The 57,671-nt window shown below is 37.2% G+C and carries 47 protein-coding genes (2 of these 47 only partly in view); 11 read left to right on the top strand and 36 right to left on the bottom strand.

All coding sequences use genetic code 11. The features are described 5' to 3' along the window. The 9 genes from MKX62_RS17995 to MKX62_RS17955 all read right to left on the bottom strand — a co-directional run. Nucleotides 1–949, bottom strand: the 5' portion of a protein-coding gene (locus tag MKX62_RS17995) for a Gfo/Idh/MocA family protein (protein ID WP_187047600.1). 26 nt of this gene lie to the left of the window's left edge; 949 of the gene's 975 nt are visible here — the first part of the coding sequence; its start codon is at nt 947–949; the stop codon falls past the left edge of the window. Next, nucleotides 946–1,668 carry a hypothetical protein gene (locus tag MKX62_RS17990; RefSeq protein WP_187047599.1) on the bottom strand — a complete coding sequence of 241 codons (723 nt, stop codon included), beginning with the start codon at nt 1,666–1,668 and terminating at the stop codon, nt 946–948. The genes MKX62_RS17995 and MKX62_RS17990 overlap by 4 nt, the downstream gene beginning before the upstream one ends. A gap of 35 nt (nt 1,669–1,703) precedes the next feature. After that, nucleotides 1,704–2,756: a Gfo/Idh/MocA family protein gene (locus MKX62_RS17985; protein WP_340742005.1), complete on the bottom strand. Its 1,053-nt coding sequence runs from the start codon at nt 2,754–2,756 to the stop codon at nt 1,704–1,706. Between the two features lie 191 nt (nt 2,757–2,947). Then, nucleotides 2,948–3,931: a Gfo/Idh/MocA family protein gene (locus MKX62_RS17980; protein WP_340742004.1), complete on the bottom strand. Its 984-nt coding sequence runs from the start codon at nt 3,929–3,931 to the stop codon at nt 2,948–2,950. Nucleotides 3,932–4,031: 100 nt separating this feature from the next. Continuing rightward, on the bottom strand, nt 4,032–5,114 hold the full coding sequence (locus MKX62_RS17975) for a Gfo/Idh/MocA family protein (protein WP_187047596.1): 1,083 nt from the start codon (nt 5,112–5,114) through the stop codon (nt 4,032–4,034). Nucleotides 5,115–5,403: 289 nt separating this feature from the next. Further along, nucleotides 5,404–7,011 (bottom strand): extracellular solute-binding protein, encoded by a 1,608-nt coding sequence (locus tag MKX62_RS17970; RefSeq protein WP_340742003.1) that lies wholly within the window; start codon nt 7,009–7,011, stop codon nt 5,404–5,406. A 102-nt stretch (nt 7,012–7,113) separates the two neighbouring features. Then, nucleotides 7,114–8,019, bottom strand: coding sequence for a carbohydrate ABC transporter permease (locus tag MKX62_RS17965; RefSeq protein ID WP_187047594.1), 906 nt, complete (start codon nt 8,017–8,019; stop codon nt 7,114–7,116). 12 nt (nt 8,020–8,031) lie between these two features. Next, nucleotides 8,032–8,976: an ABC transporter permease gene (locus MKX62_RS17960; RefSeq protein WP_255428686.1), complete on the bottom strand. Its 945-nt coding sequence runs from the start codon at nt 8,974–8,976 to the stop codon at nt 8,032–8,034. Nucleotides 8,977–9,297: 321 nt separating this feature from the next. Then, entirely contained in the window at nt 9,298–11,541 is a 2,244-nt protein-coding gene (locus MKX62_RS17955) for an AraC family transcriptional regulator (protein WP_340742002.1), read from the bottom strand. A gap of 314 nt (nt 11,542–11,855) precedes the next feature. On the opposite strand from MKX62_RS17955, the gene MKX62_RS17950 reads away from it, so the two are divergent. Continuing rightward, nucleotides 11,856–13,040: an IS256 family transposase gene (locus MKX62_RS17950; RefSeq protein WP_340741403.1), complete on the top strand. Its 1,185-nt coding sequence runs from the start codon at nt 11,856–11,858 to the stop codon at nt 13,038–13,040. 34 nt (nt 13,041–13,074) lie between these two features. Here MKX62_RS17950 and MKX62_RS17945 read toward each other — a convergent pair whose 3' ends face one another. Further along, nucleotides 13,075–13,560, bottom strand: coding sequence for a YesL family protein (locus MKX62_RS17945; protein WP_340742001.1), 486 nt, complete (start codon nt 13,558–13,560; stop codon nt 13,075–13,077). A 524-nt stretch (nt 13,561–14,084) separates the two neighbouring features. After that, nucleotides 14,085–14,288: a hypothetical protein gene (locus tag MKX62_RS17940; protein ID WP_187047590.1), complete on the bottom strand. Its 204-nt coding sequence runs from the start codon at nt 14,286–14,288 to the stop codon at nt 14,085–14,087. Nucleotides 14,289–15,358: 1,070 nt separating this feature from the next. Between MKX62_RS17940 and MKX62_RS17935 the strand changes: the two genes are divergently transcribed. The 5 genes from MKX62_RS17935 to MKX62_RS17915 all read left to right on the top strand — a co-directional run bounded on the left by MKX62_RS17935 (nt 15,359) and on the right by MKX62_RS17915 (nt 21,183). Then, nucleotides 15,359–16,540 (top strand): galactokinase, encoded by a 1,182-nt coding sequence (locus MKX62_RS17935; RefSeq protein WP_187047589.1) that lies wholly within the window; start codon nt 15,359–15,361, stop codon nt 16,538–16,540. After that, nucleotides 16,541–17,545 (top strand): UDP-glucose 4-epimerase GalE, encoded by a 1,005-nt coding sequence (gene galE / locus MKX62_RS17930; protein WP_187047588.1) that lies wholly within the window; start codon nt 16,541–16,543, stop codon nt 17,543–17,545. Continuing rightward, the gene (gene galT / locus MKX62_RS17925; RefSeq protein ID WP_187047587.1) at nt 17,542–19,020 is read left to right on the top strand and encodes a UDP-glucose--hexose-1-phosphate uridylyltransferase; all 1,479 of its coding nucleotides are present in this window, start codon (nt 17,542–17,544) and stop codon (nt 19,018–19,020) included. Before galE ends, galT begins: the two co-directional genes overlap by 4 nt. Nucleotides 19,021–19,032: 12 nt before the next feature. Next, nucleotides 19,033–20,070 carry an aldose epimerase family protein gene (locus tag MKX62_RS17920; protein WP_187047586.1) on the top strand — a complete coding sequence of 346 codons (1,038 nt, stop codon included), beginning with the start codon at nt 19,033–19,035 and terminating at the stop codon, nt 20,068–20,070. Nucleotides 20,071–20,241: 171 nt separating this feature from the next. Further along, nucleotides 20,242–21,183 (top strand): Gfo/Idh/MocA family protein, encoded by a 942-nt coding sequence (locus tag MKX62_RS17915; protein ID WP_340742000.1) that lies wholly within the window; start codon nt 20,242–20,244, stop codon nt 21,181–21,183. Nucleotides 21,184–21,258: 75 nt separating this feature from the next. Here the strand turns inward: MKX62_RS17915 and MKX62_RS17910 are convergent, their stop codons facing one another. The 14 genes from MKX62_RS17910 to MKX62_RS17845 form a co-directional block, all read right to left on the bottom strand. After that, a complete protein-coding gene (locus MKX62_RS17910) occupies nt 21,259–22,296 on the bottom strand; it encodes a Gfo/Idh/MocA family protein (RefSeq protein ID WP_340741999.1) in 1,038 nt (345 codons plus the stop codon). Nucleotides 22,297–22,535: 239 nt separating this feature from the next. Next, nucleotides 22,536–23,576 (bottom strand): Gfo/Idh/MocA family protein, encoded by a 1,041-nt coding sequence (locus tag MKX62_RS17905; RefSeq protein ID WP_187047583.1) that lies wholly within the window; start codon nt 23,574–23,576, stop codon nt 22,536–22,538. Between the two features lie 150 nt (nt 23,577–23,726). After that, entirely contained in the window at nt 23,727–24,695 is a 969-nt protein-coding gene (locus MKX62_RS17900) for a sugar phosphate isomerase/epimerase family protein (protein WP_067208664.1), read from the bottom strand. A gap of 22 nt (nt 24,696–24,717) precedes the next feature. Beyond that, a complete protein-coding gene (locus MKX62_RS17895) occupies nt 24,718–25,743 on the bottom strand; it encodes a Gfo/Idh/MocA family protein (RefSeq protein WP_340741998.1) in 1,026 nt (341 codons plus the stop codon). Nucleotides 25,744–25,919: 176 nt separating this feature from the next. Further along, on the bottom strand, nt 25,920–26,648 hold the full coding sequence (locus MKX62_RS17890) for a ThuA domain-containing protein (protein ID WP_187047581.1): 729 nt from the start codon (nt 26,646–26,648) through the stop codon (nt 25,920–25,922). An 83-nt stretch (nt 26,649–26,731) separates the two neighbouring features. Further along, nucleotides 26,732–27,751: a LacI family DNA-binding transcriptional regulator gene (locus MKX62_RS17885; protein ID WP_340741997.1), complete on the bottom strand. Its 1,020-nt coding sequence runs from the start codon at nt 27,749–27,751 to the stop codon at nt 26,732–26,734. Between the two features lie 20 nt (nt 27,752–27,771). After that, the gene (locus tag MKX62_RS17880) at nt 27,772–28,590 is read right to left on the bottom strand and encodes a carbohydrate ABC transporter permease (protein ID WP_067208654.1); all 819 of its coding nucleotides are present in this window, start codon (nt 28,588–28,590) and stop codon (nt 27,772–27,774) included. Continuing rightward, on the bottom strand, nt 28,590–29,450 hold the full coding sequence (locus tag MKX62_RS17875; RefSeq protein ID WP_067208651.1) for a carbohydrate ABC transporter permease: 861 nt from the start codon (nt 29,448–29,450) through the stop codon (nt 28,590–28,592). The genes MKX62_RS17880 and MKX62_RS17875 overlap by 1 nt, the downstream gene beginning before the upstream one ends. A gap of 79 nt (nt 29,451–29,529) precedes the next feature. After that, nucleotides 29,530–30,831, bottom strand: coding sequence for an ABC transporter substrate-binding protein (locus tag MKX62_RS17870; protein WP_187047579.1), 1,302 nt, complete (start codon nt 30,829–30,831; stop codon nt 29,530–29,532). Nucleotides 30,832–31,029: 198 nt separating this feature from the next. Next, nucleotides 31,030–31,725 (bottom strand): YesL family protein, encoded by a 696-nt coding sequence (locus MKX62_RS17865; protein ID WP_340741996.1) that lies wholly within the window; start codon nt 31,723–31,725, stop codon nt 31,030–31,032. Between the two features lie 162 nt (nt 31,726–31,887). Continuing rightward, nucleotides 31,888–32,778 (bottom strand): ROK family protein, encoded by an 891-nt coding sequence (locus MKX62_RS17860; protein WP_067208642.1) that lies wholly within the window; start codon nt 32,776–32,778, stop codon nt 31,888–31,890. A 252-nt stretch (nt 32,779–33,030) separates the two neighbouring features. Beyond that, a complete protein-coding gene (locus MKX62_RS17855; protein ID WP_187047578.1) occupies nt 33,031–33,783 on the bottom strand; it encodes a hypothetical protein in 753 nt (250 codons plus the stop codon). Nucleotides 33,784–33,804: 21 nt separating this feature from the next. Next, complete coding sequence (locus MKX62_RS17850; RefSeq protein ID WP_340741995.1) at nt 33,805–37,665, bottom strand: AAA domain-containing protein; 3,861 nt, start codon at nt 37,663–37,665, stop codon at nt 33,805–33,807. Between the two features lie 265 nt (nt 37,666–37,930). Next, nucleotides 37,931–38,332: a hypothetical protein gene (locus MKX62_RS17845; protein ID WP_340741994.1), complete on the bottom strand. Its 402-nt coding sequence runs from the start codon at nt 38,330–38,332 to the stop codon at nt 37,931–37,933. 187 nt (nt 38,333–38,519) lie between these two features. On the opposite strand from MKX62_RS17845, the gene MKX62_RS17840 reads away from it, so the two are divergent. The 3 genes from MKX62_RS17840 (at nt 38,520) to MKX62_RS17830 (ending at nt 42,033) form a co-directional block, all read left to right on the top strand. Beyond that, nucleotides 38,520–39,461 (top strand): urea transporter, encoded by a 942-nt coding sequence (locus tag MKX62_RS17840; protein ID WP_340741993.1) that lies wholly within the window; start codon nt 38,520–38,522, stop codon nt 39,459–39,461. Nucleotides 39,462–39,613: 152 nt separating this feature from the next. Next, nucleotides 39,614–40,306, top strand: coding sequence for a YjjG family noncanonical pyrimidine nucleotidase (locus tag MKX62_RS17835; protein WP_067208628.1), 693 nt, complete (start codon nt 39,614–39,616; stop codon nt 40,304–40,306). Between the two features lie 356 nt (nt 40,307–40,662). Continuing rightward, a complete protein-coding gene (locus MKX62_RS17830) occupies nt 40,663–42,033 on the top strand; it encodes an amino acid permease (RefSeq protein ID WP_067208625.1) in 1,371 nt (456 codons plus the stop codon). Nucleotides 42,034–42,135: 102 nt separating this feature from the next. Here MKX62_RS17830 and sspL read toward each other — a convergent pair whose 3' ends face one another. From sspL to MKX62_RS17805, 5 genes are all read right to left on the bottom strand, one after another. Then, the gene (gene sspL / locus MKX62_RS17825) at nt 42,136–42,288 is read right to left on the bottom strand and encodes a small, acid-soluble spore protein L (RefSeq protein ID WP_067208623.1); all 153 of its coding nucleotides are present in this window, start codon (nt 42,286–42,288) and stop codon (nt 42,136–42,138) included. Between the two features lie 109 nt (nt 42,289–42,397). Continuing rightward, nucleotides 42,398–43,093: a pseudouridine synthase gene (locus MKX62_RS17820; protein WP_338652540.1), complete on the bottom strand. Its 696-nt coding sequence runs from the start codon at nt 43,091–43,093 to the stop codon at nt 42,398–42,400. Between the two features lie 315 nt (nt 43,094–43,408). Then, nucleotides 43,409–44,863, bottom strand: a complete 1,455-nt coding sequence (locus MKX62_RS17815; protein ID WP_067208616.1) for an alanine/glycine:cation symporter family protein — start codon at nt 44,861–44,863, stop codon at nt 43,409–43,411. An 868-nt stretch (nt 44,864–45,731) separates the two neighbouring features. Next, nucleotides 45,732–46,091, bottom strand: coding sequence for a DUF378 domain-containing protein (locus MKX62_RS17810; RefSeq protein ID WP_067208613.1), 360 nt, complete (start codon nt 46,089–46,091; stop codon nt 45,732–45,734). Between the two features lie 568 nt (nt 46,092–46,659). Then, nucleotides 46,660–48,450, bottom strand: coding sequence for a S9 family peptidase (locus tag MKX62_RS17805; protein ID WP_067208610.1), 1,791 nt, complete (start codon nt 48,448–48,450; stop codon nt 46,660–46,662). A gap of 277 nt (nt 48,451–48,727) precedes the next feature. Between MKX62_RS17805 and MKX62_RS24475 the strand changes: the two genes are divergently transcribed. Next, nucleotides 48,728–48,943, top strand: a complete 216-nt coding sequence (locus MKX62_RS24475; protein ID WP_354313172.1) for a BclA C-terminal domain-containing protein — start codon at nt 48,728–48,730, stop codon at nt 48,941–48,943. Nucleotides 48,944–49,504: 561 nt separating this feature from the next. Here MKX62_RS24475 and MKX62_RS17800 read toward each other — a convergent pair. Together MKX62_RS17800 and MKX62_RS17795 are read right to left on the bottom strand one after the other, a co-directional pair. Beyond that, the gene (locus MKX62_RS17800; RefSeq protein ID WP_340742600.1) at nt 49,505–49,876 is read right to left on the bottom strand and encodes a CBO0543 family protein; all 372 of its coding nucleotides are present in this window, start codon (nt 49,874–49,876) and stop codon (nt 49,505–49,507) included. A gap of 28 nt (nt 49,877–49,904) precedes the next feature. Next, complete coding sequence (locus MKX62_RS17795) at nt 49,905–51,062, bottom strand: DUF2515 family protein (RefSeq protein ID WP_187047571.1); 1,158 nt, start codon at nt 51,060–51,062, stop codon at nt 49,905–49,907. Nucleotides 51,063–51,155: 93 nt separating this feature from the next. On the opposite strand from MKX62_RS17795, the gene shc reads away from it, so the two are divergent. Then, the gene (gene shc, locus MKX62_RS17790; protein ID WP_340741992.1) at nt 51,156–53,030 is read left to right on the top strand and encodes a squalene--hopene cyclase; all 1,875 of its coding nucleotides are present in this window, start codon (nt 51,156–51,158) and stop codon (nt 53,028–53,030) included. Nucleotides 53,031–53,596: 566 nt separating this feature from the next. Here shc and MKX62_RS17785 read toward each other — a convergent pair. The 4 genes from MKX62_RS17785 to MKX62_RS17770 all read right to left on the bottom strand — a co-directional run. Then, entirely contained in the window at nt 53,597–54,406 is an 810-nt protein-coding gene (locus MKX62_RS17785; protein WP_340741991.1) for an alpha/beta hydrolase family protein, read from the bottom strand. Between the two features lie 239 nt (nt 54,407–54,645). Continuing rightward, nucleotides 54,646–55,998: a branched-chain amino acid transport system II carrier protein gene (gene brnQ / locus MKX62_RS17780; RefSeq protein ID WP_067208595.1), complete on the bottom strand. Its 1,353-nt coding sequence runs from the start codon at nt 55,996–55,998 to the stop codon at nt 54,646–54,648. Nucleotides 55,999–56,086: 88 nt separating this feature from the next. Next, nucleotides 56,087–57,067: a proline dehydrogenase family protein gene (locus MKX62_RS17775; RefSeq protein WP_187047569.1), complete on the bottom strand. Its 981-nt coding sequence runs from the start codon at nt 57,065–57,067 to the stop codon at nt 56,087–56,089. Between the two features lie 34 nt (nt 57,068–57,101). After that, a protein-coding gene (locus tag MKX62_RS17770; RefSeq protein ID WP_187047568.1) for a proline racemase family protein crosses the window boundary here: on the bottom strand, nt 57,102–57,671 show its 3' portion. 414 nt of this gene lie beyond the right edge of the window; 570 of the gene's 984 nt are visible here — the last part of the coding sequence; its start codon lies off the right edge, out of view; the stop codon is at nt 57,102–57,104.

Below are 57,671 nucleotides of genomic sequence, written 5' to 3'. Positions count from 1 at the left end.
CACTTGATTGATATGCTGCTAGCGACACTTCGAGTGATTTGAGTCCATCATAGCCGGTAATGGAGGGTTCCCTGCCTTCTTTCACACAGTTTACGAAATCAAGAATCAAACCATAGTCCATATCATTTCCAAAAAACACGTGCTCTAAAGACTTGCTACCACTACCAAACATTCTAAAGTGCTCTTTAAACGCGTCAACTTTTACTGTTTGTTTCGTTCCAATCACTTCAATTGTTGCGTCACCCCATGTTGGGTATTCAGTAAAGCGTGACCAACTGGCATCATGGGAAGCTATCACACCATTGTTAAATTCAAACGTAAGAATCCCTGCATCATCAATGTCAACATCATGAAAATAAGAATCGACAAACGCTCTTACCTCGGTTACTTCTTCATTTAAATACCAACGCATAATATCAAGCATATGAACAGTATGGTCGAGTACAGCCCCACCACCTGATTGCTCTTCATCAATAAACCAGCCTCCAGGATTTTGGCCACGGTTTGTTGAACGAAATGCGACAATATCACCGAGTTCCCCTTTATCTATCATCTCTTTCAATTCTCTAATTGGTGAGCTAAATCTTACTGGGTAAGCGATTTGTAAAGTAACATTATTGTCTTCGCAAACTTGAATCATTTCTGTAGCATCATCAAGATTGGTTGCAATTGGCTTTTCACACAAGATATGTTTCTTTGCCTTTGCTGCGTTCAAAACCATTTCTTTATGTCGATTGTTTTCACTGCAAATAATGACGGCATCCATTTCTTGTGCTAAGAAGTCTGCTTGATCACTGTAATGTATTGTATTATAGTTCACCGCGACTTCTTGTCCTCTTTCAACGTTATCATCATAGATACCAACTAATTCAACATTGGGTATGTTCTTTAACCCCTCTGCATAACTATATGCGTGCATATGTGCGAAACTCATCATACCTATTTTCATTTAGTTGCACCTCCATCGACAAGCAATCCAAGATGATTCATTCGATCAATAAGCGCCTGATCAACTTTGTATGCTGTAGCTAAAATGGAATCAACTGAATAGGTTAACGGCAATGCCGTCTTACTTCCAGGTCGGACTGGTCTCATTTCATCACTGTCAAATTCAATAATAGTATTAATCCCACTCCATTCAAACTCAATTCGTTCCTGATCAGTAACCGTATACTCAATATGAGCCATTGTTCCGCTACCGAAATACAACATAATAATGATATAAGCCGGGGTTACAGTTTGATCAGTCCGTTTTACATGAACATCTTGTGGCTCACCTAAAAGTGCTGATAACACATATAAATCTCCCGCAAGTAATGAAACATCTTCAACATGCTTCACAGTGCGTCTAAAGCGAAAAACACCTTTACGTTTATCTTCTTTACTAATAATCTCTTTCGCCTTTTGGTAAAATGGATAGTTTTCTAAATCAAAATAAACACTCGAATCCAGATTTTGATTGTTGGTTGTTATCAGATTTGATGGAATATAAACTTGGTGTGCATGATTCTTTACTGCTTGCAAGTTTTCAACTGTAGCTGCTAGGACGATAATCGCTTCGCCATTTTCATTTTCTCTTAATTGTTCAGCAGACTCCAAAACACTTACATTTTCTAAAGTCGTTCTAAAGTCGATCCTGTCAAATCTACTGAATATCATTTTCATCAATTTAAAGAGCCTCCTACTTTATTACTAAAGTCCCCTTATAAATAAACTTCTTTACCTATTTTTGCGGATTCATAAATTGCATTAAGCATTTTCATTACTTCGACACCATCAGCTATAGGTGCAATTGTTTCATGGCCAGATTGACAGCATTCTACAAAATGATTGATTTCATTTGCGAATGATTTTACAAAGTCAAAACCTAAATTGTCAATTTGAGGAGTAACATTCAAGATTGTATTATTCTTCTCCAAAACAAGTGCTAATGCAGGCTCAATTTCAGCCCCGCCCTTGTCTCCATATAGTTTAACCGACGTTTCATCCTCCTTAGCGTGTAGTGTAAAACTAACATCAACAAAAAGTGATGCTCCATTTTCAAAACGGATGAGTGCATTTGTTAGATCTTCTACATCATTTAATGTTGGATTATAGTCTGCTGCTTGATAAGATGATAGATTTTCAATATGACTACGATTGCCAAGCCTATGGTATGTATTTCCACTTACTGAAACGGGTCGCGGTTTCCCCATTAAATACCACATAATATCAACTACATGAACGCCCAGGTCTATCAACGGACCGCCGCCTGATTTTGTTTGATCACTAAACCAACCACCTGGATTTCCCAATCGTCTCAAGTATGATGCTTTTGCATAATATATTTCACCAAGCTCATCATTATCGATAAATGCCTTTAAAATTTTCACATTATCTGCATGTCGTCTGACAAAACCAACTTGTACAGTTTTTCCAGACTTTTTAGCTGCAGCCTCAACTGCAAATGCTTCTTCGACAGTCATACTTAATGGTTTTTCAACTAAGACGTGTTTACCAGCTTCGAGCGCAGTAATAGCAATTTCTGCATGCGTGTTGTTCCACGTACAAATACTTACAGCGTCAATTCCCTGATTATTTAATAGTTCCTGATAATTAGTGTATAACTGGTTAACACCAAATAACTTACCTTTCTCAACTAAGCGCTCTTCATGAATATCACATAATGCGACTAACTCTACTTCCTTATTTTGAGAATACGGTGTAAGATGCATCTCCGATATTGAACCTACCCCAATAACTCCAACTTTCAACATATAATCTACTCCCTTGAAAATGTAAATAAAATAAAAAAGAGAGATGATCAGCAAGGTTTTATAAACTTAGTTTATAACTAATTTTGCTGGTCATACTCCCTAATTCTTAACATACTATTTTTTCTTGTTTCAATTATATAATTAGCTATTTTCAGTTCCACATAACAGTTCAATATTTCACTTGAAATGCATTACAACTCAATCCGACGTCCTTCATCATGAGATTTCACTGCCGCTTCATTAATTAGTGTTAAATTAATGACATCTTCTTTCGTAATCGTTGGTGGTGCCCCTGTTTTAATCGCATTAACCCACTGCACCATTGGCATTGGTAATGCCGGTAATACTTCTGTTAAGTCTTGTGATTTTATATTGGCACTATTGATGTGAATTTTATCATCACTAATACGTAACGTCCCTTCCGTTCCATATACCTCCAACTGGAACGGGCTGCCATTTGACACAAAACTTGTTTCAATAATACCAAGTGCTCCCGACTCATAATCTACTAATAGTGCAGAATTATCATCTACAGTTGTACTGTTTGCTTTATGAAGACGTGCATAAACACCTGCTGCTTTTCCAGCTAAGCGATTCGTCAAATAGATTGGATGTGCGCCAAGGTCAATCATAGCCCCCCCACCAGTTTGTTTCTTATCATAGAAACGTGCAGGCAACCATCCATTTTCTTGTCCTTCTGGCGCTACGCCACCGTTATGAGCGAAACGACAACGAACCATTGTAACTTTTCCTATCCAACCTTCATTAATTGATTTCTCAGCATATAGGAAGTTATTATCAGTTAGTCTCGGTAAAGAAACCATTAGCTTGACGCCAGCTTCTTGAACGGCTGCATATATCTCTTCAGCGTCCTGAACCGTAAATGCTAAAACCTTTTCAGTGAAAATATGTTTTTTATGTTTCGCTGCAGCAATGATAACTTCTTTGTGCATATTTGTTGGTGTATTTACGATGACTGCATCAATATCTGGATTAGCTAAAACAACTTCCAAGTCTTGTTCAAATGGAACATTTAGCTCATTTGCCCAGCCTTCTCCCCGTTCGACTTCTTCATCCCAAACAACTTCAATCGACATGTTGTCGTTTTCTTTAACATTACCAGCATAGTCATCAGCGTGTACATGCCATCTACTTAATAAGGCTACTTTAATCATTTTTATCACTCACTTTTCTATATTTTATATTTAAAACATAAATACTTCATAAGCTAAATGTACTCGCTTTCAAATCTCGCCATTTTAATACAGATACTTATTAGTCGAAATAAACAGCTTTACCAGTTTTAGCAGACTCATAAATTGCTTCTAAAATTTGCGTCACAACAAAAGCTTCTTCTGGTTTAACAGTTGGTTCTGTGTCATTAATAATGCAGTCAATCCATAAACGCGCTTCAAGATCGGCATTGCTTTCTGATGCGCCGTCATAATAAGCAACACCACCTGCACCTAATTCTACATTTCTAGTATACAAGTTGCCCATGTCTTCTCCATTAATACGCAGACCATTTTTCATATCTGCCCCACCTTTTGAACCACTTAGGGAACATTTAGCTTCATCAACATCAAGTGTATTTAATGCCCAACTTGCTTCTAAGGTAATTGTTGCACCATTTTCCATTGTAATAAAGCCAAATGCAGAGTCTTCAACTTTGAATTTTTCAGGATCCCAAGGTCCCCAAGCATTTGCAGCATTTTCGTTTTTACCCAATACATGATAAACATTACCCATTACAGATTTCGGCTTATAATTATCCATCATCCATAATGTTAGATCAAGTGCATGTGTCCCAATATCAATTAGCGGACCGCCACCTTGCTTCTCCTCATCGAGGAACACTCCCCAAGTCGGCACAGCACGTCTACGAATTGCATGTGCTTTGGCAAAGTAAATGTCTCCTAGGTCACCACGTCTTGTAATTTTATGCAAGCTCTGACTATCAGGCCTAAAGCGATTGTCATAACCAATTGTGAGCTTTTTACCAGTTCGTTTAGCTACTTCAACCATTCGTCGCGCTTCTTCAGATGTTTTAGCCATTGGTTTTTCACATAAAACGTGCTTCCCTGCTTCCATTGAAGCAATTGAAATTTCTGCATGAGAGATATTTGGAGTTAAAACATGAATAACATCAATTGAATCATCTTTTAATAATTCTTGATAATTCTCATAAACCTTAGCATTTTCAGTCCCATATTGTTTAACTGCTTTTTCAGCCTTATCTAGTTCTATATCACAAAATGCAACAAGTTCAACGTTCTTTAGTTTACTTAAGCTTGGGAGGTGCTTCCCATTTGCAATTCCGCCACAACCAACTATACCCAGTTTTAATTTTTCCATCATTTTTTTCCTCCTTGGACTTCCTATTTTCCCAATCTTACGAATCAAAATCCCCAAACGCTCTACTCATCTACAATGTCAGTGTAGATGAGTAACAGCCAGCACTTGGTTTCATCAAAAATAACCCCTCATTCAGACAATCTAAATCTGGCCATATCTCGTTATTCAAAATTCGGTAACAGATTAATTCTTTGCTTTGTTATTTATTTGGAAGTTGGTCATATTCAATCCTTTCCTAAAGGAAAACTTTAACCTTTTCCATCTCTTTGAACTACAAGTTATATCAATTCACTTAACTTGCTGCCCAACGATCATAAGCTACCTGGTAGATTTCAATGTACTTGTCAATATTCATATCTTCGATTGTTTTTACATATTTATCCCAATTAGATAATGGCTCAACACCTGTGATGAATTTTGCTTCCATTTGCTGAATATACGATTGTAGGTCTATTTCAATTGTGTTAACTTGTTTCTGCTCTTCTGACGTTAAGTACACAAGTGGAAAAGGTACTTCTGCAAATGGATCGATTTTCCCATTAGTTTCAGACTCGATAAACTTATCAAATTCTGATATCTTCTTCCCTTCTACTGGACCACTTAAAGAAGGTGCGGGAATTCCGTAATCAGGTGTTAATGTCCCACGGTATTCCTCTGAGGATTCATAGCCCTCTGGCGGATCAAGATTTACTATAGCCCCTCCTTCTTCGTCAGCCCATTCCCAAAGTGCCCCCTTAGGACCCATATTTAAAAATGCATAGCCCTCTGGTGAATAGAAATAGTCAATCCATCGTATAGAAGCCTCTGGATTTTGATTCCCACTTGAGATCGAGAAAGCCCCTCTTTTGATTCCCGGACTGCGTGGTACCAATGGTTTATCCGAAAAGGGGCTAGTTAACGGTTGAAACATGGGATTAGTCATTGCATCTTCTTCCTTTTCTCCTGTTGTAAAGAATGAAAAGTAATCTGGGAATATCCCAACTCTATTAGCTTGTCCTTTTGCTTTTTTCTGTTCATCGGATTGGGAGAATGTCTCTGGGTCTAATAGTTTTTCCTCATAAAGCTTATTCATATACGTTAGATACTCTTTATATTCCGGAAGTTTCGGCGCATATCGTACTTTACCATTAATTTCTTCAACCCCCTGTTCTTTCATGCCAAAAGCACCTAGAAACCATGCACGAGTGCCATCCATTTTTACATCAAGCAATGGAATTTCATCTGCTTTTCCATTTCCATTGGGATCTTCGTTTTTGAATCGTTTTAATAGATCATAAAACTCATCTGTAGTTTTCGGTAACTCTTTAACATTCAACGCTTTTAGCCATTTACCGTTATACCACATTGGTCCTTTATACCAGATAGATGTTGGCCCACTAGAAATCACTGGTAATGAATAAATATGTCCATCGATTGTAGTAATAGACTTTTTCACATCCGGTCTTTCTTCAAGTACTTTTTTCAGATTAGGAGCATACTCTTCTATAAGGTCTTCTAAAGGTAATAAAACCCCTTGTTCTCCATAGTCAGTTTCCATAGCTGGTGTTAAATTATTTGTTCCAGCTGCATATATAATATCTGCTATTCCTCCACTAGCAAATGCCAAATTTAATTTTGTTTTAAAGTCGCTCATTGGAGGTGTTTCATAATCAAAAGAGATATTCGTCATTTCCTCATATTCTTGTAATGTAGCCATGTCTTTCCATTCAGCTAGGCCAATACCTGGTGCAATCATAGATAACTTTATTTTTTCCTCAACAATTGGAAATCCTGTTTTATTTACTTCAACATTTGTACTTTTGGATGCATCTTTATCCTTTTCCCCTTTATCTGATGAGCAAGCTACCATAATCAATATAGTTAATATAGCTACAAAAAGTAACGTAATTGTTTTTTTCATGCTCCATTCTCCTTTTTTAACTACTATTATTTCCCAAGAATTGCTTCAATCCTTATACGCATCACCCCCTAAATATCATCTATGTTTATGCGTTCATCTTAACTAGCCTTTAAGTGATCCAATCATGACCCCTTTAACGAAGTGACGTTGCATAAATGGATACATAATGATAATAGGTAGGGTAGACACAATCATAACTCCATATTTGATAATAGAGGCTAGTTGTTGCTTACTATGAAGTACCTCAGCCATACTACTTGACATATTTATATTCTGTGATGACATTTCCTGTAATACCAGTATTTCTCTTAATACTAATTGTAGCGGATAAAGATTTCTGTCTGATAAATAGATTAAGGCGTTGAAATAGCCATTCCAATGTGCTACCCCATAGAATAGTGCCATAACCGCTATTATTGGAGCCGATAATGGTAGTATAACTTTAAAAAACATTTTAAAATTGGTGGCTCCATCAATAGTTGCCGATTCTTCCAATTCTTTTGGAATCGTAACTTCGAAAAATACACGAGCAATTATTATATTATAAACCGCAGCGGCATTAGGTAAAAGCATCGCCCAAATTGTATCAATAAGCCCTAAATTTTTAACAACTAAATAAGTTGGAATCAATCCACCACCAAAAAACATTGTCAGAACAAACATACCCATGAATAGATTTCTACCTGCAAGATCTCTACGTGATAATGCATAAGCAGCTGGAATTGTAATGGCTAAGTTTATAAATGTACCGAGTACGGTATAAAAAATAGTATTAAGATATCCCCTCCAAATATCACTATTTTCAAAAATTAACTTGTATCCGTCAAATGTTATCCCTTTAGGAAGTAGCCACATCGTTCCTGAGTTTACAGCTGCGGGATCACTTATTGATGCACTAACAATATAAAGCAAGGGATACAACACTACTACCGCTGCCAGTGTAAGAAAAATATAGTTAAAAACATTGAACAATTTGTCTTTATTTGTTTCTTTTATTACTGCCCCCATATTCTTACCTCCTCACCATAGACTTGTTTCACTCGTTTTTTTCGCAATTTGGTTTACACTAATGAGTAAAATAGCATTAATAACTGCATTGAACAATCCAACTGCAGAAGCAAAACTATATTGGCCATCTAATAATCCAGCTTGATAAACAAATGTAGCGATAACGTTCGAGGATTCGAGGTTAAGCGGATTTTGTAATAATAAAATTTTCTCGAAGCCAATTGCTAACATATTCCCGACGTTCAATATTAATAGAATAACCATTGTTGGGAATATCCCCGGAATGTTTATATACCATATTCGTTGTAAACGTGAAGCTCCATCTACAATGGCCGCCTCATGTTGCTGTGTATCAACACCGGCTAAAGCAGCCAAGTAAATAATTGTTCCCCAACCTGCATTTTGCCATACTCCCGAAAATACATAGACCGTCTTAAACCATTTTGGATCCGTCATAAAAGAAATAGGTTCAAAACCAAGTAATTGAATAGCATGATTTATTATGCCTGTTGTTGGGGCAAGGAATGCAATGACCATCCCTGTCATTACGACTATTGATATAAAGTGTGGTGCATATGTAACCGTTTGCACAGTTCGTTTATATAAACCATCTTTTGCTTCGTTTATTGCTAGTGCCAAAATAATTGGTAACGGGAAACCTACAATCAACTCATAAACGCTAATTCCTAATGTATTCTTAATTAAATCCCAAAAATAATATGACTCGAAAAATCGGATAAAATGTTCGAAACCTACCCATTCACTACCCCATATACCCAATGATGGAATAAAGTCTTTAAATGCGATTTGCACCCCATACATTGGAATGTAGTGAAATATCAAAAAGTATAAAAATGCTGGCAATATAAATATGTATAATTGCCAATTCTGTAGGATTTTACTTGATCCAAGCTTTTTTTTTGATTTTGCTTCCTTTTGTTGGGTAGCTGTACTCATGCTCATTCAAATATCCTCCTTTATCCATTAATGTGAAACTACCATCATCTTAGCTCGTTATGTAATTTGTAAGCAATATGTTGATTTTATTAATTCTTGTTTCCGCGATGAGTAGTAACGCAATTCAGACTTGCGAGACATGGGATTGATAATGAAATGGATATGTCGATTTTATATTCATATGTCGATTTAATACATAAGGATTTAGGTCATGTTTAGAGTGAAACTGAAGCACATACTGCCAATCCGTTCTTAAACCTACATTTAAATTAACGAAAAAAAAAGCCCTCACACAATACGAAGGACTTTAGAGTTATTTGATTACTTTCTATTCAATTTACGATATTCACCAGGTGGGATTCCTTCCCTCTCCCTGAATTTCCGTGTGAAATTTGATACATCCTTGTAGCCAACATCGAGAACAATTTTCTTAATTGGCCAATCCGTGTCCTTTAATTTTCTCTTTACATCTTCCATGCGCAGTTTCAATACATACTCCGTAAAAGTGCTACCAGTTTGATCTTTAATAAATCGGCTAAGATAAGGTAAGGTAAGATGAAAATTTATTGCTATGCTTTCCAGACTTAAATCGAACATTTTATATTTCACTTTAATGTATTCAAGAACATCATTTCGCAATTCCTCATTATTTGACCTCTTCTTACTCTCAACCTTTTTACATATTTTTATGGCTACTTCGCAAAGCTGTTCTTCTAATTGTTTTATAGAATTAAAATCTACAATGCTATTGAAGTCGTCTATATACTTCGTTAATTCCATTTCAGAAGCCGTTTTCATTACCGTATTGATAATATCAAAACAGATACATTTTAAAACTTGTATGGACAATTCCTCTTTCGCAAGTCTTGTAAACATGTCGCGCAGTGTTTCTGTTGCAACTATATGATCCCCTTGCTTCAGACTTTGGGCAAGCTTTATTTGGTCTTCTACTGGATAACCCAACCCCCGTTCTGACTGGGAACTTATTTCCTCAAAATAAATGATACTCCCCTGTGGTACTGCAAACTTATATTCTATTGCCGCAAGTGCTTCAATATAAGATCGATTAATATAGCTTTTTTCCTCATACATTTTCCCTACTGCAACAGTAGGGTTAATTACAGTAGTTTCCTGTATATACTGTTGGATTTGTGAGACAAGTATTCGGCGTTGATTGACAGCTTTATTTGGATCTTGGTTCATACTTATAATTAATGCCAATGCATCATTATAAATCAAATCAACTCCATGTACTGCGGCATCCTGTATTGTTAGTTTCGATAATAGCTGTAGAAAATTCTCTTTTTCTTTCATTTTATCGAAATATACAATTGTAACAAAATAACAATCATCCCTCATTACAACATTTAGCGCATGCATTAATGAATCTATTTCTTTGTTATCCCTTAAATCACCTTTCAGTAAATTAATAAGTAGTTGCTCTTTTGCAAATGGTTTTTGTAAAAAGATTGTTTCATTCAAACTCTGATGCGTTAGGAATGCCTTTGCAATTGTATTTCCGATGTTCTCGAATTCATTTAACTCCATAATTTCCACATTTTGTTTGTCGTTTTTTTGTGTTAGTTCAAATAACTTTCGAATTGGTTTATATTGTTTACTCCCAAATAAAACAGCTATTATAATACCAACAAAAAGGAGGAAAATCAAAATTGTGATGATAAATGTTCGCATATGGAAAACCCGTTCAAGAAACTGATCTGTATCCATCAGTGTTATAAATGTCCATCCACTAATTTCTGATTTGACAGAAACGAGAGAGTACTCTTTTCCATTTATCTCTACATTCCTTATCTCTTGATCATTAATAGTTGTTAAATTTAAATTCCCCTCACTAATCTCCTGTACATTAATACTAGATGCAACCTTCTGATTATTCTCGTCAAAAATATACGTATTTCCTTGAAAGTTACCTAATATGTTTTGAGTGAGATCTGTCAGGACCTTTTCTTTGATAAAATACATAACGGTTCCGTAAGGGTAAAGACTATTTGGAACTATTGGGTATAGGAAAGCAATTATACGATCTTGCGTACCATTATTCAGCGTTACGTTCCCAACAGTCTTTAACATTGGCTTTGTAATATATAAATCATTTATCAAGCTCTCTTGTTCTTCTTTATCGAATTTATACATTCTCTGTGTAAATGTATCCAGCGAAAAGGAGCCACTTAAGGTATATATATGGTCATTTTCATAGTAATAAACAAACAAATCTTCAATAATTGAACTGTTTGACTTATATTTTTTCAACTCTTCAATTGCCTCTCCACTGTAATAATTATGTTTCATCATGTACGGTGTCAAGCGGGGATCATAGGCTATATTTGTCGCAATTTTTTCTAGCTCCTTTATCCGTTCGTTTGTAATGTTTTCTACTTGTTTCAATTTATTAATATTAGATTGTTCGATTTCCTCTCGTAAATTGTAAACCGAACTATAATAAATAAATGCACTCATTAACATGAAAGGAATGAGGAAAACTAATAAATACGACACAATGTACTTAAATAATAATCGGGATTTTGTCCTCTTAAGCCAATGCATATATTCAACTTCCTTTCTGTACAAAAAAGTTGTAAATATTCTAGGTTGCTTTCTTTCCTTCTATTTGTTTGAATGCTTGAGAGGCGAACCACATAAGCGAATACGCAATAAGTGAAGACCCTACAAATATCAAGAGAATCGGTAGAAAGTTAAATAAATAATAGAGAACTATCAAACTAATAATCATTGCGATTGTTTCAAATGGTCTAGCGAGAGTGTAAAATATCTTGTGTAAATGAATAAATACAAAAAGGAAGACCTTTTCTTGGTAGAATTAAGTCACCACAACCAATCCTAGAAAAGAGGTCTTCCCTATGACTCAGTTTACAGCAGATATTGTCCAAGCACTAGTCCAAAAACAAGATATTACCGAAGTTTTTCGTTCGCATTTAGAAACAGCGGTAAATGCGCTGCTCGCCACGGAGCTGACGGCTTTTTTAGATTATGAAAAATACGACCGAATCGGTTTTAATTCAGGTAATTCACGTAATGGTTCATATGAAAGAACGCTACACACGGAATATGGTGACCTCCAAATCACAATTCCCCGTGATCGCAACGGCGAGTTTAAACAACAGACAGTCGCACCTTATAAGCGGTCAAATGATACACTTGAATCATTTGTCATTCACATGTTTCAAAAAGGCGTGACCATGTCGGAAATTGCCGATTTAATCGAAAAAATGTATGGCCATCATTACACACGTCAAACAATATCTAATATGACACAGGTAGTGGGTGAACAAGTAGAGGCCTTTACTAAAAGGAAACTCAGTGCGCGCTACGTCTGTGTTTATTTAGACGCAACCTATATTTCTGTTCGACGTGAAACGGTCTCTAAAGAGGCTGTTTATATAGCTGTGGGCATTCGTGAAGATGGATCAAAAGAAGTAATTGCTTACACAATCGCTCCAACAGAATCAGCATTTAATTGGAAAGAGCTCTTACTAGAAACAAAAGAGCGTGGCGTTGAAGAAGTCCTTCTATTCCTTTCAGACGGCTTAACAGGTATGGTTGACACGATTACAAGCGTATTTCCTAAAGCGCAATTCCAAACATGTTTAGTGCATGTGGCGCGCAATATTTCACATAAAGTACGTGTTGAAGACCGTGCTGAGATTTGTGATGACTTCAAAACGGTTTACCGAGCTGATAATCAGGAAGCTGGGCAAGTCGCGTTAGATAATTTCTGTGAAAAGTGGAAAAAATCATACCCAAAGGTGACAAAATCACTCGCTACAAATGACCATCTACTTACCTTCTACAGCTTTCCAAAGTCAATTTGGCGAAGCATATACTCAACGAATTTAATCGAGTCATTTAACAAGCAAATCAAGAAATATACAAAGCGCAAAGAGCAGTTTCCGAACGAAGAAGCACTCGAACGCTTCCTAGTCTCGCAGTTTGAAGAGTACAACCAACGTTTCTCCACACGATGCCATATCGGTTTCGATCAAGCACGCGCAGAGCTGGCTGAGATGTTTGAAGTGAAAGAATAAAAAGTGTGATGATCATTAAGAAGAGGTCCGATTGTCATTTACACATAAATATTGACACTCCCGGTCTAGCCAATGCAATATAAAACGATTGCTTAAAGTTCTGAGAATACTTAAGCTTATATCGTACAAATACAGGGAAAAAGTATAGTAAAGTAATTAAATACAAGAAACCAATAATCAATAAAATAATATGTAAATAAAAAGATTGGACTAGCTGCTTTGAAATTTTCATATCAATATATAAAAATATACCAATAGCTACTAAAAATGTCCCTAACGCATTGGATTTTAGAAAGTGGGTTTTATACGATGCGAGGAAGGTCTGAAATACTGGAATATCGTTATCATCTTCCATCCATTTACGAATTACCGTAAACATTGCTGTCGTCGCCGGCATAACACCAAACACCACAAGACCCATTAATGAGAATATAACCCATAAGAGGTGGAGATACATCATTTTACTAAGCCATTTTCCTATTTCAAAAATCGCTTTAAAGATACCATTTAAAGATTTCATACGATTAGTTCCTCCTTTAAATCATCTTCAACCCAACTATAGATAGAACCGATTTCAGCCAAAAGTTTCATTACTAGATCCAGGGTTCATATTATTCGCTTTATTAAATCTATACGGAAGAATATTAATATAGAAAATCTTAATAAATCAAATAAAAGTAAATCACTACTTAGTCCTTCATCCTTTTAATACACTCCATGTCCACCGTCAATTAAACACCACGTTCGGTTACATCAATTACTACTTAAAGTGGCTTTCTAAGAACGTCATAATATCAATATAGCTATTGGTCCTGAACCGATATGTAACTTTAATAGGAGTGACATTTCATTCGCAAATTTGCGAGCAATTTTTTACGGTTTATTCCCGTTGTCTCCATTTACACTTTTACTCATCAGCACCTTTAATTTGAAGATATGATCCGAATACTTTCTCACTGCTCGATTAATCCATTCTAATTTGATAATTCATCAACCTGCAAGAAATTACTGAAACAATAAAAAAGCCGATATATTCTGTATACCTCATTCACCTCTAGCAATTAAATCTGAAATTCGTTCGGTGCCACATCTTCCTACTTCAACAATCATTGTCACTCCCTGCTTAACTCTGATTTCATTGATATCATCGCCATAAGCATTGAATGATGGGAACGCATGGACATGTAAATCAATCCAACCACTTGATATATATATCTGAACAATTAATAATATACTGCCCTTGTCCATTTCCAACTGTCGTTATTTCGATTACTTTAACATTATTTAATATACGAATTCGTAAATACATACCTTCCGTTTTCATTAAACTATTTCCCTGATTCTAGATGTAAGTTATTGCAAGAGAAGTCTTATTACTATAGAAAAGGAGGCCAATATTCTGGCCCCCAAAGTTATTTCAATACTAAAAACGATTGTTCCAACTTTGTTTTGAATTTCGCTAAAAAACAAAAAGATCATTCTTATTATATAAATACACATGAATTGTAGTCGGCCAAGCCTAGTCATCATTGTTTGTGATAAACGATAAAGAATGCTAAACACGTAAATCTGATGAACCGGTAAGTTTGTTCCATCTAACATCGCTACTATACCTTGTTTCTGTTGAATAGCGTATATTGTACACATTTCATTAACTGTCTTTTACCAGATATCAAAATAAAAACCAGTTTTCACCAAATCGAACTCCTGAACCCAAAAAAAATACATTCCTAGTATTAAGAATATACTGAAAAATACTTTAATGTCAAGTATTTTTGGAAGACTCTCTTATTATTAAATCCACATCATATTGAACTATCCGGTCATAATGTGCCTTTCCAATGATTTGATAGCTTAATTGGTCTGCTAGTGTTCTACCTATTTCTTTTTTCGGGATATTAATTATTGTTAAAGTCTTAGTAGCCATACTAGCTAGTTCTATATTACAATTCCTATTGCTGAAATAGCTAAAGGTGTTTTTCCGAGACTAAGTAATTGACCACGTTGCACGTGTAGCAATAAATCATTAGAAGCAGCCACCTATTATTCACTTTTCCCCTTCATCCGCAAGAGCATAAATGGTCAAACAAAATAACACTACTACTCTTAGATCCTAATTCGTATTATAGGTTAACTTCATTTTTTTCTTCTAGAGTAATCGCTAGTTTAACGGAAATCTATTTTCCAACTTTTCAGTTGATTGAATACGCATCTTTATCCCAACCTCAACATATAGCGGACTATATTGAATAGTCTTTCAAAGTATAGTACACTATACTTAATTAAATTAATTTATTAACTTCGGGAGGTAACAACCTTTGACTAATCCAGATCTGCCTAATAAATTCCGATCAATCTTCGACTCTACCGAAACACCACGCACGTTTTTTGCACCAGGACGAATTAATCTAATTGGTGAACATACGGATTATAATGGAGGCCATGTATTCCCCGCCTCAATCTCATTTGGAACGTACGCACTTGCTCAAAAACGCAATGATCAAAAGTTACGTTTTTACTCGTTGAACTTCCCCTCTATTGGGACCATTGAATGTGATCTTGCCGATTTAGACTATAATGAAGCACATGATTGGGCGAACTTCCCCAAAGGCATGATTCATTATATGAAGGAAAGCGGACTCCAAATAACGACTGGAATGGATATCTTATTTTATGGTGACATTCCTACCGGCGCCGGGCTCTCCTCTTCTGCTTCTATTGAAATGGTCACTGGTGTCCTTTTGGAAGGACTATTTGATTTAAATATTGATCGTGTAAAGATGATTCAACTTGGGCAAAAAGTAGAAAATGATTATATCGGCGTCAACAGTGGAATTATGGATCAGTTTGCAATTGGTAAAGGTAAAAAAGGGCATGCCATCCTATTAAACTGCCAAACTTTAGCCTACAACTATGCCCCTATCGAGCTTGCTGACCATGTGATTATCATCATTAATACCAATAAACAACGAACACTTGCTGGTTCAAAATATAATGAACGTCGCGTGCAATGTGAACAGGCTTTGACGAACTTGCAAACAGATCTTCAAATTAAGGGGCTTGGTGACTTGACGAAAGAACAATTTGAACAACACAAACACCTTATTACTGATGAAACAAACCAAAAACGTGCAAAACATGCTGTCTATGAAAATCTACGGACTGTTGAGGCTCTTCAGCAATTACAACAAGGCAATTTAGAGGCATTTGGGCAATTAATGAATGAGTCACATAAATCTCTTCAACTGGATTATGAAGTAACAGGCATCGAACTAGATACGATTATCCAAGCAGCATGGGATCAACCAGGCGTTGTGGGCGCCCGCATGACAGGCGCAGGTTTTGGTGGTTGTGCAATTGCAATTGTTGAAATAGACAAAGTTGATAGCTTCAAGAACAATGTAAATAAAATATATAGAGGAAAAATTGGTTATGAGGCATCATTTTACACCGCTGCAATTGGTGACGGAGCAAGAGAACTTACTGAAGGAGTGTACTAAATGAGTGTATTAGTTCTAGGTGGAGCTGGATATATCGGTTCACATGCGGTTTATCAGTTAATTGATCAACAGACGGACGTCGTAGTGATTGATAATCTACAAACTGGGCACAGAGAAGCTATCCATCCTGATGCGACATTTTACGAAGGTGATAGTCGAGACATCGAGTTTATGCGTAATGTATTTACTAATGAACCTATTGATGCAGTTGTCCATTTTGCTGCGAATTCCCTTGTCGGTGATTCCATGGCAAATCCATTGGAGTATTATGATAATAATGTCTATGGCACACAAATATTACTGCAAGTGATGACAGAGTTTAATGTCAAAAAAATTGTCTTTTCATCAACAGCAGCCACTTACGGGGAGCCAGAATCTGTCCCAATCACAGAAGAGATGCCAACCAATCCGACAAGTACTTATGGCGAAACAAAACTGACGATGGAAAAAATGATGAAATGGTGCGAACAAGCCTATGGCATTCGCTATGTTGCTTTACGCTACTTCAATGTGGCAGGTGCACGGGAATCTGGAGAAATCGGCGAGGATCATCATCCTGAAACACATCTCGTACCAATCATTCTCCAAGCAGCACTCGAACAACGTTCAAATATCACTATTTTCGGAGAAGATTATGATACACCCGATGGCACATGTATCCGTGATTATGTCCATGTAGAAGACCTTATTCAAGCGCATCTTCTAGCACTTAATTATTTAAAAAATGATGGAGAAAGCGATATTTTCAATCTTGGCAGTAATCAAGGATTTTCAGTCAAAGAAATGATTGATACAGCACGAGCAGTTACAGGTAAAGAAATCCCTGAGAATTCAGGTAAACGTCGTGCGGGTGATCCTAGTATCCTAATCGCAAGCTCTGATAAAGCTGCCACTCTTTTAGGTTGGCAGCCAACGCGAACTTCAATTGAAAAAATCATTCAAGATGCTTGGAACTGGCATGTCAACAACCCAAATGGTTACCAGAAGGACGTGACAGCTAAATGATTTACTCAGATATTAGAGGACTCCTTCAAAAAGGTATCGAAGTGGGACTAATCGATACCGCTGATCAGAATTATGTGACGAACCAAGTACTTGCACTGCTCCATCTCGAATCTATGCCTGCAACAACTGAAGGCACAACAGATGATTCAATTCCAAATCTACTCGACAAAATTATTGCCTATGCTACCGAAAATAATGTCATTGACAATGTTTTTGATGACAAAGAAATACTTTCAGCCACAATCATGAATTGCTTTGTGGAAAGGCCATCTGTTATCAATGCAATTTTCCAGAAAAAATATAGTAACTCCCCAAAAAACGCAACAGATTATTTTTATGAATTAAGTAAAAACAGCAATTATATTCAGATGAACCGCATCAAGAAAAACATCCATTTTAAAGCTACAACAATCTATGGTGAAATGGATATTACCATTAACATGTCAAAACCCGAGAAAGACCCTGAACAAATCAAGAGAGAAAGCGAATTGAAACATGATGTTGATTATCCAAAATGTCTATTATGTATCGAAAACGAAGGATACGCTGGCCGGACAGGTTATCCAGCTAGGGCAAATCATCGTATCATTCAAGTACCACTTGTAAATGAAAATTGGTATCTGCAATATTCACCCTATGTTTATTATAATGAACATAGTATTTTACTTGCTGAAGAACATCGTGATATGAAAATTGGTAAGGATACTTTTAAACGGTTACTTACTTTTATAGAGAAATTCCCACATTATTTTATTGGCTCAAATGCCGATTTACCTATTGTCGGTGGCTCTATTTTGAATCATGATCATTATCAAGCAGGAAGTTATAATTTTCCAATGACAACTGCAACAACTGCACTTTCGTTTACGTTAGAAAACTTTCCAAACATAACTGCATCTGTCCTGGAATGGCCGTTAACAACCATTCGCTTGCAGAGCGATGAGATTGAGCCATTGATTCAAGCAGCTGACCATGTCCTTACCACATGGAAAAGTTATAGTGATGAGGAAGCGGATATCAGAGCCTTTAGTAATGAAACTCCACATAATACAATTACACCGATTGCCCGAATGCGTGCTAACAAGTTTGAACTCGATCTCGTCTTACGCAACAATCGAACAACTGAAGAACATCCACTAGGGATTTTCCATCCCCATGCAGATGTCCATCATATAAAAAAAGAAAATATTGGGCTTATTGAAGTAATGGGTCTGGCAGTTTTACCGGCTCGTCTTAAAGATGAATTAGCTGAAATCAAGAAGTTTTTACTCGATCAAACAACTTCTGTAGCCCCCTATCATCAACAATGGGCAGAGCAAATGAAAGCTAACTATGGAGAATTATCAAACCTAGAGCAAATTGAGTCCATTTTAGAAAAAGAACTTGGGATTAAATTCGCCAAAGTGCTTGGAGATGCAGGCGTTTTTAAAGTACAAAGTGAGTGTGAACGATTCATCCAAACATTAAATAGGTAGGTGGCTAGCCAGATGAAAATAGAGACCCAAGATATACTGAATAAGTGGAAGTTGTATACATTAACAAATAATAACGGTATGACAGTAAGTTTTTTGAACTTCGGTGGTATCATCACTGACATAAGCGTTCCAAACAGGCATAATCAACTAGAAAATGTGGTCCTTGGCTATACAAATTATACCGATTATGAAGAAAACCCAAATTTTTTTGGTGCGATAATCGGCCGCGTTGCCGGAAGAATTCAAGATGCTTCATTTACTATCCAAGATCAACCATATTCATTGGCAGCAAATGAAGGTGGCCATCATTTACATGGAGCAGACGAAGGATTTCATCAAGTAATCTGGCAGTCTAGTCCCTTTCAGTCAGATGATACAGTTGGCGTGAAATTAAACCATAAAAGTTTAGATGGTGAAGGTGGATATCCTGGTACTATTGAAGTTGCTGTTACCTATACATTGACTAATAATAACGAGCTCATCCTTGATTATTCAGGAACATCCGATAAAACGACTGTGCTTACTATGACAAATCATTCCTATTTTAACTTAAGTGGAAATCTAGCCGCCACGATCCACAACCATCATGTTACAATGGAGAGTGATGACTTTGTTGAACTTGATACGGAACTAATTCCAACAGGTAAAAAAATCAATGTAGTGAATACGCCATTTGATTTCCGAACTGGAAGAAAACTTGTTGACGGCATTAACTCCATATCAACACAAAATAGGGTTGCTAATCATGGATATGATCATTACTTTATTCTCAATCAAACTCAACAACAAAACATCCGTGTAAAAGAAGAAACGAGTGGCCGCCTGATGACGATTAAGACCAACCAACCAGGCGTGGTTATGTACACATCGAATACTCTCGATGAAGGACTTAATCTAGCAGAAGGTAATTCAAAACCTTATTTAGGTGTCTGTTTTGAAACACAAGCCTCCCCTGCCTCATTGCATCACAAGGGCTTTCCTTCCGTTATCTTAGAGGCCCATGAATTATATGACAAACAAACAGTGTTTTCATTTGGCATTGAGGGCTAGATCCGCCTTATAGGGCAAGAACTACTTATTATCAACTATATATTGTACAAATGAACATCTATATAAACTGAGCGAAGCTGCTCGTCTTAGAGCGTGAGGCATCCCCGAGCGCAGTAGCGATTTTAATGAAATTCTTTACATCAACATATATAACTAAAAGGGGCTATTTCTATGAAGTTTGGAATTATCGGAACGAATTGGATTACAGATCGATTACTGGCAGCAGCTAAAGAACATCCCGAATTTAGTGTCGGTGCAGTCTATTCAAGGACTGAGGAGACAGGGAGAGCATTTGCAGAGAAACATAATATCGAACATGTGTATACAGATATGATAGAAATGTTTCAAAGCGGTGATATTGAAGCCGTTTATATTGCATCACCCAATGCGTTTCATGCAGAACAAAGTATTTCAGCTATGAATAATGGCATTCACGTTCTTTGCGAAAAACCCGCTGTCACTTCCTTAATTGAAATGGATCAAGTAATTAAAGCATCTAATGACCATCAAACAACCTATATGGAAGCAATGAAATCAACAGTTACACCTACATTTCTCAACTTAAAAGAGAACCTAGCTAAGATTGGTCCACTCCGACGATTCGTATTTCATTATAACCAGTATTCTTCGCGTTACGATAAATATAAGGATGGCATTATTGAAAATGCTTTTAAACCCGAACTGGGGAATGGCGCTAAAACAGACTTAGGGGTTTACTGTATCGCGCCTATTGTGCATCTAGTCGGCGAACCTAAATCTGTACTTAAAAATACTTATTTACTATCCACTGGTGCAGATGGTCAAGGAAGTATGATCTTAAATTACGATGAATTTGAAGCTGTTATTATGTACTCAAAAATTTCAGATTCCCATTCACCAAATGAAATACAGGGCGAGAATGGCGTCATCGAAATCGATAAAATCAGTGATCCGGAAAAAATTATTATTAAATACAAAGACGGTCAAACTGAGGATATTTCTATTAAACATGAATTTAATACTATGTACTATGAAGTTGAAGAGTTTATAAAATGCGTGAAAAATAATCAAATAGAATCTACAATTAATACGCATGAAATTTCTCGCAGTGTGACAAAAGTTCTTACTTTATAAAAAAAGGTTGTGCAGTATGAATTCAACATTCATACTGCACAACCTTTTTTATTACTTGTTACACTTATTCGATCTTTACTCAATCCTTACACTTTTCCCCGTTTCCGCGGCTTCGATAATACCCAATACTACTTTCAATGAGGCCAATGCATCTAACCCAGTAACAATCGGCTCTTGATCTAACCGGACACTATCAATAAATGCATCGATAACACCGCTATTTATTTGATTGTCATTCGTCTGGATTGATTCAAGCTGGTAGTTGATTCTTTCTCCTTCTTTCATAATCACTTCAATTGGGTAGTCAGGGTTATTATATATTTTTAATATGCCATTTGCACAGTAGATTGTCGTACTATTATCTTCTTCTCCATAATATGTCCATGAAAAGGTAGCCGTTCCAATTCGTCCTTGTTTCGTTTTTAACACACATACGATATTGTCGCATACTTCAATTGGATTTCCGTCTTTATCCACTTTATCAAGTGTTCCTTGCATAGCATTTACTTGATCAATTTCATCGTCTAATAAGTAGTGGAGTAAATCGATTTTGTGAATGCCTAAATCAACTGCTACACCAAAGCCAGATCGATCTTTTTTAAAGAACCAAGTTGAGTTTGTTTTATCCACTCCCCACTTTTCCGGTCCCGAGTGTCCAAACGTCGTCCTAAAAGTGAGCACATCACCCAATTGGTTTTTCTCTATTATTTCCTTCGCCCTTTGATGTGCCCGGGTTAATCGTTGATTATGATCAACCATCAGTTTTCTCCCCGATCTACTTTGGGCTTCAATTATTTTTTCTGCATGTTCGATTGTTAAAGCGATTGGTTTTTCACATAATACATGCTTTCCACTCAGTAATGCTTTTGTAGAAAAAATATGATGAAATTCATTCGATGAGCAGTCACTGATCACCAAAATAGAAGGGTCGGCTAGTAATTCTTCCACAGTTTCCGCTACACCACCGCCGAATAAATCTGCTAACGCTTGTGCACGTTCTATATTTCTATCATAAAAAATAATCTCACTAACATATGGATTGGCTTTATATTCTGGTGCATGCCGTAGTTTAGCGATTGAACCGCATCCAATAATTCCAACTTTTATTTTCAATTATACTCCTCCCCTCTATATTCTTTTTTGGAATATCAAATCATTTCTAATCGTTTTATGGTATTTTATCAAGATTATATTCGAGGTCTGCAATCTGAACAATAGCCCCGCTGTTTAATACCTATCTCATCCATCTTCGCTACCTTTCAATCATCCCCAATTTATCCTTTTCCACTTCTTCTCGAATGGACCAAAATTGTAAATCTAGTGCACCCGTGCTTTTTCCTCATCTAAATACTTCAAAACACTATCGCTTTCCCAGTCTCCGCAGATTCATAAATCGCATTAACAATCTTTTGAATAATTAACCCTTGTTCTGGCGTACTTAATGGGGTCTTGCCTTCCAAACAGCACGCTACAAATTGATTGATTTCAAGTTGATGTCCATTTACTTCTGGTAGATAAGCAGGAGTACTATCGATTAATGTGTTGTATTTCTCTTGATAAATTTTCAAAGGGAAAATATCGGCTCCCCCTTTATTCCCCATCAAGGAGACCTGCATCGTCTCATCTTTTTCGACATTTGCAGCAAAAGCAGTTTCCAAAGTTAAGGTAGCTCCATTTTTAAATGTCACCATACCAACAGCCATATCTTCTACTGTATAGTTTTCAAAGTCCCACTCACCAAACAGCCCTACTCCTTTTTTATGGCCAATTTGTTGATGGATTTTCCCCAATACAACTTCAGGCTCTGGATAGCCCATGAGATAGAGCGCGGTATCTAGCATATGAACGCCAATATCGATTAGCGGACCACCGCCTTGTAATTCCTTATTCGTAAATACCCCCCAACCCGGAATACCTCTCCTACGGATAGCATGAATGCGTGCTGAGTAAATATCGCCCATTTCTCCAGCATCAATAAACGATTTTGCGATTTCTACTTCAGGTCGATAGCGATAATGGAAACCGTACGTTAAAATTTTCCCTGAATCGCTAGCCGCTTTTACCATCAATTGTGCTTCTTCCACAGTCATTGCCGGTGGTTTTTCACACAACACATGACAACCTGCCTCAAGCGCAGCAATCGTGGCTTCTGCATGAAATTTATTAGGCACGCAAACGCTTATCGCATCTAATTCTACGTTCTTAAGCATTTCTTTATAGGAAGTAAAGACATGAGGAATTGTAAATTGTTCTGCAACTTGTTGTGCACGTTCCTCTACAACATCAGCAATAGCGACTATTTCCACCTTATACCCGCTGTTCAAATAATTAGGGATGTGTACACCACTTGCAATTCCCCCAGCACCAATGATTCCAACTCTCAATACACTCATTCATAACACTCTTTTCGTTTTGGATTGTCTATAAGTTGTTGTTGATCATTCAATACAGGTCTACTATATGAATACATGCATTAATTTACTCGTCAAAAAAATTGCGCTGCATGAAAATCTACCTCATACAACGCAACTTTTTTCCGTTTGTTACACCCACCACATATCAGTAGGCTGATCTTTTATCATTACAGATTTCAAATTCGTCACTGCACGTGAAAGCCCTTCATCAACTGACATTAACGGATCCTCATGTTCAATACTCACAACATAATCATAGCCATATGTGCGTAATGCACTCATCATATCCGACCAATCTTGGATACTATGCCCACATCCGACAGATCTAAATGTCCACGCGCGAGATTGCACATCTCCGTAGGGTTGCATATCTGTTAAGCCATGCATGTTCACATTGTCCTGGTCAATAAAAGTATCTTTGGCATGGAAATGATGAATGGCATTTTCTTTCCCTAAAATTTTAATAGCCGCAACCGGATCGATCCCTTGCCACCAGAGATGGCTTGGATCCAAATTGGCTCCAATGGCCGGTGAAGTTGCTTCTCTTAATTTCAACAGGGTATAAGGTGTATGTACTGAAAACCCACCATGAAGCTCAATCCCTATTTTTACACCGTGATCTTCCGCGAATTTTCCTTGTTCTTTCCAGTAAGGAATGAGTTTTTGCTCCCATTGCCAGTTATAAATATCCGAGTACTCTGTTGGCCATGGAGATATCGGCCAGTTTGAATGTTTTGAGCCCTCATGTGATCCCGGCGTTCCTGAGAATGTATTGACAACGGGCACATTTAATAACTGTGCTAGTTTAACCGTTTTCACGAATGTGTCATGAGCGTTTTGTGCGACTTGTTTATTTGGAGAAACTGGATTGTCGTGACAGCTGAACGCACTAATCGTTAATCCGCGGGACTGAATTTTATCAAGATACGCCTTCCGTTTATCCTCACTTGCAAGTAGCTCATCTACATTACAATGGGCATCCCCTGGATTTCCACCCGTTCCAATTTCTATTGCTTGTAAACCTGCATCTTTTACATAGTCTAGCATCTCTTCAAATGGCATTTGTGAAAATAAAACTGCAAATACGCCTAGTTTCATGAATCGTACCTCCAATGGTTAGTCAAATTTTGGTAAATCGTTTTGTTTCCATTGATTCCAAAGCCGCCAGAATTACCTCTAATGACTTCATACCTTCCTCGCCATTAATGAGTGGTTCAGTATCTTGCACAATCGAGTCCACAAAATGTTCGATGATGTGTGTTGTTGTTTGACCACCTTCGGCATTAGACTGAATTCCACCTAATTCATAGTTAACGACTTCACCATTTTTATACTGAACAATTAACGAATAGTTTGGATCATCTTCTAGACGTAATGTAGCATGTTCACCATAGATAATCGTGGAATTATCTTCTTTTGCCGTATAAGCCCAACTAGCTGCAAGTGTTCCAATCACACCGCTTTCAGATTTCAAAATACAAACGGCATTATCATCAACATCTGTATTTTCTTTCGCACTTGTTTCAATAAAACCAGCTACTTCGACAAATTCTTCACCAAGTAAGTAGCGAAGCAAATCAGCTTTATGTACGCCAAGATCCCCCATCGCACCAATAAAGGCTTGCTCTTTATTGAAGAACCAACTGTCTTTACCGTCAACACTCCATCCTTCAGGCCCGCCATGTCCAAATGCAGTTCTGAAGCTATAGATTTTACCTACCTCACCTTTTGCAATTAAATCTCGGGCCTTAGCATGCGATGCTACAAAGCGTTGATTATGCGCGATCATTAATTTTTTATTATTATTTTTTGCAGCTTCAATCATTTCCGTAGCTTCAACTCTCGATGTTGCCATCGGTTTTTCGCATAAGACATGACAGCCCGCTTGTAAAGCAGCAATGGAAACAGGAGCATGTAAATAGTTTGGTAAACAAACACTCACTGCATCCGGCTTTTCCACTTCAAATAACTTTTCATAGCTAGTATAAGCTTTTGCTCCATATTGTAGTGCAATCTCTTGTGCTCTTTCTTCGATAATGTCACAGACTGCGACAATTTCTACTCCGGAATGGCTATTAAATTCTCCTAAATGTCTATTTTTAGCAATACTTCCACATCCAATAACAGCAACTCGTAATTTCGACACTTTTTTCACTCCTCTTATTGTTTTCATTGAATATGAATATATATGTTGAAATTAAGAATCCCATTACATCCGCTACAGCGTGAGAGGCTGCTTCCTGCCTAAACCAAGGATTTTCCCCGCCAGCCTTAGGATTGCGGCTATCCCTTTAAGAGGGCTTCACTGAGTTATAAAAGTATTCATTTGTTCAACATATTAGTAATTTTCTCTAACGGTTTAGCATTGCCATAGATTGGCGTTGGTGTGTTCGAATTGGTAGCCCATTTTGCTGCATTACGAATCACCTGTTGCACATCTTTATTGTAGTATGTAGGATATGTTTCATGTCCTGGTCGGAAATAGAAGATCTTCCCTTTGCCACGCTTAAATGTTGCGCCACTTCTAAATATTTCCCCACCTTCAAACCAACTAACAAAGACTAGCTCATCAGGTGCTGGGATATCAAAATGCTCCCCATACATCTCTTCTTTTTCAAGTTCGATATACTCCCCGATGCCTTCTGTAATGGGATGGCTCGGATCAACAACCCATAATCGTTCTTTCTCATCTGCTTCGCGCCATTTAAGATCACAAGTCGTTCCCATCAACGTCTTGAATATCTTAGAAAAATGAGCCGAATGCAAAACAATTAAGCCCATACCTTCCAATACACGCTTCTTAACTCTTTCTACTACCTCATCTTGTACTTCATCATGCGCAAGATGACCCCACCAGACGAGTACATCTGTATCATTCAAAACCTCTTGCGTTAAACCATGCTCTGGTTCATCGAGTGTTGCTGTTTTTACATGTTGAGCGTCCTGTTGTAAGAAATCTGCAATTGCTCCGTGTATTCCTTTTGGATAAATACCCGAAACAACTGGATTTTTTTGTTCATGACGATTTTCATTCCATACGACGATATTCATAAATAGTTCCTCCTTCAAATAGTCTGTTGCACGAATTTAAGCAACCGGTTGCATTTATATATAAAATTACGTATTCTCCTTATTTACAAAGCTGAACACGAATTTCTTTCCACAATAACAGTTGGTATGATAACACTTTTTCTAAACATTTGCGGATCTTTCACCAGTTCGATTAAACAGTTTGCCGATTCATACCCTAATTGAAATATTTGTGTATCCACAGTTGTTAATGGTGGATTGGCTACTTTTGATATCACTGAATTATTAAAAACAATCATACTCATATCGTCTGGTACTTTAATGTTTTTCTCACTCAAAGCAGTCAACACAATTAACGCATTTAAGTCATCTGAGACAACTAATGCAGTAGGCGGTTCAGCTAAGCCCATTAATTCAGTGATAACTTGTTTCCCATGATGAGGATCGAATTGAATATTTTTGATATAGCCCTCTGATACAGCCAACCCCTGCGCTTTTACCGCTTGAATGAAGCCATTTAACCTGGCTTCACTTACTTCAAACTGATCATCTTCACCAATAAATGCGATCTTTTTATGTCCAAGGTTTAGTAAAAAATCAGTAGCTTCTTTCGCCGCTTGGACGTTGTCATTATCTACAAACATGATCTTACTGGATTGAATTAGAGGTTTGCCTATGACGACGAATGGAATACCAGATTCTATTAAATAAGGAACGACTTTATCATCTTTTTTTGAGTATAAAACGATCATGCCATCCACTCTTTTTCCGCGTACCATTTTTACAGTATCAGCAAAGATTTCTTCCTCAGATTCCCCTGTGGTTAAACTGATACTAAAGTCATGCTTGCTGCACAAGGCGCTGATACCCCGAATAACTTCTGGGAAAAAGGAGCTATGCATAAACTCTGACGTAGAGTTTTTCATAATAATACCGATTGTCTTCGTTGATTGTGTAGCAAGCATTTGCGCATTATAGTTTAAATGGTAACCCATTTCATCCATAACTTTTTGGACTTTTCGTTTCGTTTTCTCACTAATGAGGGGGCTATCTGAAATTACACGTGAAACCGTAGATGGGGCTACATTTGCTTGAGCCGCAACATCTTTGATCGTTACTGACATAACCTTCATCCTTTATAGTTTTATTTAACGGCACCTTCTGATACCCCTTCGATAATTTGCTTTTGCGCAAAGAAATAACCGATAATAACTGGAATCACGGCGATTGTTAACCCTGCTAATGCTAAATGCCATTGTTTTGTGTATTGACCAAAGAATAGGAACATTTTTATAGGAATTGTCGCACTCGAGTCCGATAATATCAGAGATGGTAATAAGTAATCATTCCAAATCCAAATCACATTTAATATTCCTACTGTAACTGAAATAGGCTTAAGTAATGGGAATATGATCTTCCAAAACACTTGAAATCTATTCGCTCCATCGATAATGGCAGCCTCATCCATTGAACTTGATATTCCAGTCATTGCACCATGATATAAAAATATAGATAAACTAGAACCAAATCCTAAGTACATAAAGATAAGGCCTGGACGATTCAACATATCCGCTTGTCCAAATAATGAGACAAGTGGAATCATAACTGATTGAAATGGAATTAACATAGCAGCAACAAAAACTAAGAAAATAATGCCACTAAGCTTACTCTTATTCCGTGCCAATGCATATCCCGCCATAGATGAGAAAATAATGATAATTCCTACACCTGAAACAGTAATTAGTATAGAGTTCAAAAGGGCACTCATAAAATCTAAATCAATAAAAGCCTTCACAAAGTTATCCATCGTATATTCTTTAGGTAATCCGAGTACATCCGTGAAAATTTCCCGCTTTGTTTTAAATGCATTAACAATCATTAAGTAAAAAGGTGAGAGCCATAATAAAGCAAGCAATAGGCCAAAAAATTCTATAATATATAAATTACGTTTACTTTGCTTCATTACAAATCCACCTCTCTTTTTTTATTAAAGTAAACTTGCGTGACGGCAACAGCGGCTATAATCAGGAAGAAAATAACGGCTTGCGTCTGGGCATAGGCCATTTTATTTTCAGTAAAAGCTGCTTTAACAATACTCATCGCAACCATTTGCGTGGAGTTATAAGGTCCGCCATTAGTCAACGACAGGTTTTGGTCATAGATCTGAAATGAACTAGACAGTGTTAAAAACATACTAACCGTAAATGCAGGTGCTACTAGTGGAAAAGTGATTTTCCAAAAACGCTGATAGCTAGATGCTCCATCAATTTCTGCCGCTTCAATCAAATCTTTTGGTATGTTTTCCAAGTAAGCAATATAAATAATCATAATGTACCCAGCCATTTGCCAAGATGTTAAAATGACTAGTCCCCAAAAGCCAGTTGCGGTCGTAGACAACCAACCTGTTAAGGCCTCAATTCCCAGCAAATCTCCTAATCTTCCAAAAACACTTATGAAAACAAACTGCCAAATGAATCCTAAAATGAGCCCACCAATTAAGTTTGGCATAAAGAAAACAGTTCGCATAAAACTACTCGTTTTCATTTTCCGTGTCACTAGCAAAGCTAGACCTAGTCCTAAAAAGTTAAGGAGTATGACGGAAGTTACTGCAAATTTAGTAGTAAACCATATCGCTGCTCTGAATTCTGCATCTTTAAATAAAGTGATATAATTCTTAAAGCCGACAAAGTCAGTTACTACCATACCATTCCAATTTGTAAAGGAGTAAATAACACCATAAATAAATGGGATAATAATCACAATACCTAAACTTAAAATCACTGGCATTAGAAATAACCAAAATGATAAATCACGGTTACGCATTACTTGCACCCCCAATATGTAGTACAGCTAACAAAAATTTGCATGAATTTTTGTTAGCTGTATTTTTCTGTAGATCAAATCATTTTCGTTCTTCTTCCCATTTAACTTGTACTTCATTAATCATTTCATCCCAAGCGATACCACCACTTAAATACTTTTGCATGCTAGCTCCAAGTACATTTTCACTCCAGCCCGTTGGAGCCCCCTGGAACACCCATCCTTGTATAGTGTTCCCCTTGGAAGCATATTCATAAATTGTTTGAGAAAGAGGATCTGCTATTTTAGATGAATCATAATCTTTATACGCAGGAATAAATTTAAAGTCTTCTAATACAGCATTTTTACCAGTCTCAGATGTATACATCCAATTCAAGAAATCTTTACTTGCTTGAACTACTTTTTCATCACTATTACTATTTACAGCCCAATACATCGGAACTCCGGCTGGAATATGACCTTCCAATCCTTCAACAGGAACTGGAATAATACCGATGTTATTTTCAGCTAATTCTGGATCCATATCATAAATCGAGTTATAAACCCAGTTACCTTGTTGAATGATAGCAACTTTTTCTAAAGAAAATAATTGTTCTACTTGTTGGGAGTAATCTAAGCTGAGAACAGGTTGAACAGAATATTTATTCTCCAGGTCAAGATGCCTTTTCAATTCATCACTTTTTTCAAATGCTATCGTCTTACCATTAAAAGCCTCTATAGCATCATTATTGAATTCTGGTGCAAAGAAGATGTTTGCTAAATGGTTTCCAATTACCCATTTTTCTTTAGCTGCAAGTGCAAATACAGCGTCGATGCCTAGTTTCTTCTTTTGGCTGTCCAATGACTCAACCGCATTCTCTAAATCGTCAAAAGTAATAATTTCATCTGGATTAATTCCAGCCTCTTTAAAAATTCTTTTATTATAAATTAAGCCATAGCCTTCTTGATTAAACGGCAATCCCAGAACTTCATCACCATTTCGCACAGTGTCTAGTGTACCTTCAAGGGCAATTTTTGCTGCATCTGTATCGGATACGTCTGCTAAATAGTCTTTATACTCTTCAACAGCAGATGGCCCACCTACATTAAAAATATCTGGTTCTTCACCTGAAGAAAATGCCGTTTTTAAAGATGCGCCATAATCATTTCCCCCACCGACAGTTTTAACATTAATCTTTACATCAGGATTTTCTTTTTCATATACTTCTACAAGATTTTCAAATTGATCTTTAATTTCTACTTTAAATTGAAAAATATCAACTGTTACCTGATCCCCAGATGCATTGTCTTTTCCTTCGCCTTCCGAACCTGAGCATCCGACTAATGCAAGACTAGAAATTAGAAATACGGAAACTAAACCCCAAAAACGCTTCTTTTTTCTCAATATAATCTCCCCTTTTTTGTTTTCCTCCAATGAAAGCGGTTGCACAATTTAATTCTAGTAGCCATTAATTATCGACTTATCCCCCTAGACCAATCATGAAACCGGTTGCATTGATTTACATCTTTAGACTAACATCCAATTTCTAATTGTGCAATACAAATATTTGATTTATTAGATTCCATTAAATTTTAGGTGATTTCAGTTTTTACTTTTATCAATTATTTTTTGGTAATTTCTATAAAAAGCGGAAAAGCATAAAAAGGCAATAAGCGAGCCTGTTAAAAAGGGAAGGAAGAATCTGAAAACGTTTAGGCTTATATATAGGACTACACCACTACTAATTGCCACAGCAATAAATAATACTGGACTTCCTATCGTTAGGAGAAATGTATTTTTTAATGCAGTAATCAACTTCATATGATAATGAACTGTAACCGAAAAAAGATTGATTGAAAAGACAAATAAGATAATACCCAAAATCATAAAAAGAAACATCAAAATACTACTTTTATCAACAAAATAATAGACATCTACCGCCCAAATCATCCAAGCTATTGTTAAAATAAGGCCACTTGAAGCACTTCTTTTATAATTTTCTTTATAGTACCGCCAATAAGTCTTGAAAAGATGACTACTATCTTCATCTTTAATAATCCACCCTCTTACCATCCCAAACATTGCGGTCGTTGCAGGGAAGAATAAAATTGGCATTAATAGTATTAAGGGAATCAATAAAAGGGGTAATTCTTCTATTTGTTCAATAAATAATAGATTTAAAAGCAAAAAAACAATTGGTATATTAAAGAGAATCCAAAATAGATTAATCAAAGAAAACTTCATAATCCATTCACTAATGGCATACAAGCCACCCATAAAACCCGTTTTGTTGTTCATACTTATATCACTCCCTATTTTCTAAATTGAATGGTGTCATCGTGTACAAATACCAAAAAGAGAGTTAACCACTTAATGTGATCACTCTCAATCATAGAAGTAACAAAAGGAGCTATCTCTCAAAGTTTCGACCTTCACAAAGCTTTATAGTGTATACTTTCTCTAGTCCTTGCTAGGAAAATGCAATGATGCCGCACCTAATAATCCTGCTTTATTACCAAGCGAAGCTTTCAATATTTCCACATTAGAAAAACTTTTCAACATTAATTCTTTTGCTTTATTAGTCACCATTGCTACTAATCTTTCTTGCTCCATGACCCCACCGCCTATAATAATCGCAGGAGGATTAAAGATATGTGTTAGTGAAACGAGGCCATATGCTACTTCAAGTACCCAGTCATTAAGAACCTCTTCTAATTTCACATCACCTTGTTCAAGGCCTTCAAAAATCTTTCGACCATTGATATATTTTTTATCAAGTTGCGATGCTTTTTTTACTAAAGCTGTGGTCGATCCATACATCTCGTAACATCCCACACAGCCACAATTACACTTCTCGCCTCCAGGATGCAAAATCATATGTCCAAATTCACCTGCACCTCCATTAAGCCCCTTATAAACAGTGGAATCAATTACTATTGCTCCGCCTATACCTGTTCCGTAAGTTAAGCATAAGAAATCGTTAAAGTTCTTACCAGCACCAAAATAGTTTTCCCCTAGTGCAGCCGCATTCACATCGTTCTCAACTTTCACAGGAACGCCGAACTTAGCTTCAAAAATCGCTTTTATTTTCATACCCGTATAATTCGGAAAATTTTCATTCGCATAAATGATAGAGCCCTCTTCACTATTTACTTGACTGGCTGTACTAATACCGATGGCATCAAATCCTGTATAAGCGTCTATGATTTTCGTGATTATATTATCAACTAAATGTGGTCCACCCTTCTCAGCTTCAGAATCGAATTCTTTAAAAGCAGAAGCATTCCCTTTCTCATCAGCTATACACATCTTAATAGATGTTCCCCCAATATCCACTGCTACTATTTTCATATATTCCATCCCTACATTTCTTATTTTTTATACACTAAACTAGTTGAACTTGTCTGCGAATTAACTGTAGCACAAGTTTTTGATTCTATCCACCCAAATAAGAGACCTTTTAATACTTCTATCTGACACTCTAACAATTATTTCATACGTACTACTAGGACAACTACAAGGCGAAGTTTATGCAAAGAATAAACGGGAGATTCCCCAACTAAAGGATTCTCCCGTTTCACCTAGATATCTGTATCAAATTCATTATAAATATATCTCTCGCCACTTTTTCCGTTCTTTTTCATTCAATTGTGCTTCGAGCGTCTCATCCCAGTGTTCTGACAGCGTATTCCACACCCTTGCATAGAGTAAATCCTCTGCCTCGTTATACAGATGAAATTCAATGCATGGAACCAAATCGACTTGAATGTCAGAAGCAGATACAATTTCAGACACAACAATCTGAACGTTTCCTTCTCCTGATTCTACGCCCATCGCTTTAAGCGCATCTATGAGAACCGAATCCTCAAGCTTCGCTACAGACCAATCATCAATTTCGCTTTTAAAGCGATAAAGTTCCTTCTCTTCATACGCAATATTCTTTATTTCTCCATTCAGAAATGCTTGATGGCATGGACTGTAAAGCGCATGTGTAGAGCCACTTTCTGGTTCATGTACGAAAATACCCGTTTTAAACTGCCGGACCCCAACTTCTGTTAAAGAGTAAAAACCTTCTCTTTTTTCGATTACACCAGTTCTCGACATTTTATCAATCAAATCATTGATAAAAAGCTGTTCAACGAGTAGAATATCACTCAACTCTTCAGCAGTTGCAATATCGGCTTTTCCAAAAGCAATCAACATCATTTTCATCAGAATATCCACTTTCGTGCGCATAACGGTTTGGTAGACAATTTCGACTGAATTAACAGGTAAACTCCATGATAGAGAACCCTTTATTTTTACATTAAAGTCCTGTTGAAGTTCTTTTGTTAACCGTCCCTTTAAGTCATTCATACACAGGGATCCCCCTATAAATCATACTTTTGCAGTTCCTTCAAGATTCCTAAGCCCATTTTTCAATTTGATGCTTTCTAAAAGACGTCCATACATTTCCCTTGAACTTGGATGTTTTGTCCTCATCGTGAACATACCCGAACTCCCCACGATTATGAGCAACTCGCGTGCACGTGACAAAGCAACATTTAGACGCCTGTAGTCCCTCGCAAACCCGATGTCACCACCCTTATCCTGGTGATTCCGAACGAAACTTAAAATAATGACGTCCATTTCCATGCCTTGAAACTTGTCCACTGAACCTGTTCTGCAATGTAGATGCTGCGGGATTAATTCTTGCTGAATTAACCGGTCTACTCTTTTCACCTGTTCACCATAGAAGCTTATTACACCAACACTTTTTTTGTCTTCCTGCTTCATTCTTCCAGCATTTTTCGCATTTTCAGTTGCCTTATCTAAATCCATCAAGAGTTTTTTTATCATCGTCAATTCAGCCTGATTAAAGCGACTAGTACCCCCTTTAACCTTCTCCTCGAAATACTTCGGTTCATTTGGCATGTCAAACCAGAGAAGATGATCTTTCCTATGCACATAGCGGGATTCCATCAAGTGATCACGAACAGAATCTGAGTCCGTTAAACCACACTGAAGACCATAATTTCCTTCTTTGTAAAAAGGCGTAATTGTTTCCATTATACTTTCGTGCATACGATACTGGATGGCTAGCATCGTTTTGTTTTGCTTCGGTAATGTTCTAAAAAGACGTTCAAATAATGATTCTTTCAACAATTTTTCTAGTTCATTCTTTTCTTCAGTATTGTCGCTCTCCTCAAGTAATTCCTCCAGTGTATCTTGCCCCATAAGTGGTGGTAACTGATGATGATCCCCCACTAAAATAATCTTTTTCCCTTTTAACATTGGTAGCAATAATTCGGGAGGTGTTGCTTTAGAAACTTCATCTATAATGACCACATCGAATGTCGGATACTCCTCCATGAAATCACGTCTCGCAGACGCGACGCAAGTTGTCCCTATGACATTCGCATGCTGTACATATAGTTTTCGGATTTCGTCAAGATCATATTCATTCGCTTCCGTGAGCAGTGTCCTCCATTCATTTTGAAGTGAATGGTTGATAGGCAAACGTTCTTTATCGATTTTGAGTTTCTTCACTTTTTTCGATAAAGTCATGAGTGAAGTTTGCGCTTGTTGACGCTGTTCTTCGGGATTCTGGGCTAGCAATTCCACTAAAGGTGCTAGTTGACTTTCCTGCTCCAGGCGCTCTGCATTTATCGAATCAAGTTCTTCACTTATGACTTGAAGCCTAGCTCTATTGTTTTGTAATCTTTGATTATTAACGTCGACTTCACTGTTTTTAGCATCCAACTCATTGATATATCGTTTAAGTGTCGCCTTCTTATCCATATAGTCGGCATAGACTTGTTCTTTTTGCTTCAATTTTTCTTTCGCTGCTCTAAGTGATACCGTTTCATCGACAGTTCCAACTTCTTCTTGAATTTTTTCAGCAGTTCGCTGAAGGTCACTTAGCGTTATTTGGTGACTCTCCGCATTGCGCTGCATTGCGCTTCTTTCCTGTTCTATTTCTGATATAAATTGATTGGTATGATCAATTATTTCTGTCTTAATAACAGCAAACATTTTTTTGGCATCCAACCTAATTTGATTTTGTTTTTCCAAATTTCCGCCCTGTGTCTGCACATAATTCTTTCTTTCACGTAACATTTCTAAAGCAATCGCGATTTTATCAAGATTATCATATTTTTGAGCCGAATAATTCCTCGTTTCAAGACTACTTTTAGTCGCTGGATCGATTAGAAATTTCCCAACACGATCAATGAGCCCATGAATATCTGTTACTGAACTATACTTTTGGTTCACAGTTCTTTTAACTGCATTTGGCAAAAATCCATGCTCTTTCAACAAACGCTCTATCATCTCAATAGCCGCTAAAAGTCTTTTTTGTAATTCTTGCCATTCACTGTATTCGCCACTAGACGTGTCGGATTTAATTGAATCAATCAACTTATTTAATTCGGTCATTTTCCAATTCGTATTGAATGTCGGCACTATTCCGAAAAACTCTAGTCGATTTTTCAATAAGTCAATTTTGGTTATTGAATCTAACTGTTTCACAAACACATGAATAGTATCAATTTTATTGCTTTTTAGTTCCAGTTCTTTACCTATACTTGCGATAGCATTTTCTGACTCGTCAATCATGTGTATTGTTTGACGATAGCTTATGTAAAAACGCATTTGCTCTAATTGAGGTTCTAATTTCTCCATCTGTTCAATTGTCTCTGGACTCATGTTTTCAACTTGTATAACTTGTTCAAGTTGAGTGATTTCCTTGTTTAATGCGTCCGCTAATTTGTTGAAGTCAGCTTCATTTCCTACTAATTCTTCACATTCCTTTTTATAGATTACTGCTTTTTTACTGAGCTTCATGATTTCGCTAGAGAGGAGAAGATGTTGTGCTTCGGCCTCTTCTTTTTGCTTTATTTTTTCATCTAGCGACAGCAGGTCCTGTTGAAGTTTTTTCAATCGCACTTCACAATTCACTAACTCATCTTGAAGTTGTGCTTCTTTTTCAGTATTTGACTGAAGTTGATTATTCACTGCATCTAACGTTACGTTTTTCCAGTTCAAAGCTACATTTTCTTCAATAAATTTTTTTCCTTCTTCTTCAATACTATCTGTCCGACCGTAACGTAAAATCCGAATATCTTGATGCGTTAATAATCTACCGAGCGCATTGTCCACCGCTAGATTTGCTTGTGAGGCGACGAGTGTACGCAACCCCGCCTTGACATTTTGATGACAAATTTCAGAGATAACTGTCGTCTTTCCGGTCCCCGGAGGCCCTTGAATCACGTACAAATCATTTGACGTCATGGCCCCAGTTACAGCTTCTTGTTGAAACTCATTTAATTCATTATGAAAAACAAGCTCTTGCTGTTTTTTTGAAATACGAACGACTGGCCGCTCCTCGAAAAGGACCTTTTCTAAATTTGCATTGGCAGCTAGACCATCTTGGAGATCTTTAAAACCTTTCCTTAATCTTTTTACTTGGCTAAGTTCAGCAAAGTTACTAAATACAACTTCCTTATACGATTTCGGATGCCATTCATTCCGTCTTGCCATCTCTTTATAATTCCGACTCAGTTCGATTTCAATAACTTTCTTAGACCTATCTGTATTTATGACGCTACCAATGTCATTTGATAGCCCTTTCATCTCGGCACCAAAACCTTTAATTGTATTCCATTCATTTCCTTTTAACCCACTGCAAACAATACTCAGTTTACTGAAATCTTCATTAAAACTGGCCATTGAAAAAGTTGCTGTCAAATCTGCAACATCCGCATTACTTTCTTGAATTCGTAAATAACCTTCCCAGCTGGCAATTCTTTTCTTCACGTACTCAGAACGTTCTTGTGCAATCGGTAATTCTCTAATGCTTGTGTACAAATCGATAGGCATCGCGACGCCGGCACTACGGCCTAGAAGAAACTTCAATCGTACTGGAAGACGTCTGTTCGTCTGTACGGGTTCTCTACGGCCCCTAACGTGGAAACCAGTCGCTAAAAAACCATCATTTTGATAAACACATTCCATTACAGCTACTCTATCGTTTAAACGCTTCGATAAAGCTTCGTTTGAGCCATTGTCGAAGAACAACGAAAAGGACATATTGCCCTGTCTATTATTGGGACGCTTTTCAATATGTACATCGAAGGCAACCTGCATCGAAAAAAAGGCGTGCTCATCCGTTGACCATTTTATGAGTTCTTTGCGTGCGTTAGCCGTAATTTCAAGCCCACAGCGCATCGCCACATTTATGGTTGATTTATGTCCCATTAAGCATGCCTTCCTTTCGTAAATTGGGTCTATTCTTAAGTATGACACTGTATTCAGGATAAATGTATACAATCACTCAATTGGTTCAATTACTAATAGAGGTGACAGTTAATCTGATTTATAAAGGCCACATTTCCAGACCTATATTTGGACAACTAAAAACTGATTGCTCCATATTCGGAAACAATCAGTCACAGGTTTTTCAATCTTATAATGAAGACAAGGATATTGCACCTAAAAGCCCTCGAATGTCTTCAACTTATAATTAAATCGTGATACTTATATTTTCAGGAATCTTGTACTCGATCTTTAATTCCTTTGTTGAAATAGTTTCTTCGATTACTATATTTAATAAATCCCCTTTAGTTAATTCAGGGATATAGGCATCAATTAGTATATAATTTTTCTGCTTCGTAGGCTCTCCGTTAAACGAATTACTGTTCTGATCAATTATCGTTATACGTGCTAATTCAAATTCTTTAGTCGGTTTCTCTAATCCCAATGTTAATTTTCCATCATTCACATTATAGGATGATGAAGAAATTTCTATATTAGACTGATTCTCAAGTTGCTTAGCAGTCTCATTATTACCAAGGTTCAACATGGCGACAACAATTACAAACAATACGCCTGTGGCAATCAGAACATTTTTTTCTGATAATTTCATTGGACACTCCTAAATGAGTTTTTATTTACAAATTAACATTTTACACTTTTTTTTGTATAAGTAAAGCCCTTTTCGTGGTACTATACTTAAATAGTATTTAAAAGGTACTTTATATCACTATTTTTTGCGCTCATTGGACAACTAATTATGAACTCTTTAACGCAAATAATAAACAGGAGATGTCCAAATGCGGCAAATTAATTCAAATCCCACACTTCTTAATAAGTTTATAATTCTTAATTCAGCGTCATTAAAAGGCTTTTCGCAAGTTATTTTAGTTGATAATGCTTTTTCAGGGTTTTTAATACTAATGGGGATTACGCTTCATTCACCATTTCTTGGTCTAATGGCTTTTCTTTCTTCTATAATAGGAACCCTAACCGCGCAGTATTGCGGTGGAGATCATTCGCTGATTCGGGCTGGAATTTACAGTTTTAATTCCGTTCTAAGTGGAATGGCGGCAGTTCTTTTTTTAACTGGGGGAAATCGCTGGCTGATTGCACTGATTGCCGCTGCAATTGCTGCTTTATCAATGGCTATACTAACGAAATGGATTGCTAAATGGGGAATCCCTATACTAACAGTGCCGTTCGTTTTTATTACTTGGATTGGGCTACTTGTTACTTACAGGACCGACGTGCTTCACATGGATCCTGGTTTCGTCATCAGCTCCCCCGCGCGTTGGAATTTACAAACTGAGGGAACGCCAACTTTATTAGTTGGATTGATAAAAGGAATTGGTGAAGTTTTCATCATTGACTCTCTTTTGACAGGCTCCCTAATTCTTGTAGGGCTTTTCTTGGCAGGTTGGCGATTTGGAGTTTATGCAATTATCGGTACGTTTGTATCCTGGCTTGCTGCTTATTTTATGGGTGTAGATGCGCAATCATTGAATTTAGGTTTATATAATTACAACGCTGTTTTGACAATCATAGCCGTCAGTCTCGTATTTGATAATAAACCAGAAAAAACGCCGCTGACTGGAATAGTAGCTGCCACCTTGACAGTTCCAATTACTGCAGGATTGGAGTTCCTTCTCGATCCACTTGGTCTGCCTGCGCTAACGTTCCCTTTCATCTTATGTACTTGGTTATTTATAGCAGCAAGAAAGTTATTTCCGAAAATCTAAAAAGTGCGCGTGCAGATGAGCTAGTTCTGCAGTCGCACTTTTTTAATGAATGGAACTAGTTCTGTGTGCCAATTATTGCTGATGTTAAAAGTGTAAACCATGTTATACTATCATCCAATAGAAAATTTTAATTTGTAAAGGATGAAATTTTTATGATATATGATGTATTTTTATTTGATTTAGACGATACATTGTTTGATTTTGGCGAAACAGAAAAACGGGCGTTCACTCACTCTTTCGAATCAAACGGCTTTCCGAATGGGTTGAAGGACTATAGGGATAGTTACAACGCAATCAGCAAGTTGCTATGGGATGATTTGGAACAAGCGCATATCACACTGATGGAGTTAAAAACAGAAAGGTTTAAGCGATTGTTCATGCAACACGGCCTCGATATGAATGCGGAAGTTTTTGGGCAAACTTATCTTGATAACTTGGGTAAAGAAGTTCATCTTATTGACGGTGTGACAGAAATGCTGAGTAGCCTTAAAGGTTCCAGATTGGCGATATTGACGAACGGATTTAAAGATGTTCAGTTAGCTCGAATCGGTGGATCAGTCTTAAAAAACTCTTTCGAAGCTATTATTACATCTGAAGAGGCAGGTTACCAAAAACCACAGTCAAAGATATTCGAGTATACATTCAATAAATTGCAACTAACAGACAAGTCCCGTGTCCTAATGATTGGGGATTCACTTTCATCTGATATTCAAGGCGGAAATAACTTTGGTATCGATACTTGTTGGTTCAATCCGCAACAAAAGAAAAACTCAACTACCGCTAAACCTACATATGAAATTCAGAACTGGAACGAATTCAATTTCGGTTTCCGGAACATTTATTGAAACAGAAAATCATGTCTTGTAAAAGCGTATTGGACAGCAAAAGTTGCTGAATCGATACGCTTTTTTATACTTATGTCCTATTTTAGCCTAGTCCGGTGAATTTGGTTCTTTCAATTCACTATACCAACCTCTTCAGAATCAAGCGTAGTTTCAAGTTCAAAATAAAACAATAAAGAAGCATTACTGTAGACACCTAGAATAGTTTTGGATAAAACTTTTTTATCGCAATATAATGACTATTAACCCCTCTATTGTTCGGTTAACTGAAAACATGTTAAACTTTCATTAGGGTATTAATTTGCAATTGTATGATATTTTAAACAAGACATATAACTAGTAGAGAGTGGGAAATTCGTATGCAGGAACAACAATTGGCAAGAGGCCTAAAAAACAGGCACGTACAACTAATTGCCATTGGGGGAGCAATCGGAACAGGATTATTCCTTGGTGCCGGAAAGTCGATTCATTTAGCAGGACCCTCCATTTTATTTGCTTATTTGATTACAGGCATAGTTTGCTTTTTAATCATGCGCGCACTTGGAGAACTGCTCTTAACCAATTTGGAATATAACTCTTTTGTTGACTTTGTACAAGACTATATGGGGAATATGGCTGCGTTCGTTACAGGCTGGACTTATTGGTTCTGCTGGATTTCAATCGCAATGGCTGACTTAACTGCCGTTGGTCTGTATACCCAGTTTTGGTTCCCTACAGTGCCACAGTGGATGCCAGGATTAATTGCACTTGTCATTTTGCTATTTATGAATCTTGCAACTGTTAAACTTTTTGGCGAAATGGAATTTTGGTTTGCATTAATTAAAATCATCGCGATTCTTGGACTCATTGTTATCGGAATCTTCATGATTATAAAAGGTTTTTCTACCGATTCAGGTCCATCCAGCTTCTCTAATCTATGGAGCCACGGTGGTATGTTCCCTAATGGCATTCATGGCTTTATCTTATCATTCCAGATGGTTGTATTTGCATTTGTAGGCATTGAACTTGTAGGACTGACAGCAGGGGAAACCGAAGACCCGGAAAAAGTTATCCCGAAAGCAATCAATAATATTCCTATTAGGATTTTAATATTCTATATCGGTGCTCTGATTGTTATTATGAGTATTTATCCGTGGAATGCTATCAATCCACTGGAAAGCCCGTTTGTCCAAGTCTTCGTTGCAGTCGGTATCGCTGCAGCTGCTGGTATCGTTAATTTCGTCGTCCTAACATCTGCAGCTTCGGCATGTAACAGCGCCGTCTTCAGCACAAGCCGTATGATATACTCGCTAGCTAAAGATAATAATGCACCTGTACCATTTACAAAACTGACTACCAACAAAGTCCCTTCCAATGCACTGTTCTTTTCAACCGTTATTATTCTGATCGCTGTTGTTTTGAACTATGTGATGCCGGAAGGCGTATTTACACTGATTACAAGTATTTCTACAGTGTGTTTCATCTTTATTTGGGGAATAACTGTCATCTGTCATTTGAAATACCGTAAAACTAGACCAGACCTTGCGAAAGTGAACAAGTTTAAAATGCCACTTCATCCATTTTCCAATTACTTAATCCTTATTTTCCTTGCATTCGTTCTTGTCGTACTAGCACTTGCAGAAGATACACGTGTTGCTTTGTTCATTACTCCTGTTTGGTTCATTTTGCTGATTGCTATTTATCAAATACGAAAAAATAAGAACCAACGGAACAAAATACAAGTCCTGTGATTCGTAAATAGTCTTTTATAGTAAAAATGAAAATGCCCTGTCTCTTGTTTCGAGACAGGGCATTTTCTATCTGGTCGTACCAATGTGTTGAACACCTAAAGTCTATTTGGTATTTTTCTTTTTAGCTCTTTCTTCCAGTTTGCTTTTTGGCTCTTCAGCGAATTCAGTATCTCCATAACCTTGAGGCGTTACACTAGTGGCTTTCTTCCCTTTATCGTTATTGTGATCACTATTGATATTTTTGTTTTTCGTCATTAGTTCTTTCACCTCCATTTAGACATACTACAATTTTTTAGTTCAAATTATAGTATGTCCAAATGTTGTATATACACTCCCGTGAATATACATTTAATCATACAACCTTTCATTTTAACCCAGCTACTTCTTCTTTCGATAATTGACGCCATTCACCAAGAGCTAACGTACCAAGGGGGAGTTTTTTAATCCTCACACGTTGTAAACGAGTGACATTAATTTGAAACCGTCTACACATTCTTCTAATTTGTCGGTTCAATCCTTGTGACAAGGTGATTCTAAAGCAATTATCATCTATTTGAATGACTTTACACGGCTTTGTTAGTACATTCCCCTTTTTTCTAGGATTATAAATTTCCACGCCTTTAGCCATTTCATCTATAAACGCCGCCGTTATTTTTTTATCAACTGTGACCATATAGTCTTTTTCATTATTATTTTCTTCCAGTAAAAGCTCGTTTACAATGCTGCCATCATTCGTCAGAAGAATTAACCCTTCAGACTGCTTATCTAGACGTCCAACAGGAAAAATCCTTTCCGGGTAATTGACGAAATCGATAATATTCCCTTCAATTCGGCTCGCCGAGGTGCACGTCACACCCGTTGGTTTATTGAGCATAAGATAAATATCATTTTCTTTCGCTTTGATAAGTTGCCCATCCACTTCTACCCGGTCCCCTTCACAAATCACATGTCCTAGTGAAATCTGATTCCCATTCACAGTCACTTTCCCCTCTTTTATCAACACATCGACCTTTCGCCTGGAACAAAGCCCCGATGAACTAATAAATTGATTCAGCCTCATATTGTTTCCTCCATTTACATCGTAAACAATCTGTTTGCTCTTGATTCCGTTCAACTCCACAGATCATTGCTTACCCTATTTTACCACACTAAATTTACCGTATTCGCCCACATATATAAGGACCGTCTCATGACAGTAAATGACTAACAATTTCATTTAAAAGAATAAAAACACAAAAATAAATCAGCCATTCACATAAATGGCTGATTTTAACTATATTTCCGGAACCTAATTCTGAATTATGTTAGAATCCGATTCCATTCTCTTTTGTATGATTTTAAATACCAAATACATACTATGTTATTAAATTTAGGTTCATAAACGATCATCGGAATCCTGCTTATAATCCTCTTCCCAAAAATCAGCATTTTTTATGCCCAGCTTCTTGGGATCAAAAACAGGATCAAGCCCTAATTTCTTCTGACTTTCATAATCTTTCAAGGCAAGTAGCGCTGGTTTGGTCAGTAGTAAAATCGCAATGACATTCAGCCATACCATAATACCTAAACCCGCATCTCCAAGTGCCCAGGCCAACTCTGCCGTTCTGATTGTTCCCCAAAAAGTCATGATTAGAATGACGATTTTCAATATGAGCATGGCCATTTTCGTGTTCTTTTTTCGTATTAAATAAGCTATGTTTGTTTCTGCAATATAATAATAGGCCATGATTGTTGTAAAAGCGAAGAAAAATAGCGCAATGGCTACAAAGCCTGCTCCAAAACCAGGAAGAGCACTGTCAACTGCTGCCTGTGTATATCCTGGGCCCTGTTCTACACCAGGGATATTATTGACGATATATGTTCCATCCTCTGCCTGTGTGTTATACATTCCCGTAAACAGGATCATAAATGCTGTCGCTGAACAGACGAACAATGTGTCAATGTAGACGGAAAAAGACTGAACCAAACCTTGTTTGACTGGATGGGATACTTCTGCCGCCGCGGCCGCATGAGCTCCAGTTCCCTGTCCTGCTTCGTTTGAAAATATTCCCCTCTTCACGCCCCACATAATCGCCATACCAATGATACCGCCAAAAGCGGAATCTATGGCAAAAGCACTTTTAAAAATCAATGCAAAGACTTCAGGTAATAGATTGATATTCATTACAATAATTACGAGTGCAACCAGCATATACCCCAATGCCATGAATGGAACGATAATCTGTGCAACGTTCGCAATTCGCTTGACTCCACCTAAAATGATGAAACCTAAGATAGCTACAATTACAAGCCCTGTTCCCCATTGGGGAATACTAAATGCATTATTCATCCCAACGGCAATTGAATTGGATTGGACACCTGGCATGAGGACTGCCATCGCAATTAGAGCAGCAATTGCAAATAGAGTTCCAAACCACTTCCATCCTATTCCTTTCTCAATAAAATAAGCTGGACCACCGCGATATTGTCCATCTTGTTTCACTTTGTATATTTGTGCTAGTGTGGATTCAACAAAGGCACTTGAGGCCCCAATGAAAGCGATTGCCCACATCCAAAAGACAGCTCCTGGTCCTCCGTAATAAATTGCCGTTGCCACACCCGCAATATTACCTGTCCCAACCCGCCCGGAAAGTGCAATTGATAACGCCTGGAAGGAGGAAATACCAGCATTTGAACTTTTCCCCTGAAACATCAATGTAACCATCTCTTTAATGTGCCTCACCTGCAAAAAACGCGTCAATACAGAAAATAATAAACCGACCCCAAGTAAAATATAAATGACTGGCGTACTCCATAAAATGTTATTCAGTCCATTTACAAAATCCTCCATTAAACACCCCTCCACCCTTTTTTAAATTTTCAGACAATACCTTCTGATTATATGATAGAATTTCAGTTTGTAGACGAGTTCTATTCGGTTTTTAGTAAGGCATTTTCTTTATGCGAAATTACTATCAACTCACATATCCATATAAACATACAAAAGATACCAGACATTCACTTACATACCTGATACTCTAATTATTAATATGCAACTGTAGTTTCTGCATAGCCTTTTAGTTATTTTGAAAATGAACGTAACTGTTCAGAGCGATAGATCATCATTCTTTGCTTGTTCAATTGGGCATTGTAATACATAGAAAGGGTGAAATTCTCGGCTGCAATTACTCTGTATTTTTTCAGAGGACCTCGAATAATAAATGGAATGGCATTATTCGAGGTCCGCTCTTCGCTCGCCAAATCTGAATTCAAACCGATTGCCAAGTAAAAGTAATGGACGTAAATTCGAGATTGTCTCATACATAATCATAGCCAGTATCTGTTTCAATTCGCCTTTCATTATTAAACAGAAAATGACGATTCAGGATTGGTATTCATCGCACTGATTATAAAAAATCACCTCGGCCGATTTGATTAAGCAAAATTTGAATTCGTCAATGCATCCTCAATATCGACTTTATATAGCGCTTCCTTTGACGTAGCTTTCTTAATCGTAAAATTGATGCAAACATATAAAGGTTTAAAAATTTCCCGATATCAATTACTTATCGGTATCCGGAATTTCTGGCTCCTAGTTCGGATGAATTACCAATTTGTATTTGTATCAGATACTTTTTCCCAAATAAATATCCCTGTCTATGTTCTGTTGACATAGACAGGGATATTTCCAATAATATCGCAACTTCACTCTGTTTCCATTATTTCTTCTTTTTTGAAGAACCTTTACTCTTACCCTTAATATTATTTTCAACAGATTTCTTTTCGACTGATACCTGTTCTTTTGAAAAGTCTGTCTCCTCCCCGAATTCTGTGTCGTAGTTGAGATTGTTAAAGTTGCGATGATTTGTATCCTCAACTACTTCTTCCATTGGTTTAAACAAAATCCCTAAGCAAACCAGTCCACTTAGACCAACAAGAACATAAATCACCCTTGACAAAAATGCCTCTTGCCCACCAAATATTGATGCTACTAAATCAAATTTAAAAATCCCAATTAAACCCCAGTTAATAGCACCAATAATTACTAATGCCAAAGCAATCCGTTGTATCGCTCTCATGAATTAACACCTCCTCCATATTACTATTCCGTTTTATAAACTAATCGCCGCCGCAATCACTAATGAAATGTTCTTTTTTCTCATCGTAAGATCTTTCCCGAGTGCTGTCTGGATGATACCTTCAGGAATGGTCACAATAAAAACAATTCATCCGTAAATCGCTAAGACTTGTTCTTATCTTCTGCCAATAGAGTGTTTTAATACATTAAATTATAATTCGTGAAAATCTAAAGACTAATCACGTTATTTTAATTTTCGATACCTATTAAGCAGGTCTAACGGGAGGATGTGAATGCTTAGCATTGACTGAATCCAATTATGCATTTATTGGTATGACAGGAAATATTACTTTTCAATAGTTCTTGTAAACTACTTTTTTGGGCCAAGTGCTTGTTCTTTTCTCCATAGATTGATTTCCTGTCGATTCACTAATTTGAGTGTGAATCAATGCATTAGTGTTTGTCTAGGTTAAATTTCAACGCCATATGACATGGATTAATGAAAAAATAGCCACTTTAAGATTTGGATTTCCATCTCTCAAAGCGGCTATTCGTATTGAATTAATAATCTACGCCTGATGCTTTTCCAAAAATGCCAGCATCAAGCTATATACTTTAATTTCATTCTCTTTTTTCGAGAACCCATGTCCTTCATCTTCCAAAACAAGATACTCGACATCACGGCCCTTTTCTTTTAATTTTGCAACGATTTGGTCAGACTCTTCTTTGACGACTCGTGGATCTTTTGCTCCTTGAATGACAAGCATAGGCTTTACCATGCCGTCTAAGTAAGTAACAGGTGAGTCTTTGATGAAACGTTCTTTATCGCGCTCGGGATCCCCAAGCCATCGTTCCATTATCGGCTTCCAGTGTGGTGGAACAGAGTTGATGAAGGTAAATAAATCAGACGGCCCGAAAATATCAACAACTGCTCTGAAATAGTCTGAATGTCGCCCATGCAATAATAGTGCCATGTATCCGCCATAGCTACCGCCGACAAGGAACAGCTTATTTCGGTCTGTAAACCCACTTTCAAACAACCACTCGATTCCAGCGATACAGTCAAGTCTTGGTCCCTCGCCCCAATCCAGCTCAACTAGCTTTGTGAATGCCGATCCATATCCTGTACTTCCACGGAAGTTCGGCGCAAAAATTGTATAGCCTCTATTAATGAAGCATTGGAACATCGAACGGAACATTTTCCGCTCAGCTGATTGCGGTCCACCATGTGGCCAGAAAATCGTATAACCGTTATCATTTTCGGGCTTCGCTTTGAACAATAAAGCCTCGATTTCCATCCCATCAAAGCTTGTATAGGAAACAATGTCTGGCTCCACCATATCCTCTGGACTTAATCCCAAGACACGATTGTTCGTCAATTGCTTCCACTCTACACCGTTAGACGATTGATAGACATTATGTGGTACGGTTGCACTGCGTCCTAATATATAAAGATTTCCCGATTTCGCCACTTGTATTTGTTCTATGATATCAACAGGCAACGAGCATTCTTCAACTTTGTCGGTGGCAACGTCATACCGATATAAAATATCTGTAACACCTTTGACAGTGATAAGATAGAACGCTTTGTTGTCCTTATCCCATTTAACCGATTGAATACTTTCCCCATCAAAGGCTAGGACTTTGGAAAACTCTTTGGATGTCAAATCGAACTTAGCCAAATACATTTCGTCGCTGTCGTAATCCGTTGCAAAGTAAATTGTTTCATTATCTGTGAAAACTGGTTCCATGGCAACATGGACCTTCTCTGGGTCCGGTGTAATGTTGAAGGTCTCTTCCCCCATCTTTACAAAGCCAACGATATATGTATTGGCAAATGCTCGTAAATAAACAAATGATTCTTCATTCTCGGATACTGCAGCTAGTTCGGTAGTTGATACTTCTCCGACATTCAGCAGTCTATCCTCTCCTGTTTCCAAATTACGAATCCGCGTGTTCAAAAAAGATGGATTCTCTTTTGATGTCTCATAGTACACGCACTTTCCGTCTGCACTCAGATGGCTAAAATAATACTTTTCAGATGCATCTCCTGTAATAAGTGGATGCGGCAATCCACCTTCGTTCGGTATCGCATAAATTTGATAATTCTCATCTCCATCCTTATCAAATCCCGCTAACACATACCGGTTCTCTGGATCGAATTTTATAAAATTACATGATTCATCCCTATGAGCAAACAGATATGGATAAGTGTCCGGCAAATCCATCGCCCACAAATTCATTTTGCCATTTAAATTAGCGTTAAACACTAATCGCTTTTCATCGCTACTTACTGCAAAGTTTGTAATCGTATACGTACGGAAAAATTGCTCGACTGTTGGTTTCGGAAAATTAATCATTATGAACCCCCTAAATGGTAGTAAAGCAATTTCATTTCTTCCTATTAGTATACCATTTATCAGATAAAATAGAATACCACAAGGATTCCGCTTTTTGAGAGTGGTAATGACTTATTTTTTATTACACACATAAGCAAGCTGTGCCAAAAAAATTCAATAGAGAAAGGACATAAAAAGTAGAAATGATTATTATAGGTGCATTTTTTTGCAACTGTATATTCTAACGGAACTAATAGTCCACCATAGCCTACGGTGACAACTTTGACCTCTACCTCTTATAGGTGTCTCCTATACAATCGGGGGTACTATTTTAGTATTGCTTGGTGTACCAGCGTTCCCCCCCACCAACCAATGTCTAGATGGTTCTTCCATGAATGGTGCTAACACTATTTTCACCATTCATGGTACCGACCACTATCATCAGACGTATCAAGTTACTACAACCGTCTCACTACTTGCCGGCGCTAGACTGATGCTAAATGGTATTTCCTGATTCAATTGTTTCCCTCGCTTCGCTGTAGCTGCTGCATCAAGTTATATTTATAATTGATTTTCCCCTTGTCATACACACGTAAAAAAAGGTACTCATGTAATTCAATATACTTTAAATCATACTTAGTCCAGATACCCATAAGTTGAATTTCAAAATAAAAAAGCAGTGATTATCGCTTATTACCGACAATCACTGCTTTTTTAAGTAGCTCATTGTTGAATAGTGCTGTGTTCCCTATCGCTTGAAAAAAATTACCGAAAGCTTCAATTGTACTTCGTTTAGCAACTAACTCCTTGACTTTCATCTCCGGTCATTTTTTCTTTCGTTATTCCTATAGCGGTGACACCAGACTAACCGCTATAATCTAGGCTCTAGAATAAATAAGTTCCTCTCCATGATTCTTCAGCATATACAGACCTATATATGTTGCACTAATGATTCTATATAATGTCCAGCGAAGGCGCCTCATAGGGGTAGCCGAAGCAATAAGACTGACAGCGGTTTTCTGTCTGGCTTATTGCGAGAGGCATCCCCTAGCGCGGGCATTGTTGAGAGAATTCTTTATGTCAACATATATAGTCTAACTTCTGATTTCACCCATTCAAAAATCTTCCAAATCAGCAACAGAAATAGGAAATAACCTATGAACGAATAGATATGGTTCCATTGATTCTCATGATAAAAAAAACCTAATTGCATTGACTTTTTCTCAATGAATGGCACGAGTGCGCTAAGAAAAAAAGTAAAAATCAGCCTACTCCATTTTGACATTTTATCTACCAAATAAAGATATAGCCCTATTAACATAGTTAGTATGATTAATGTAAATACAATATTAATCGGAAATACATCTGGGAAAGGGCGAACCGGGAACTCATATAATTGTTTTCCAACAAAATACAAATCTAAATAGGTACCCAGTAAAGAAGCCACTAAAATAGATGGCAAATACAAGAATGCATTACGTGAAGATAGCCGTTTTCGCGATAGCGGCGAGTTCAAGCCTTTCAAGTGTTTCACAGTATTCACCCATCACCTTTCCATTAATCGGTTCTTTTACTTCTACTAAGTAATCAACAACACGCCAATGCTCGAACCAATCTCCAGTTTCCGCTTCGTGATGAGGGATGTTTTCCCACACATACTCAAGCCGCGGGCTATACAACCTAAGCGCTCCTTTTCTTAGCGCACAAGACTTTAACCTCCTCGTAATAGCCAATCCTGGCACCCCTTCGAACACATCATTAAAAACATCCGGCCAATAGTCCTTACGCGAACCTGTATGTGGGTGGGTAGTTGCCCAGCGATAAACTTTTTCTAATAGGTCTGCCTCATGAAATAGTAATCGATACAAATCCTTTCCGAGCATAATACGTTCATGTAGCGATCCAAATTGATGAAGCGTTAATCCCGTAAGAGGTGCCTTTTCAGTTGACTTTCCACTGTCAGTAAAGGGAAACAAAATTTGATTGAATGAAAGCAGATCCTGGAGTACGAATTCGAACGTCTGAAAAACCTTTCTTTGATAGAAGGAATTTCGCACGATTCTGTTCTCCAAATAATTTTGTTCATTAATTATGAGTGCAATCGCAAGCGTATAGGAATCACTTTCCTCCCAGAAACGATTCCAAATCACTTCCATAAAAGCAGAAACATTTAAGTAAGGCAACAAATAAAACAAATTTCGACTTTGAAATAGACTTTCTTCATATAATAAGAACTGCGGATATACATCTTGGAATATAAGCCAGTTCCCACGTTCCAAGAATGAATAGAAATCTTGTTTTGTTTTTTCATTCATAAGTCTAGAAAGGAACTCTCCTTTTAAATCCGTCATATTCCATCCGCCATTTCTCGAAACCATATGTCCTAGGAATGCCCAGTGAATTTCTGGCCGAAAAATATAGAAATCGAGGTAAGCTTTTGTTCTCGTCACATTATTCAGGTTCAACTGTTTCGTTTTTAAACGAATCAGTTGAAGAAGTTGCTGATCCCCCCAAGATAAGTGCTGTTCCTCCAGAATAGGAACAGAGTTATACTTCTTCAAATCAGCTTTAATTAATAGTAAACTTTCCGGAAGTTGTTGTTTTCCCCCTATTTTTCTTAATAAATTAAACACGGGCCGCCCCCCTACTAAAAATCATTCCTCCTTTAGGATTATGAATAGGGATATATAGATATGAATAACCTTTACTAAGGAGATGATGAGACGTTGACATATCGTACTGAACAGTTGATTAGCCAATTAGTCCAACAACTAAAAACTGACCAGACACCCGATGGTTCGTGGGATTACCCCTTTGAAACGGGTATTTCAACAGATGCCTATATGATTATTTTAGTAAGGACACTGGAAATAGATGATGAAAATTTAGTTCGCGAATTAACTGAAAGAATATTGAGTAAACAGGAGGCAAATGGCGCTTGGAAACTTTTCCATGATGAAGGTGATGGGAACATATCCGCTACGGTTGAAGCCTATTACTCACTTCTTTATTCAGGCTATGTCAGCAAGGAAGACTATAGATTGCTTGCGGCAAAAAAGTTTATTTTGGCAAACGGTGGTCTTGAAAAATCACATATGTTAACAAAAATCATGCTGGCGTTAACCGGTCAATATCCATGGCCCGCATATTTCCCAATACCGGTTGAATTTATCCTCTTGCCGCTCAATTTCCCCATCAATTTCTATGACCTTTCTGTGTATGGAAGAGCAAATCTTGCTCCAATTATGATTTTAGCAAATAAGAAATACGTAAAAACAACAAAAAGCAGCCCTAATCTATCTGAATTATTCCTTCCAGAGACAGCTGATGATTTTTTCAATATACAAGATATCCAAGAACTTTTTTCTATAATTGAACATGACCTTAATAGTTTTCTGGGTTTATCTCAAACTTTCAATTCTTTAGCCATCAATCAAACAAAACAGTATATGCTCAATCACATTGAGCCAGATGGAACCCTTTACAGTTATTTTAGTTCTACGTTTCTTATGATATTTTCCCTGCTCTCTCTTGGTCACTCCAACAGCGACCCGATAATTTTAAAGGCGGTCCAAGGACTAAAAGCGATGCAATGCACGATTCATGGTCAGCAGCATATACAATATACAACTGCAACGGTGTGGAATACGTCCTTAATTAGCTACGCTCTTCAAAAAGCAGGAGTTCCTTCGACTGATTCGGTAATCGAAAAGGCAAGCGAATACTTGTTAGAGCAGCAGCAAACTAAATATGGCGATTGGGCGATTCATAATCCTGGAGTTTTATCCGGGGGCTGGGGATTCTCAGCTGTAAATACGATGAATCCTGATATAGATGACTCAACGGCTTCACTAAGGGCTATTTCACAGCTAGTTCAGAAAGACACTCGCATTCATCAAGCTTGGGACAAAGGAATTCTTTGGGTAATGTCTATGCAAAATAGTGACGGTGGATGGCCTGCATTCGAAAAAAATGTTGATAATCAATTATTGAACTTGCTTCCAATTGAAGGCGGTAAATTTTTATTGACAGATCCAAGCAGTGCCGATTTAACCGGTAGAACACTTGAATTTCTAGGTGAATATACGAACTTACCGAAAAATCATGACCTTATGAAACGCGGGGTAGATTGGCTAATTCATAATCAAGAAGTGGATGGTTCATGGTACGGGCGCTGGGGAATTTGTTTTATTTACGGAACATGGGCGGCAATTACTGGTCTTATCGCGGTAGGTGTAAGCCCAGGGAGTCCAACTATTCAAAAAGCTGTAAACTGGTTACTTTCGATACAAAATCATGACGGCGGTTGGGGAGAATCTTGCAAAAGCGACCTCGCATCTAAGTACATCCCTCTTGGTTCCAGCAACCTAACTCAAACAGCATGGGCACTGGATACACTCATTGCGGTTTCAGAAAAGGCAACACCCGTAATTGATGCAGGGATTTCCTATTTGCTAGAAACCTATAATAAAGTCGATTGGACGTTATTCTATCCGGTTGGACAAGGAATGGGTGGAGGTTTTTATATCCACTATCATAGCTATCAATATATCTTTCCTTTGCTTGCGCTTACCAATTACGAAAAAAAATTTCAAGGATAATTGTTTTTATTGTATATATAGGGCTTTTACGCCCAAAGTGATACGACCATCATTTTCTTTATAAAACCATGTATACGAATAATCGCGTCACCTGGGAGATCTTCAAAACTATATTGAATATCTATTTTTTCCACTGAATATGTTCCAGACCTCGTCAATAAACTTTAAATAATAACAATGAAGGGATGGAGAATTGAAACAAGTATTAATATTTGGTGCTACCATAATAATTGGAATCATTCTTGGGATAATCGCAACCTATATCATGAAATGAAAGAAAAATGACTGTTTGACTATCACAAACCATTTCTCAATCAAAGTATTCGTAATAGTCCAGTGAAAGGGAGCAATTATTCTTATTAGAAGGCCAGAAGTAACTTAGCACCCTTAATACTAAGTTATTTATGGTCCTTTTATTTTTCATCAAAATCAATATTATTAATAAAAGAGTTTTCTTTTGTAAACTGTTGGAATCTGCAGAAGGGATACTCTTTTTGAAAAGAAATTCAAAGAAGTTGACGGACTCTTTTATTAAGTCCATCAACTTCTTTGAATCATCTTTAAAACTATAATGCTACTTTTCCAGAATACTCATAACAATCTCCAAGCCATTCGGTAGATTTCATGAATAATTCATTTTCAAATGTGTAGCTTGAAAATGTATGATCTGCATCCTCAATATAATGCGTGTTTACTCGGTCAGGAACAAGTCTTTGTAGCAATGATGCAGAATAACGCGCAGCATGTTCTTTCGGTATATCCTTATCCTGTTGTGCATGAATGATCAACGCTGCCTCTTGGTACGAACGAATCGCTTCAAGAGGGTGATGGTTTTTCAAATCAGTTAAAAATGATTGACTCACATAAAACCCATGATAATCAACTACCCCATTTAGTGCCGCTGTTTTCATAGCGTTCTCGCCTAAAATTCCGGTAATATCTTTATAAGGTTTCCCAACTGGTGACCATAAAATAAGTTTACGAATTCGACAATCTACTGCAGCAGTTAATGAAGCTACAGCACCTCCAAGACTATGACCGATTAATATAATATTGTTTGCATCTATTTCAGGTAACATGGATACATAATTTAACACCGCCTGAACCTCACTTAATTGCTTCGTGACCGTAACATCCGCATAATCCCCGTCGCTTTCCCCACAACCACTAAAATCAAATCGAAAAACCGCATAACCCTTCTCTGTGAAATACCGTGCTGCTTTCACAAATAACCGATGTTCTCCGACTTTGCTACCGACAAATCCATGTAATAATACAATAAGCGGAACCTTTCTATGATGCACTCTTTCTGGAAGATGAAGAACCCCCGAAAGATAAAGTTGATTAGCATAAATTGAAATCGCTTTACTTGTCATAGTAAACACCCTTTCAAGGATACTCTCCAAATAAACTATTCTTACCTGTTTACTCGGTATTATACGTATGTAATTTAGAGAAGTCAATGAGTTGGCGCGAGATAGTTAAGCTTTCAATGGTACATCTTGTATAGGTTCCTTAAAAAACTTTGATATAAAAATGCCACAGGAGTTTTTATGTCCCCTGCGGCATTTTACTTATCATTCAAAAAACTAACTACTATTCAATCCACTAATCATTAATGGACTTCTTCACCAGCGATATTGATTAATGTAACAGATTCTTTTCTCGATTTCGCTACGACTAGACCAATAACAAATCCAATGATCCCTGTTACAACCCATCCCGCACCATTTTCAAATAAAGGGATAAATCCAAACATCGTATTGATGGCTTCTGGAAAAATAGTCGCCTCCTTTAAAGCATCAAGAATTGCAACAAAACCGACACCAATCACAGTTCCTACATAAACCGATTGATGGCCATTAAACAAGTTGTTTGCAAATATTAGAACGATTAAAGCGATTGCTATTGGGTAGAGTAAAAGCAAAATTGGAGACGCCAACGTCAGAATAGTCGTAAGTCCAAAGTTTGTAATAACTAAACCTAAAGAAGCAAATACTATCAACCACTTTTTATATGAAACAGTAGGCACAATTCTTTCAAAATACTCCGCAACAGCTGCTAAACAAGCAACGTTTGTCGTGATTCCTGTTAACAAAATAACAGTTCCGATAATATAAATCCCGAACTGTCCAAATAAGACGATAGCACTTTGCGCTAATACTTCTCCACCATTAGCCATATAGCCAATTGGATTAACACTGGAAGCACCTATCCATGCCATTGAGATTTGTAAAGCCACCAAACCAATAATTGTAATTATTCCAGCTTTAATAAATAACTTGGATACTTCTTTTTCAGACTTTATGCCAAAGGCACTAATTGATTTGATGAATATTCCCCCGAATACAAAAGCCGCTAGAACATCCATTGTATAATAGCCTTGGGTGAATCCTTTTAAGAAGGCACCCTTTATATAATCGCCCTGAGGTTCCCCAAAACTCCCCATAGGTGTAATAATGGACTTGCCAACAAGTACAATTAAGAGCACTACAAAAATCGGCGTTATGATTTTACCTAAGCGATCCACAAACTTTGTAGTGTTCCATGATAGGTAAATCGTCAGGACAATAAATAACAGCGAGAAAATAAAAAGAAAGAGACTGGTATTTGATTTATCTAGCACTAACGGATTGATCGCAATTTCATAGACCACTGATGTTGTTCGTGGAACCACATAAATCGGCCCAAGCGTTAGGAATAGTAGTATCGAGAATACTGTTGCAAATAGGGGATGTACCCTTCCCGCTAGTTTTTCAACAGTTCCTCCCCCACGCGTTAATGCAATAATTGCAAGAAGAACCATTCCAACACCTGTTATTAAGAATCCCCCCATCGCAATCCATGTATTTGTTCCTGCCTCTTGACCTAACATTGGTGCAAAAATAACGTTTCCAGCACCTAAGAACATAGCAAAAAGCATAAAACCAATCGCTATTAATTGTGAAAACGGCATTTTTTTCTCCATGTAAATTCCCCCTAAATTTCGCATCTAAAAATGCATATTTTCATATAAGATCGTTTAGTACATCCCCAAAAATAGCTAGCTGATATGCTTAGATCCTTTTCTTTTTACTGACTCTACCTAATAAAAATGCGCTAGCCCCAATGCCGATCATTGTATTGGTCTTTTTATTGAACATCTGCTTCGCAACAAGATTAAGGTTTTGTGGCCGCTCCGCCAGTCGACGCATGAAATAGCCATACCAATCTACTCCAAATGGTACATATGTACAGAATTTATACCCCTCATTAGCAAGCTCCAGTTGTAATTCATTCCGAAAGCCATATAGCATTTGGAATTCAAACTTGTCCTTGGAGATATTATTATCTTTCGCAAACTTTTTAACATGATTGATAACATGATGGTCATGTGTTGCGATAGACGAAAATTTACCATTCAGCAAATGATATTCAATCAATCGAATATAATTCTGATCAATATCTTTTTTATCTTGATACGCTAAGTTTTCTGGCTCTTTGTAAGCACCTTTAACGATTCGCATGCGGTAGTCTTTGTATTTCTGAAGGTTTTCATCCGCCTCATAAAAATAGGCTTGGATAACTGTTCCGATATTCGTGTAGTCATTTGAAAGCTCATCAATGATGTCAAAGGATGGCTGTAAATGTCCATAATCCTCCATATCAAAATTGATGAATATGGCATAGTCGTTTGCTTTCGCAACAATTTCTTTTAGATTATCTAAGCAGAAATCATAGTCAATATCTAAGCCAAGCTGTGTAGGCTTCAAAGAAATATGCGCGTCCAATGCATGTTCATGAATCGCTTCGATGACTGCTAGGATTTGTGTTTTTGCCTCAATCGCCTCTTGCTTCTCGAAAACAAATTCCCCAAGGTTATCGATTGTTGCAGCAATACCTTTTGCATTTAATTGCTTTACGCTTTCTACCATTTGTTCAACGCTCGTTCCTGCAACAACTGACTGTGCCCCTAGTTTTAACCCCCATCGTTTTGCACCGCTATTCAAAACTTTGTTTTGTGACAGTAAAATAAAGAAATCTCTTGTTAATCCCATGATCAATACCTCCATTTTGTGTGATTACTATTAATTATTTTAATAAAAAACCTTCTACATATGGGTCTGTTGCATCTAATGAAAACTGATGAATCCCTGTCATCCAAGCAGATCCAGTAATCTTCGGTATAATTGCTTTAATATTTTGGACTTCCGTATAATCAACGACTGCCCCTTTAAATCGTGATCCAATGATACTTTCTTGGATGATTTCTTCACCTTTGTTAAGATCTAATGTTGCAAGTTTCGCGCATGTCCCTGTTCCACAAGGCGATCTGTCAATTTGTCCGTCTCCAAAAACAACTGTATTTTTATAGTGATTCTTTTCTACTTCTAAACTAAATTCCACAAGGTCAACTGTATTAATTTCTGGAATTTCAGGATGTACTATTGTTAGTTGCTCATTTACAGCTTTCCTAATCGCAATTCCAAGTGCCGCAATTTTATCTTGTTCTTCAATATTTAATTCCAAATTGAATTGCTTGGCATCCACAATCGCAAAGAAACTACCGCCGAATGATATATCCAAATTGACATGCCCTACGTCATCTACTAAAACGCTTACATTCTTTTTCAACAAAAATGCGGGTACGTTAATAAAAGA

Source organism: Sporosarcina sp. FSL K6-5500, assembly GCF_038005665.1.
Classification (GTDB): Bacteria; Bacillota; Bacilli; order Bacillales_A; family Planococcaceae; genus Sporosarcina; species Sporosarcina psychrophila.
Note: the sequence above shows the minus strand (reverse complement) of the source record. Positions and strands in the feature narration are given on the sequence as shown.

Coding starts and splice junctions, on each gene's coding strand:
- MKX62_RS17915 (WP_340742000.1), top strand. CDS start 20,242: ATGAAGTTTGGAATTATCGGAACGAATTGGATTACAGATCGATTACTG.
- MKX62_RS17900 (WP_067208664.1), bottom strand. CDS start 24,695: ATGAAACTAGGCGTATTTGCAGTTTTATTTTCACAAATGCCATTTGAA.
- MKX62_RS17875 (WP_067208651.1), bottom strand. CDS start 29,450: ATGCGTAACCGTGATTTATCATTTTGGTTATTTCTAATGCCAGTGATT.
- MKX62_RS17985 (WP_340742005.1), bottom strand. CDS start 2,756: ATGTTGAAAGTTGGAGTTATTGGGGTAGGTTCAATATCGGAGATGCAT.
- MKX62_RS17815 (WP_067208616.1), bottom strand. CDS start 44,863: ATGGAGGATTTTGTAAATGGACTGAATAACATTTTATGGAGTACGCCA.
- MKX62_RS17855 (WP_187047578.1), bottom strand. CDS start 33,783: ATGAATGACTTAAAGGGACGGTTAACAAAAGAACTTCAACAGGACTTT.
- MKX62_RS17775 (WP_187047569.1), bottom strand. CDS start 57,067: ATGGGATTAACAAGAGATTTCTTTATTTTACTGTCACAAAACAAAGTT.
- MKX62_RS17820 (WP_338652540.1), bottom strand. CDS start 43,093: ATGAGGCTGAATCAATTTATTAGTTCATCGGGGCTTTGTTCCAGGCGA.
- MKX62_RS17785 (WP_340741991.1), bottom strand. CDS start 54,406: ATGACAAGTAAAGCGATTTCAATTTATGCTAATCAACTTTATCTTTCG.
- MKX62_RS17965 (WP_187047594.1), bottom strand. CDS start 8,019: ATGGGGGCAGTAATAAAAGAAACAAATAAAGACAAATTGTTCAATGTT.
- MKX62_RS17960 (WP_255428686.1), bottom strand. CDS start 8,976: ATGAGTACAGCTACCCAACAAAAGGAAGCAAAATCAAAAAAAAAGCTT.
- MKX62_RS17905 (WP_187047583.1), bottom strand. CDS start 23,576: ATGAGTGTATTGAGAGTTGGAATCATTGGTGCTGGGGGAATTGCAAGT.
- MKX62_RS17880 (WP_067208654.1), bottom strand. CDS start 28,590: ATGAAGCAAAGTAAACGTAATTTATATATTATAGAATTTTTTGGCCTA.
- MKX62_RS17840 (WP_340741993.1), top strand. CDS start 38,520: ATGCGGCAAATTAATTCAAATCCCACACTTCTTAATAAGTTTATAATT.
- MKX62_RS17955 (WP_340742002.1), bottom strand. CDS start 11,541: ATGCATTGGCTTAAGAGGACAAAATCCCGATTATTATTTAAGTACATT.
- galE (WP_187047588.1), top strand. CDS start 16,541: ATGAGTGTATTAGTTCTAGGTGGAGCTGGATATATCGGTTCACATGCG.
- sspL (WP_067208623.1), bottom strand. CDS start 42,288: ATGACGAAAAACAAAAATATCAATAGTGATCACAATAACGATAAAGGG.
- galT (WP_187047587.1), top strand. CDS start 17,542: ATGATTTACTCAGATATTAGAGGACTCCTTCAAAAAGGTATCGAAGTG.
- MKX62_RS17920 (WP_187047586.1), top strand. CDS start 19,033: ATGAAAATAGAGACCCAAGATATACTGAATAAGTGGAAGTTGTATACA.
- MKX62_RS17850 (WP_340741995.1), bottom strand. CDS start 37,665: ATGGGACATAAATCAACCATAAATGTGGCGATGCGCTGTGGGCTTGAA.
- brnQ (WP_067208595.1), bottom strand. CDS start 55,998: ATGGAGAAAAAAATGCCGTTTTCACAATTAATAGCGATTGGTTTTATG.
- MKX62_RS17975 (WP_187047596.1), bottom strand. CDS start 5,114: ATGATGGAAAAATTAAAACTGGGTATAGTTGGTTGTGGCGGAATTGCA.
- MKX62_RS17810 (WP_067208613.1), bottom strand. CDS start 46,091: ATGAGAGCGATACAACGGATTGCTTTGGCATTAGTAATTATTGGTGCT.
- MKX62_RS17970 (WP_340742003.1), bottom strand. CDS start 7,011: ATGAAAAAAACAATTACGTTACTTTTTGTAGCTATATTAACTATATTG.
- MKX62_RS17830 (WP_067208625.1), top strand. CDS start 40,663: ATGCAGGAACAACAATTGGCAAGAGGCCTAAAAAACAGGCACGTACAA.
- MKX62_RS17945 (WP_340742001.1), bottom strand. CDS start 13,560: ATGAAATCTTTAAATGGTATCTTTAAAGCGATTTTTGAAATAGGAAAA.
- MKX62_RS17835 (WP_067208628.1), top strand. CDS start 39,614: ATGATATATGATGTATTTTTATTTGATTTAGACGATACATTGTTTGAT.
- MKX62_RS17940 (WP_187047590.1), bottom strand. CDS start 14,288: ATGGACAAGGGCAGTATATTATTAATTGTTCAGATATATATATCAAGT.
- MKX62_RS17980 (WP_340742004.1), bottom strand. CDS start 3,931: ATGATTAAAGTAGCCTTATTAAGTAGATGGCATGTACACGCTGATGAC.
- MKX62_RS17845 (WP_340741994.1), bottom strand. CDS start 38,332: ATGAAATTATCAGAAAAAAATGTTCTGATTGCCACAGGCGTATTGTTT.
- MKX62_RS17860 (WP_067208642.1), bottom strand. CDS start 32,778: ATGAAAATAGTAGCAGTGGATATTGGGGGAACATCTATTAAGATGTGT.
- MKX62_RS17805 (WP_067208610.1), bottom strand. CDS start 48,450: ATGATTAATTTTCCGAAACCAACAGTCGAGCAATTTTTCCGTACGTAT.
- MKX62_RS17885 (WP_340741997.1), bottom strand. CDS start 27,751: ATGTCAGTAACGATCAAAGATGTTGCGGCTCAAGCAAATGTAGCCCCA.
- MKX62_RS17890 (WP_187047581.1), bottom strand. CDS start 26,648: ATGAATATCGTCGTATGGAATGAAAATCGTCATGAACAAAAAAATCCA.
- MKX62_RS17950 (WP_340741403.1), top strand. CDS start 11,856: ATGACTCAGTTTACAGCAGATATTGTCCAAGCACTAGTCCAAAAACAA.
- MKX62_RS17865 (WP_340741996.1), bottom strand. CDS start 31,725: ATGAACAACAAAACGGGTTTTATGGGTGGCTTGTATGCCATTAGTGAA.